The sequence below is a fragment of the Dysosmobacter segnis genome, from assembly GCF_014297285.1.
Classification (GTDB): Bacteria; Bacillota; Clostridia; order Oscillospirales; family Oscillospiraceae; genus Oscillibacter; species Oscillibacter segnis.
In genome coordinates, this window is sequence record NZ_JACOQI010000002.1 from 1 (window position 1) to 55,865 (window position 55,865).

Below are 55,865 nucleotides of genomic sequence, written 5' to 3' on the forward strand. Positions count from 1 at the left end.
TTCGTCGTTTTTATGCCGTCTCGGAATTTGCCCCGTGCGGGCAGAATATCCCCTCGACGGGTACACACGCCACCCCAGCCCCTAACCGCGCACACAGCGGCTCACACGCCGAAACACGGGGCGTTCTCACCGCCTGAGACATCGGCAGGGTCGATAGGGTCAACAGCTTGGGTACCCTGTGCATCGTCACTTTCGGCACGGCGCAGCTCAATGAGCCGCTTTCCGTTGCTGCGGCGCACCACGGCAGAAATGCCGATTTTGCTTAGTGCGGTAACGCTTTGCAGGATCAGGCGAGATACCTTCTTCGGCGTGATGCCCTCGCTGCCCGCAGGGTCGATCTGCGCGGACAGCTCCGTGGGAGTGCCGATAAATTCCGCACGGTCACGCATCAACTCAGAGAGAAGAATGACGATCCGGCCGCCCAGCAGCTCCGGCTGCGTCCGGCTGTCCGACACCAGCTCCCACACATTTTCCGCGTTGCGCTCCAGCGTCAGCTCCCGGTACTCGATGTCGCGCCCGATGCAGGAGAGCTTTGCCTTGCCGCTGCCGCGCCTGTCCTCAATGAGCGTAAAGCTGGAATCCACCGCGCCGCTGATGGCTGTTGTGCCGGAGATGCGGCTGAACACATCATCGGCAAGCTCCTTTCGCAGATGGTGGATCAGCAGGATGGCGATGCCGTGGGCATCCGCAATACGCTTCAGTGTGGAGAGGTCACGGTAGTCATTTGCATAGGTGTTGTCATAACCGGCGCCGCGGATCATTTGCAGCGTGTCGATGATGACCAGCACCGTGTCGGGGTGTTCAGAGAGGAACGCGCAGAGCTGTTCCTCCAGACCCTTGCCAAGGGTGTCGCTGTTGGTGGAGAAGTGGACACTGGCGGGAGCGTCCTCCGTGATCTCGAACAGGCGGTTCTGGATGCGGAGGGTGGAGTCCTCCAAGCAGAGGTAGAGCGTGGTGCCCTGCTTCACACCCATGCCCCAGACGGCTTCGCCCTTCGCCACCGTGACGGCCAGCCACAGCGCCAGCCATGATTTTCCCACCTTGGGTGAGCCTGCGAGGATGTGCAGTCCCTGAGACAGCAACGTATCCACCACAAAGTTCAGCGGTGTGAGCGGCTGACTCATTAACGTTTCACCGTCGATGGTCAGCAATCTGTTTTCTTTTTTCAATTTTGAATCCTCCTTAAAAAATATTGCTCCCATCGGAACGATAAGAGCGAAAAAAGCAGAGGGGAGTTACCACGGAACGGCACGTGGTTTCTTCCCTCTGCTTGTATTGTGGAGGAATTCATGCTATGCTGAGAAAAAGAGCGGACAAATTAAAAATCACGTAGGACAATTTTTGTGGAGGAGGATACACATGGGAGGCAGCGTCATTTTCTACACCTATGGCAGCACCTTGGAGCTGAACGGCCAGCAGTTGACCGCCGGTATGCTGACCGCCGACCTGTTGAATCTATCTCCGGACGAATACATGCGCCTGAAAAAGCGTATGACACAGATCACCGATCTTGCGGAAGAATATGAGCGGAAGCGGGACATAGCGCTTTGGTGGAAGCTGAATGAGAAGATGGATGCGCTCTGCCAGAAACTGCGCCGGTATCAGGTGTTCCGCCTGCTGCTGGACGAAGACGAGGACGCTTTCTTCTCTGCCATACGGGAGATCACGGAGCAATTCAGCGTATTTCCCACAGAGGATCAAGCACCGACAGCGGAAGTGCAAAAGAGACAGCTTGAGCGCGTGGCAAATCAATTCTCCCAGCGCGACGAATATGCTCCCCTCGACCTGTTCCATCCGAGTGAGGCAGATTTGGAAGATGGGATGGCTTTTTACTATGAGATGCTCCGCGCCTTCGGTCCCACCAAGGGTGCATGGCGTGACTACCAAAAGCGTCTTGACCGCTATGCACTGTACCTCCATGACATCCGCGCCTTCAACGAGACCATTCAGAATTTTATCCGGTTTGGCTTAACCGTCTTTGACAAAGGTATAATAATAAATCACAACAAAAACCGAGCCAACCTACACTAAAACGCCACTTTTTGTATCAACAAAAGGGGCGTTTTTTTCATGGCTCGACAGGGAAAGGAGTGGTATCAATCAAAAATTAAAAATGGAAAGGGGGAATATTTTTCGCTGGCCGGGCCGTATGGTCTGGCCTTTTTTCATGCCACAAAAAAGGAGGTTAGCGAATGGCAGATGAAACATTGAACAAGGGCCCGGAGGGAGAAAAGCTCCCGGAGTCCCCAGCCCCGGATGGGCCCGGCGCACCGCCCGCGCCGGAACAGGCCGAACAGATGACGCTCCCCGGTATGGGCGAGGGCGGCCCTGCTCCGTCTGGTAAGGTCATCAACCTGTCGGATGTGCGGGGTGATGATGATAAGGGCGGCAAGGCTCCCGCCGTTGAAGCGGAAAAGCCGGAAAAGCGCCGGGGCCGTCCGCCAAAGGAACAGGCGGAGCCGAAGTCTCCAAAAGCGGAAAAGACGGCCAAGCCCCGCGCAGGCCGCCCACCCAAGGGGGACAAGGCGGCCCGCGCCGAGGCTCAGCCGTCCACGCGAGACAAAGTGTCCCAAAGTAAAAAGAAAACCCCGGAAAAGGGCTCCGGCGGGATGGGCCCGCCCAAGTCTCCGCCAAAGGGCAAGGCCGGGCCCGTCAAAGCTGCGGCGGCCCCTGTCCCGGAGATCAACCTGCCGCCTACACCAGCCGAGCCGCCCCGCCCGGTTGAGGAGGGCAAGGTTGTCTATTTGAAATTGTCCGAGCTCCATGCGTTCCACACGTTCCGGGAGCATCCCTACAAGGTGCAGGACGATAAGGCGATGGATGACCTGGTGGGGACGATCAAGGAGCATGGCGTTATGACCCCCGCCACCGTCCGCCCGGAAAAGGACGGCCAGGGCTATGAGATCATCGCGGGCCACCGCCGTCATCATGGCAGTGAACGGGCCGGGCTGGATGAAATGCCCTGTATTGTCCGCAACATGACGGACTTTGAAGCCGTCCGGGAAATGCGGAACAGCAACAAACAGCGCGGGGAGCCCCTCCCCAGCGAGTTGGCCCGCCTGCTGGATTTGGAGGTGGAGGCTATCAAGCACCAGGGGGCCCGCCCCGGCAACAGCCAGGAGGAGCAGGCCCTGGGGAAACGCTCTGTTGAGATTGTGGGTGCGGATCACGATATGAACTATAAAAAAGTCATGCGTTATATCCGGCTTAATTCTCTTGTCCCGGAGCTCCTGGATATGACGGACGCCAAAAAGCTGGGCTTTATGCCTGCGGTGGAGCTGTCCTATATCCGCCCGGAAAACCAGCGATTGATCGCTGTTTCCATTGAGGGGGAGCAGTCCTCCCCCTCGGTCAACCAGGCCAAGCGGCTCCGGGAGCTTGACAAGGAGGGCAAGCTCAACGGCGATGTGATTGACGGGATTTTGAGTGAAGAAAAGAAGGAGGATCGCGGCGTGATTATTTCAACATCTGAACTGTCGAAGTATTTTGGCAAGGAGGTCACTCCCGCCAAAATGAAAGAACAGATTATGGCCCTGCTGGACGACTGGAAAGAGAAACAGCCGCCCGAACTGGCAAAGCCGGAGAAAAAGAACACTCTGGAAAAGTAACGGGGCTTTGCTTCGAGACACTTTGTCCCAAGGTGCCGGGCCCCGGAAAAGCAGGGCTCTGTGGTGATATATCCCCCGTCGCCGGGGATAAAAAAGCACAGTCGGAGGTGGGCTGTCAAGGGGGCGGAACGCCCCGCCGCTTGCGGTGGCTTGCCCTTGACGGCCTGCCCCGGCTGTGCTATCTCCGGCCACGCGGCGGGGGTATATCCTCCAGAGCCGCTCCCTTTCCCTGGATAGGGAAAGGGCGGGGGGATAGGGTTGACCCGGCCCAACAATTCAGTTACGGAGGTTTTGACGATGAAACGACCCCTTGCTTATATTACCGCCGCATGGTGCGGCGATGACGATGACAATATGGAACGGGCGGCGCGGTACTGCCGCATCGTGTACGAGGCGGGCTTTTCGCCTGTCTGCCCCGCGCTGTATCTGCCCCTGTTTCTCAATGATGCGGTGCCGGAGGAGCACAAGAACGGCATCGACATGGCCCGCGACCTGCTCCGGCGTTCCCGTGTGCTGGTGGTGTGCGGCCACTCTATCACCGAGGCGATGAAAAATGATATTGCGGTGGCCCAGCGGCTGGGGATCACAGCGACCACCCTGGACGGCATTTTGACGGTCAAGGGCCAGGGCCGCCACTAACGCGCCGGGCCCAGAGAACGGCGGCACTTGGAGACACTTTGTCCCAAGGTGCGCCGGGGAAAGGAGGGATATAGCTGGTTGACGAGGATGTTTCCAGACGTACCATAGCACTATCCATAAAGGCCAGCAAGCTGACGGCGCGGGTGCTGGCCCAGGCGCTCCAAGCGGCGGGCCGCAAAATTGCAAAGACCCGCCGGGAGCACCAGACGCCCCACGGCAGGCAAACGGTGCGCCAGCTCATGGCCCACGGAGCCGCCACAAACAGCATTGAAATTGAAGCTCCCCGGCAGTTTGACCGGGTGGCCCGCCGCTTCAATGTGGATTATGCCTTTTATAAAACCGGGCCGGACAAATACCTGCTGTTTTTCAAAAGCGGCCAGGCGGACGCGGTGACAGCTTGCTTTTCTGAATACTCCAAACGCCTGTTGAAGCGTTCCAAGTCCAGCCGTGTCCCCATCCGGGAACAGCTCAAACGGGCTGAGGATCAGCTTGCAAAGGAAAAGCCCCGGAAGAAAGAACGAGTAAAGGAGGCGGCCCGTGAGGACAGATAAACTCAAAAAGTATTTGATACCTAACATCCCCTATCTGTTTATCCTGTGGGCCTGTCTGAAACTGGGGACGGCCTACCGGCTGGCGGCGGGTGCGGATGTTGCTCATAAGCTCATGGGGCTGGGCCAGACCATTGGCCCGGCCTTTGCCGACTTTGCGCCGGGGCTTGCTCCCTTTGACTGGCTCGTTGGCATTGTGGGCGCGGCGGCGTTCCGTCTGCTGATCTACACGAAAAGCAAAAACGCCAAAAAGTACCGCCGGGATGAGGAGTATGGCTCCGCCCGCTTTGGAACGGAAAAGGATATAAAGCCCTTTGTCGATCCCAAGTTTGAGAATAATGTCATTCTCACCGGGACGGAATTTCTTACCATGAACACGCGCCCGAAAAATCCGGCCAACGCCCGGAACTTGAATTGCTGTGTCATCGGCTCGTCCGGCTCCGGCAAAACCCGGTTTTGGCTCACGCCCCAGCTTCTCCAGGCTCATTCCTCTTTCGTGGTGGTTGATCCCAAGGGCGGGGTGCTCTCCCAGGTAGGCCGCTTTTTACAGCGGCGGGGGTATAAGATCAAGATTTTTAACAGCATTGATTTTTCTAAATCCATGCACTATAACCCGCTGGCCTATCTCAAAAACGAGGCGGACATTCTCAAATTTGTGGATACGCTCATAGCCAACACAAAGGGGGACGGCAAGGAGGGCGATCCGTTCTGGACAAAATCGGAAACGCTTTTGTATTGCGCCCTGCTGTCCTATATCATTTTCGAGGGCCCCGCCGAGGATCGGAACATGAATACGCTGGTGGATATGATTTCCGGCATGGAGGTCAAGGAGGATGATGAAAACTTCCTAAACACCGTGGACTATATGTTTAAGGGCCTGGAAAAACGCAAGCCGAATTGCTTTGCTGTCAAGCAATACAAAAAATACAAGCTGGCCAGCGGCAAAACCGCAAAAAGCATTTTGATTTCCTGCGGAGCTCGTCTGGCTCCGTTTGACATCCCCCAGCTCCGGGAAATTATGAGTTATGACGAGCTGGAGCTTGACCGCATCGGAGATCGGAAAACGGCGGTTTTCTTTACTATTTCCGATACCACGCCCACCTATAACTTTATTGTGGCCCTGGCCTTTTCGCAGATGTTTAATCTTCTTTGCGAGAGGGCGGACAACGTACACGGGGGCCGTCTGCCCCATCATGTGCGGGTGCTGTGGGACGAGGCGGCCAACACGGGCCAGGTGCCAAACCTGGAAAAGCTGGTGGCGGTGATCCGCTCCCGCGAGGTGAGCCTGTGCCTGTTCTATCAGCAGTTGGCACAATGCAAGGCCATCTATGATAAGCACGCGGAGACCATTCTCGGAAATATGGACAGCGTGATCTTCCTGGGTGGCCGGGAGGCCAGCACAATCAAGGAAATTTCCGAGAACTGGCTGGGAAAGGCCACAATCTCCATGCAGACCGAGGGCCGCTCCCGCGGCCAGTCGGAAAGCTACAACCAGAATACCCTGCGGCTGGGCCGGGAACTGATGACCCCCAGCGAACTGGCGACCATGCCGGGCGACAAGTGCATTTTGCAGTTGCGGGGCCTGCCCCCGTTTTTCTCGCCCAAATACGATTTGAAGCAGCATCCCAACTATAAGCAAACGGCGGAAGCCGATAAAAAGAAAAACGCCTTTGACCTTGATAAACTCATAAACCGCCGCAGGCGGCCTGGGCTGAACGAGGCTTGTGAGGTGTACAAGGTGGCCGTGTCGGAAACTTCGCTCACAGACGAGGACGAGGACATCCTCAACTATGACGATGTGGACGATCCGGACGCTTTTGTATAAATATCGCTTCGGGACAAAGTGTCCCGAAGTGGCAACCTGCCGCCAGGAATGGCGGCTTTTTTCATGGCCGGGGCATCTCCCCGGAGAAAAGGAGGCTCTATGCAGTTTTTCGCATCTGCTATCGACACTTTACAGACCCTTGTTGTGGCCCTCGGCGCTGGCCTGGGCGTGTGGGGCGTAGTCAATCTGCTGGAGGGTTACGGTTCAGACAATCCGGGCTCCAAAAGCCAGGGCATGAAACAGCTCATGGCGGGCGGCGGCATCATCCTGCTGGGCACAACGCTGATCCCCCTGCTCTCTGGCCTGTTTTAAGGTAGCGGCTTATGGATTTTCTCACCGACTGGCTCACGGATTGGCTCAAGGAGCTTTTAATCAGCGGGATCATGGGGAACCTTTCGGGGCTCTTTGATAACGTAAACGCCCAAGTCGGAGAGATTGCGGTACAAGTGGGAACAACCCCGGCGGCATGGCACGCCGGGGTGTTCTCCCTGATCCGCCAGCTTTCCGAAACGGTAATTTTGCCGATTGCCGGAATGGTGCTGACCTTTGTTGCGACCTATGAACTGATCCAGATGCTTTTGGAAAAAAACAATATGCACGAGTTTGATGTGGCGAATATCTACAAATGGATGTTCAAAACGTCCTGTGCCATCCTTATTCTGTCAAACACATTCAATATCGTAATGGCCGTGTTTGACGTGTCCCAGAGCGTGATTGCACAATCGGCGGGGCTGATCCAGGGTTCCACGGACATTACGCCGGATATGCTGACCCAGCTTGAAACGACGCTGGAGGGTATGGATTTAGGGCCGCTGTTGGGCCTGTGGCTCCAGTCCTCCATTATCGGCGTTACCATGTGGGCGCTGAATATCATTATTTTCGTGCTGGTCTATGGCCGCATGATTGAAATATATCTGCTCACCAGCCTGTCCCCCATCCCTGTGGCGACCCTTGCCAACCGGGAATTGGGACACACGGGCCAGAACTATCTGCGCTCGCTGTTCGCCGTGGGATTCCAGGGGATGCTCATTCTGGTGTGCGTGGCAATTTACGCGGTGCTTGTCCAGGGGATCGCCACAGGCGGAGATCCCATCGGGGCGATATGGGGCACCGTTGGCTATACGGTATTGCTTTGCTATATGCTGTTCAAAACGGGCAGTATCTCCCAGCGCATTTTCGGCGCGCATTAGAGGGGAGGCGCGTATGGCAGAACATTCAACCTTGGGACAAAATGTCCCGAAGTCCCCGGCTCCCCCGGAGGGGCTGTTCCTTATGGACGGCATCGAGGGCCTGCGCTCCCTGCCCCAACACTCGGTTGATATGCTCTTGACCGATCCGCCCTATGGCACGACCCGCAACTTTTGGGATGTGCCCCTGCCGCTCCCGGAGCTTTGGGAGGCGGTGCGCTGGGCGGTCAAGCCGGAGGGTGCGGTGCTGTTCTTTGCTCAATGCCCCTATGATAAGGTGTTGGGGGCCTCCAATGCGCGGGCTCCGGCACAACTGCCGTGGCCGCCGTCAACACGGGCCGCCGCTTTATCTGCTTTGAAACCGCCCCGGCCTTTTACGCCCCGGCCACGGAGCGCATCCGGCTGGCGCAGGCGGCTGCGGAGGCCGGGGAGAAAGGAGTCTGACTATCGGAAACTATTCTATCATCTACGCCGATCCGCCCTGGCGGTATTCTGCAAAGAACGTACAGGGGGCGGCGGAAAATCACTACCCCACAATGGGGATCGAGGAGCTATGTGCGCTCCCGGTGGCTGATCTGGCGGCCCCGGACAGCGCACTTTTTTTGTGGGCCACGTTCCCGCAGTTGCCGGAGGCCCTGCGGCTCATTAAGGCGTGGGGCTTCACTTATAAAACCGTGGCTTTTGTCTGGCTGAAGAAAAACAAAAAGGCGGACAGTTGGTTTTACGGCCTGGGCTTCTGGACGCGGGGCAACGCGGAAATCTGCCTGCTGGCGACCAGGGGCCATCCCAAACGGCAGGCCACGAATATCCATCAGTTTATCATTTCCCCCGTTGAAGCCCACAGCAAAAAGCCGGACGAGGCCCGCGACAAGATTGTTTCCCTCCTGGGCGACCTGCCCCGCGTGGAGCTCTTTGCGAGACAGACCCCGCCCGGCTGGGACGTGTGGGGAAACGAGGTGGAGAGCACCGTCCCGGACTTCGGGACACTTTGTCCCAAGGTGGGCGGCCCGAAAGGAGGTCTTTCATGCCCTATGTAAATGTACCCAACGACTTATCCAAAATCAAAACGAAAATGGCCTTTAACCTAACCAAACGCCAGCTTGTCTGCTTTGGCGGCGCGGCGGCGGTGGGTATCCCCTCCTATCTGCTGGCCCGCAGCTCTATCGGCAACACCGGGGCCATGTTCCTTATGCTGGCCGTTATGCTCCCGGCGTTTTTGCTGGCGATGTATGAGCGTGACGGGCTCCCCTTTGAAAAGGTGATTAGAAATATCATCCGGGCCCGTTTCCTGCGGCCCGGCGCGAGGCTCTATCAGACGCAGAATTTATACGCCCCGTTTACCCTGCGGGGCTCCGTGGGAAAGGAGGATGCGATTGCAACAAGCAAAAAAGCAAACACCCAGGCGCGGCCCCGCCGCAAAGGGTAAAAAACGGGCGGCCCTGTCCGCCCAGCAGACAATCCCCTATGTGCGGATGCTCCCGGACGGCGTGTGCCAGCTCCCCGGCGGGCTCTATACAAAAACCGTGGAATATGAGGACATCAATTATTCTGTGGCAAGCACCGAGGATCAGACGGCTATCTTTAGCGGCTGGAGCTCATTCCTCAATTACTTTGACAGCTCTCTGCCGTTCCAGCTTTCTTTCATTAACCGCCGTTCCCACTCCCGGAGCCGCTACAAGGTGAACATTCCCCAGGCCGAGGATGACTTTAACAGCGTCCGGGCCGAGTTTACCGGGATGCTGAAAAATCAGATTGCCCGGTCAAACAATGGGATTGAACGCTCAAAATATATTACCTTTGGCATCCCGGCGGAAAGTCTGGACGAGGCGCGGCCCCGGCTGGAGCGCGTGGAGGCGGACGTTATGAGCAACTTTAAGCGGCTGGGCGTGCCCTCCGAGCCTATGGACGGGCGGGCGCGTCTGGCCCTGCTTCACGGCCAGATGCATCCTGGGAGCCGGGAGCCGTTCCGCTTCTCCTGGGGGGATATTGCAAAGACGGGGCTCGGCACAAAGGACTTTATTGCCCCCGACAGCTTTGACTTCCGCCAGCCCCGGCTGTTCCGCATGGGCCAGTATTGGGGCGCGGCCTCCTACTTGCAGATTTTGGCGTCGGAGCTCTCTGACAAGCTCCTGGCGGAAATTTTGGAGCTTGACGCGGAAATGACCGTGACCCTCCATATCCAGACCGTGGATCAGCTAAAGGCGATTAAAACCATCAAGGGGAAAATTTCTGACATTGGAAAAATGAAAGTGGAGGAACAGCGCAAAGCTGTCCGGGCCGGATATGACCCCGACATTCTGCCGCCCGACCTTATCACATTTTCCAAGGACGCGGCGGAGCTTCTGGCCGACCTCCAGTCCCGCAACGAGCGGATGTTCCTCTTGACCTTTACCGTGGTAAATCTGGCCCCCACCCGCCAGCGGCTGGAAAATGATATTTTCACGGTGGGCGGTATCGCGCAGAAATACAACTGCACATTGAAGCGGCTGGACTGGCAACAGGAGCAGGGCTTTGTTTCCTCCCTGGCCCTGGGCGGGAATGAGGTGGAAATCCAGCGGGGCATGACTACCAGCTCCACGGCGGTCTTCATTCCCTTTATGACCAGGGAGCTCCGCATGGCCGGGCCGTCCCTCTATTACGGCATGAACGCACTTTCCCACAACGTCATTATGGCGGACAGGAAAAAGCTGAAATCCGCGAATGGGCTCTACCTGGGCTCTACTGGCTCCGGCAAGAGCTTCGCGGCAAAGCGGGAGCTGCTCAACGTCTTTCTTACCATTCCCCAGGATCGGATTATCATTGTAGACCCGATGGGCGAATATGCCCCGCTGGTGCGGCGGCTGGGCGGCCAGGTGATTGAGATTGCCCCGGACAGCCCTAATCACATTAACCCTATGGACATCCAGATGGGCGGCAACGACGAGGACAGCCCCCTTTCCATGAAAGCTGATTTTCTGCTGTCCCTGTGCGAGCTGGTGGTGGGCGGCAAGGAGGGCTTACAACCGATTGAGAAAACCGTCATAGACCGCTGTGTGCGGTTGGTCTACCGGGATCTGGCCCTGGGCGTGGGGGACGGCAGGATGCCCTTGCTCCAGGACTTGTACGAGGAACTTTTGAAACAGCCGGAGCCGGAGGCCCGGCGCGTGGCGACGGCCCTGGAGCTCTACTGTACAGGCTCCCTTAACCTGTTCAACCATCCCACGAATGTCAAAACCGACTGCCGTGTGGTGTGCATCGTGCTCAAGGGCATGGGAGACAATCTCCGAAAAATTGCGATGCACGTCACAAATGAGTTTGTCAATTCCTCGGTCAATACCAACTATCAGAGCGGCATCTCGACTTGGTGCTACTTTGACGAGTTCCATGTTCTGCTCCGAGATCAGCTCACCGCCAGCTATTTTGTTTCCATCTGGCAGATGCTCCGCAAACGGGGCTGTGTGCCCAGCGCGTTGACGCAGAACGTCAAGCACCTGCTGGCCAGCCCGGAAATCCAGAATATTCTGGACAACACGGATTTTATGATCCTGCTGTCCCAGGCGCAGAGTGACCGGGCAATTCTGGCAAAACAGCTCGGCATTTCCGAGCATCAGCTTTCCTATATCACACACAGCAATTCCGGCGAGGGCCTGCTGTTCTATGGGAATGTGACCATCCCCTTTATGGATCGTTTCCCCCGTGGGGAGATTTACGATCTTCTGACCACCCGCCCGGAGGATTTGAAAGATGGCGCGGCGGGATAAGGCTGGCCCTGGGCCCCGTGTGCGCCCGGAGCAGGCCGCGCCCCAGGGGGCTCCGGGCCCGGAGGCCGGGGCTGGCACGAAAGAACAGGCCGGGGGCACTTCGGGACAAAGTGTCCCAAAGTCCAAATTCCGGCAAAAGAGCAGGCAGGAACAGGCCGCCGCGTCCAAGCTCCGTATGGAAAAGCGCGGGGAGAAGCTGGAGGCGGCAAAGGGCAAGCTGGCAAAGCAGAAACCCCAAAAGAAACCCGGCCCCGTCAAACGGGCGGGCGGGGCCCTGGGGGGCTCCGTCCACGGCTTTGTGCATGGGAAGATTTACGAGGTAGAGCAGGAAAATGTAGGCACCGAGGGGGCCCATCACTCCGAGCTTTTGGGCGAGTCCGCGTTCCGCCAGGGCTCCCGCTTCGTGGGGCGGCGCATACGGGAGCACCCGGCGCGGGCCGTCCGGAGGGCCGAGGCCCGGTATGGCAAGGCTGCGGCGGACTATCAATTTTACACCGCCGCCCAGGAACACCCGGAGCTCTCGAAAAATGCCCTGTCCCGCTACTGGCAGAAACGGCGGCTCCGCAAGCAGTACCAAAAGCGGGCAAAGGAGGCCGCCCGCCAGGGGGCCGTGGCCGCTGAAAAGACCGCCGCCGCCACCGAAAAGCTGTCGGCCCAGGCGGTGGGCTTTGTGAAGCGGCATCCCCTGGGCGTGCTCCTGGCCCTGGCCTGTGTCCTGCTCATTCTGTCTATGCAGTCCTGTTCGTCCGCATTGGTTTTGCTCGGCAACGCCGGGGCCGGGGCTGTTGGGGCTACCACCTACCCATCCCCGGACGGGGAAATCCTGGCGGCGGAGGCGGCCTACCTCAATCTGGAGGCGGAGCTCCAAAACTATCTTGATACCTACACCAGCACCCACAACTATGACGAGTACCATTTTGATCTGGATGAAATCGAACACGATCCCTATGTGCTGATCTCCATTCTCTGTGTGCTCCACGAGGGGGAATGGACGGCGGCCCAGGTGCAGGGTACGCTGGGGATGCTCTTTGACCGCCAGTATATTCTCACAGAGCGCGTGGTGGTGGAGACACGGTATGACAGCGACGACGAGCCCTATTCCTGGTATATCTGTTATGTAACGCTGGAGAATTTTGACCTGTCCCATCTGCCTGTGTATTTCATGGGCGAGGAGCAGTTGGCCCGGTACTCCCTCTATATGTCTACCCTGGGAAACCGCCCCGACCTGTTCCCCGGCTCCGCCTATGTGGATCGCTATGTGACAAACCCGCCCGCCGGATATGAGGTGCCGGGGGAATATCTGGACGATGAAACATTCGCCGCTATGCTCTCCGAGGCGGAAAAATACCTGGGCTATCCCTATGTATGGGGCGGGAGCTCCCCGGCCACGTCCTTTGACTGCTCCGGCTTTGTGTCCTGGGTAATCAATCACTCCGGCTGGAATGTGGGCCGCCTGGGGGCCCAGGGGCTCTATAACATCTGTACCCGCACCAGCTCCCCGCGTCCCGGTGATCTGGTCTTTTTCAAGGGCACCTATGACACGCCGGGCGTTTCCCATGTGGGCATCTACGTTGGGGACGGAATGATGATCCATTGTGGCGATCCCATCAGCTATGCAAACTTAAATACCAGCTACTGGCAGTCTCATTTCTACGCCTACGGGCGTTTGCCTTGAATGGAGGTTTTGAATGGCAACAGCAAAAAGTATGAAAATCCAGGCCGAGATTGATAAGGTCAAGGCCAAAATCAGCGAACAGCAGGCCCGGCTGAAAGAATTGGAGCAGAAGAAACTGGAGGCCGAAAACAGCGAGATCGTGGACATCGTGCGGGGCATGAGCATCCCCCTTGCGGAGCTCCCCCTGGTGCTCCAGAAGCTCCGGGACGATGGCACTTTGGGACAAAGTGTCCCGAAGTCCGAGCCCGCGCCTGTTACCGAGGGAAAGGAGGACAACTGAATATGAAACGCTTTCGAGTCTTGACGGCGGCGCTTTGCGCCGCTGTTCTTTTATGCGGCTTTACCCCCGCAACGGCCTACGCCGGGGGCGGCGAGGACTGGGAGGGGCTTGACCCCGTGGAGCCCGCTGTCACGGAGGAGCCGGTGATTGAGCCCGGCGAGGGCTTTTCTGAGGACGGCAATCTTGTGACCCGTGATCTGCTCTATGACAAGCATACCAACAAGCAGTTTATTACCGTCCAGACCAGCGGCGGGGCCACCTTTTACATTGTCATTGACTACGACAAGCCCGTGGACGAGGACGGCGAACAGTACCAGACCTATTTTCTGAATACGGTGGACGAGGCCGACCTGCTGGCCGCTGCCGAGGCCGCTGGCGTAGAGCTGGCCTCCTGCTCCTGCTCGGACAAATGCGCGGCGGGGGCCGTCAATACCGACTGCGCGGTGTGCGCCGTCAACATGACCGAGTGCGCAGGTGTGGAGCAAAAGCCGGAACCAGAACCGGAGCCTGTGGCCGAGCCCGACGCCGAGCCGGAAACAGAAAAAGGCAACGCCGGGATGCTCCTGCTGGTGCTGGCCGTGGCGGTGCTGGGCGGCGGGGCCGCGTTCTATTTCAAGGTGTACCGCCCCAAACAGCAGGCGGCAACAGAGCCGGAGGAGGACTACGGCGAGGAACTGGAGGACTATGACGGCGAGGAGGACGGCCCGCCCTGGGATGAGGACGAGGACGAAAACGAGGATACGGAGGACGGGGAATGAATTTCACAGCAAGCTCTTTTGAACGGATGATGAAACAAAAGCCCCGGCCCCAGGCTCCCGGCCCGGCCAAACCGCCCAGAGGCTCCGCCTGCTCCGGCTGTCCCTACTGGCGGGGCCTGCGCTGTGTCTGCTGTTATCAGAAACTTTCTCCCAGGCCGGGCGGCGGGAGGTGACGCTTTGGCCCGCGAACTGACACGGGAGGAAAAGGCGGCCATCCGCTCCCTGGTGGTGAAATGGTGCGCCAACTATGACCGGGCCTGTGGATGCCTGCCCCTGGACTGTGAGTGCTATATGCTGGGAAAGTGCTGGACAGGTGCCTATTGCCGCTACTTCCGGGAGGCCGTCCTGCCCCTTGATCCAGCTCTGGAGGCCGCCCTTACTACTGTGGGCCCCAGGCCGGATTTCAAGCCCTGCCCCATCTGCGGCGGGGCCGTGGCCCCGGACAGGCGGCAGGCATATTGTTCAGAGGCTTGCGCCTTAAAAGCCCACCGCCGCCAACAGCGGGAATATATGCGCCGGAAACGGGGGTGATCTGTTGACAATTAGCCCCCGGAAAACCCGCTGATTTCAAGGCTTTTTGGGGCCGCTTTTGGGGCGGGCCGTAGTTTTATATGCCCGGCCCTGGAATGGCCGAAATGTTGTCAACATGGAAAAACGGGACTTTGGGACAAAGTGTCCCGAAGTCCCAGGCTGTTATGCTTGAGGAGGTGTCTATGGAAAAACAGAAAGACCAGGAATTTGCACATCTGGAGGTCAAACGTCTTTGCGGCGTGTTCGGCGCGCCCCTGCCCCCTGTGGAGGAAAAGCCCGTGGATAAGGTCAAGGAGCCGCCCCGCCCCTATCGGAGTCGGGAACGGGAGGAGCGGTGACAAAGAAACGCCGCCGCCCTGTCCATCTTCATGTCATGGTGTCTGAGGAGGAGCAGGCGCTGATCCGGGAGCGCATGGCCGAGGCTGGCATCCGCAACATGGGGGCCTATATGCGGAAAATGGCCCTTAACGGCTATGTGCTCCACGTTGACCTCTCGCCCGTCCGGGAGCTGGTGTCGCTCCAGCGGCGGTGCTCAAACAATCTAAACCAGGTGGCGATCCAGGCCAACACCTACGGCGGCATCTACCCGGAGGAGATCGCCGCTCTGCAAAGGGACTATGCGGCCTTATGGGGGCCGCTGTCTGATTTACTGGAAAGGCTCTCCGCCGTGGTGGAGCTTTGACCCTCCGGGGAGCGGTGTTTTACCGCTCCCCGGTTTTCACGACTTTGGGACACTTTGTCCCGAGGTGGCGAAAGCCGCATACAGAGAGGAGGGGTATTCACGGCCACAACCTACATCCGGCCTTACAAGGTAGCGGCTGGAAAAAGCGCAATCCAGACGATGGAGGAGCGGTTTGATTATGGGCTCAATCCCAAAAAGCTGGGGGCCGTGTCCGCTTATCTCTGCGACCCGTCCACAGCTCCCGCCGAGTTCCTGCTGGTAAAAAGCCAGTACCAGGCGGAAACGGCCCGGCCCGTGGAGCGCGGGGCCCTGTTCTTCCAGATCCGGCAGGCGTTCCCGCCCGGCGAGGTGACGGCGGAGGAGGCAAATAAAATCGGCTATGAAACGGCGATGCGCTGGACGAAAGGCAAATACCAGTTTTTTGTCTGCACACATACCGACAAGGGCCACATTCACAATCACATTTATTACAACTCCACGGCCTTTGACCGCTCCCGGAAATTCCATAATTTCATCGGCTCGTCCTTTGCCCTGCGGCGGCTGTCTGACCGGGTGTGCATTGAGCACGAGTTGTCCTATATCCAAAATCCCAAACTGCACAGCAAGGGCCGTTTTCTCCATTACGGTCAATGGATCGGGGAAAAGCCGCCCTCTGCCCAGCAGAGGGTGCGGCTGGCTGTCATCGCGGCCCTGGAGAAAAAGCCCGCCGACTTTGCGGCGTTCCTGCGGCTCATGGAGGAGTCCGGCTTTGCCGTCAAGCATGGGCGGGGCGGCGTGATCTCGTTCCTGGCTCCCGGCCAGGATAAACCGACCCGGCTCCGGGCTTCTACCCTGGGCGCGGGCTTTGACCCGGAGGACATCCGGGCGGTGATTGCCGGGGAGCGGCCCATCCCGGAACTCCCCCAGGACGCTCCGGCCCCGCCCCGGCGCGTTGATCTTGTGATTGACATTCAACAGCGCATGGCCCAGGGCAAGGGCCCGGCCTATGCGCGGTGGGCCAAGGTCTACAATCTAAAGCAGATGGCCGCCGCGCTCCAGTATCTGCGGGAGCAAGAACTGGCCGACTATGCCGCGCTGGAGGCCAGCACCGAGACGGCGGTGGATCGCTTTCACAAGTTGGCCGGGGAGCTGCGGGACACGGAGGCCGCCCTCTCCAAAACGGCCCGGCTTATGGAGGCCACGGTGGACTATGCCAAGACCCGGCCTGTGTTCGATGGTTACAAGGCGGCCCGGTACAGTAAAAAATACCTGGCCCAGCATGAGGCGGAGCTGGCCGCTTATCGGGCGGCAAAGGCGGCCATGAATGAAATCCTGGACGGGGCAAAGCTCCCCAAAATAGACACGCTGAAAAAATCCCGCCGGGAGCTGGCGGAAAAGAAAAAGGCCCTCTATGCCGAGTACCGCCAGGCCCAGGCGGATATGCGGGAGGCCGTGGCGGTCAAGGCGAATATTGACCACCTGCTCGGCGTGACGGACGGGCGGGAAAATAAGGCCCAGGAGCGGTAGCGACAGGCCGCAGACAACAGGCGCATAGCGCCGGGACTTTGGGACACTTTGTCCCGAAGTCCTGCGGGTTTGGGGAGCTCCCCAACAAGCATTTTTGCGGGCCTGCGGCCCGGCAAAAATTTCGGAGTGTGGACACACTCGAATTGCTTGCCAAAACGTGCGGGCCTCGGAAGTACCCGCGTTAAAACATCGGACTTATGTCATTTCACTCTTGTATTGTTCTATTGGATGTGCTAAAATAAAGTTGATTTTTAGAATTTGTTTTTATTTTGCAGGGAAGAGGTGACGGGATGCCAAAGGTAGCTTATTCTGAGGAGGATAGAGAGCGCATCAGAACGGAACTCGTTGCAGTTGGTCTTGAACTGATGGCAAAACAGGGCATACAGCATACTACTGTGGAGCAAATATATAAAAAGGTTGGTATTTCACGAACTTTCTTTTACTCTTTCTTTGCAACGAAAGAAGATTTGATCGTTGAAACGCTGTACTTGCAACAGCCTAAAATTATTGAGCAAGTGCAAAGACTGATGGCCGATCCTGCTTTAAGCTGGCGTGATGCCGTGAAACAATTTCTCTATGCCTGTTGTTACGGAGAGAAAAATGGCATCGCTGTTTTAACGATTGAAGAACAGCAACTCATTTTCAAACGTTTGTCAAAGGAAAGCTATCAAATATTCCGTCAAAAGCAGCTCCGTCTTTTTGGAGAAATTTTAGAAAACTTTGGTATAAAGGCGGACGCGGCAAGGATCAATTTATTTACGAATTTGAGTCTGACAGCGATGGTTGTACGCAAGGCAATTCCTGATACGTTACCTCTGTTTGTTCCCGAAGTTGCCGATGAAACAGTTGACTTTCAAATAAACGCTATTGTGGATGCCCTGGAGAAATTAAAAGCAACACCTACCGCTTGAGTGATTGAAATGAGATAATCCGTCCGAATATCATGTTTCGGCCATATATTCAGACGGATTTCTTTTTAGCCAGGATAAAAACAAATTTGGTTTTTTGCTCTTATTTTTGAGAGATAAAACCTAAAATAAAACGCAAAGGAGAACACGCGATGAAAGTATTTGATCTGTTCGTAAGCAAATATCCACCGGGTAATGATTTGAGAAAACCTACTGCGGAAACGCTGGAGCAATTTCAAGGGAAAGTGCCAGCGGAGCTTCTGAACTTTTGGCAGGAATATGGTTTCGGAAATTATGGCGGAGGTTTGCTAAAAATTATTGATCCAACCGATTATATTGATACGCTCACTCTTTGGCTGGGCGAACAGGAGGGGTGCCTTCCCATTCTAATGACTGGATTTGGAACGCTTTTTATTTACCGCAAGCTGTCTGATACAGCCGATGATATGTGCCTGCTTGATATTCACAACCGCAGATCGGGCAGTTTCTCTACCAGCTTTTCCGATTTTTTTGAGCGTATTATTCCTGCCGAAAATTTTGCGGCGCAGTTTCTGAGAGTGGGTCTATTTCAAGAAGCATTTGCTAAACATGGCGGCCTTTCAGAAAACGAGATTTTCTTCTTTGCTCCGGCTTTGGCTTTTGGGGGAACTGAGTCCATTCAATATGTCGAAAAGGGAAATGCCGTTGTTCATCAGCACTTGTTGTTTGAAATGGGGGCGGATCATTCCGATGATACAGAACCGGATGATATGTGGTCGCAAGCCTATGAAGCAAATCCCCATGTGTTTGAATTGGATAATGGCGGGCTTATGGTTAGCTTCACCTTTTCGGAAACTGTGGATACCATCCTGCCAGTAGCACCAGAAACGCTATATGAGATTGAGGGAGAGACTATTTCTCTATGGGCGCTGACTTTCGTTAGTCTAACAAAAGAGGAAAACCTTGGCTTTTTGGAGTACCACAAGGCTTTGAAACAATTACAACCCTACATTGTGGAAACGAGAGGAGATCACATATTAGTTCGCGGCCTGAGTTTGGCAGAGATGGAGCATATTCTGGCAAAGCAATAAATTTGCTTTACCGCTACTTTGGGACAAAGTGTCCCGAAGTGATATAGCTACTATCAAAATTATTTCATTTATGATGCTGTGGGTATTGCCCCATCCAGTTTCATATAAACACATTCAAACATTTAGGAGGAAAAGTCATGGGATTTTTTAGCAAGTTATTTAAGGGCCCTGAAATTGACATGGAAAAGAGCAACGCAAATGCAAAGAAAATGCGTGCTCTATTTAATCAGGTTGTAGAGAACGGGGACAATTACAGACTGATTTTCGGATATACCGAGGATGTGAGCCGGTTTAACTATGGCTTTGTTCATGGGAGCAAAACAAAGATCGGAAATTTAATTGTCGGCTGGAACGAAGCCAGCCAGACGATTGTGGTTGTTCCCACAGTACCCGATCTTTCCGGCTGTGGCGATCCGACCTACTATCGCCGTTCTGAAATTTTGAAAGCCTATCGGAACAAATACCCTACCGATGCTTTTATCATTTATCCAGACAAAAAAGGATACATTGGCATCAATGCCTATGACTGGCTGGAAGATGAAAAGCTGTATGTTTATGTATCACAGGATGATGAATTGGCCGCTTTTACCGACTTCTTTATGAATCGCTTTGCAACAAAGTGAGGTAAAAGATGCCTATTGGAGAAATCGGAGCGTTCCTGCTGTTTCTTGTGATCGTGTTTATAGTTGGAAATCTATGGTTTCATTTCGTAGAAGCAATTCTGCGGCAGATTAAAAAGCTATTTACACGTCACAAAAAACCTCCGGCATGGCATCCGCTCCCCCCGGACAAGGAGGATTGAAAATGTTCGATATAGACGAGATTAGGAAACAGGCACTCGCTTCTATGAGAGAAACCATGGAAAAGAACGAGGAACGAATTAGCAAAATTGAGGTTCCCAGCTCTGAAAAAGGCGCATCTGTGTCTGCCGCCGAAGTGGAAGAACAGATTGCCGCTAATACTCAACGTCAAGTAGAAATTCTTGGACAGATGTTTGGGCCAGATAGTATGGCTCAAATGGCTGTTAATGAGGAATTGCTGCAAAAGATGGTAAATGATAAAGTTGCTGAGGCAACTTCAGCTACTGCTGGGGACTTGATGGGACAGCTTTTCGGAGAAGATATGGGCATACTTGCGGCTGCTCTGGAAACGCTGGAAATGGAAGATGCGGACGATGAGGAAGAACTCTCATTCGATCTGGAACTGGAAGAAAAGCTCTATACTACCTTGGAAGAAACAATGGCCCGGCTTGAGGCCATGCCTGAGCCAGAAGCGATCCCATATCAAAAAGACGATGTAAAATGGGAACGCTTTGGCATCCTGCTGTCCGGTATTTTATCGACCCTTAACAGTCACGATCTGGATAGTATGGATGTGGAGGAACATATTCCTGTTATGGAGCAGAAAATCGTGTCCCTTGTGCGCCGCTCCTGGGGGATAGATGGCCGGAGTGATCTGCTGGACATGATCCGTTATCTGGCGCAGGAGGGTTATATCCTGCGGTATCAGCTTTATAGTGAGGCATCTTCGCCGGAGGAACTCATGGACGAAACTATGGACGAGGATGACCGTGAGTCTACCTGCCGGGCATGGAGGTTTGCACAACGGTATAAAGGTCAATATGCTCCCGGTTTTATGGCTGGATGGGATATTGGCCGGGCGGCGATGCTGACACGCTGGGGATGCTATTTAGGCTGGATCACAGAAAGCGAGGCTGTTGGTATTCTGTGGGATCTCTCCCAAAAGGTTGTTGAGGAACTGCATAGCTGGCGCGAATTTGCGCAATCTTATCTTTTTGGCGGTCTGATGTGGAAATTGCTATGCGGTGACAGCTCCGCAGGAAGTTACCTGGGTTATCTTGCAGACGCCGCCACAGACCTATTGACTGGAAAAGCAGAGCAGGATAACGGACAATGGCGTGATTGCCCTTGGCCTGCACAGAGAAAAATTGGTTTCACATTATAAATCTTTTTGAAAATTTGTTGCTATTCATCAGCCGCCAACGGAAACGGCATATAAAAAAACCGTTGGCTTGGCGGCTGTGTTGATGCACGCCTAAACTAAAGTTAAGCGGCGGTTTTGAAATTAACCATTTCAAGGCCGCCGCCTTTTTATATCACACGGCGGTAACAAAGGAGGTACGTCGTGTCCCGCACAATCCTTACCCGCCCCTCTAACTTATCAAAAAAAGCCAGGGCCCCGGACAAGGATATTTTAACCGTAGTTGCGAAAATTGTTATAATGTAGGTGAATATCTCAATTTATGCGCTTGCGCGGCTTTATGTCGTGCAGGCGCATTTTGTTATCCGTACTTTGAGACAAAGTGTCCCAAGGTGCGGGACGGCCCTCCCAGGTGCCGCTCCCCGCCGGCCCTCCATTTCGTTTCCCCTCAACCCGAACAAAACGAAATGGAGGACAAGCTATGACAACCATCAATCTGAAAGATTTTTATTATTGGTACATACAGGATCAATTTATCGAGGTTGCTGACGAGGTGGCCGAGGCTCTCACCGCCAGCAGACGCCAGGAGGCCGCCTATGTGGAGCGGGCCCGGTACAACAAGGCATATTATTCCCTGGACTGTGATGACGGGATCGAATATTCCGCCTGCCAGCATGAGCCCAGCCCCCAGGAGCTCCTGGATCGCAAGGAAATGTTTTTCCGGCTCTGGAACGCGCTCAACTCCCTGCCGGAGCTCCAGGGCCGCCGGGTGGATGCCCACCTCATTCTCGGTAAAAGCTATCGGGAGATCGCCCGCGAGGAGGGCGTGGATAAAAGCGCCGTTAGGTGCTCCGTCCTCTGCGGGATCAAACGCATGAAAAAATATTTGCGGGAAAATTTCTAAAAAGCATCTCCATTACCCCCTGTTTTTCTGGTGGTATATGAGAGGTAGGTTGCCTACCTCTCCACAGCAGGACGGCGGCGGCTCCGAGCATAGCGCGGGGAGCCAGGCGGCGGGTGCGCGGTGACTTCTCCACAAGAGAACGAGCGACCAACACCTGCGCCGCAGGTGGGCCGGGCCATCCCACGGCCACGATCCGCCACAGGACAGGCTGGCCGCCTGTCCCTCCGGGCCGCTGTCTCCTGCTGTGTGGGAGTGCTGCGCCGAGTATGGTTGTCTTTGGACAGGTCAAGGAAACGGGCGCGGCCTCCCTCTATCTTATGAAAGCGGGGCCTGCTTTATGAGCAGGGCTCCGGCTGGCTTCGAGACATTTTGTCCCGAAGTCCCGGTCAAAACAAGGGCCAGCACTTTCGCGGTGCTGGCCTTTGTCATTTCTGAAATGGGAGGTATTCTATGCACGCACAGACCAAATACAAAAGCGAAATGAAAACGGCTGTACTTGGTGATCGGACAATTACTATTAAAAATCTTACTCCCATTCTGCCCCCGCAGGAACGGGAAAAGCGCAGGCGCGAGGTGGAACAACAGCTTTTTGACGTGTTCCGCAAATATGCCGGACAGCGGGGGTAGTCAAAGGCATCCTTGTTGAATGGGGGCGGCAGAGGTATAATATAATTGTAGGTTGGCTCCCGTATAAACGGAAGGGAGCTAATTATGGATAATAGAATAGATGCAATTTACGGGCGGCAGTCGATTGACAAAAAGGATAGTATCAGCATTGAAAGTCAATTTGAATTTTGCCGGTATGAACTAAAAGGCGGTGAAGCGAAAGAATACAAAGACAAGGGATATTCCGGGAAGAACATAGAACGCCCCGACTTCCAGCGGCTTCTGAAAGACATCCGGGCCGGACTGATCCGGCGGGTGATTGTTTACAAACTGGATCGGATTAGCCGCTCCATTGTGGACTTCGCAAAGCTCATGGAACTGTTCAAGCAGTACAACGTGGAATTTGTCTCCTGCACCGAAAAATTTGATACGTCAACCCCGATGGGCCGGGCGATGCTCAATATCTGCATCGTGTTCGCCCAACTGGAACGGGAAAGCATCCAGATGCGTGTGCAGGACGCTTTTTATTCCCGGTGTGCCAAGGGCTACTATATGAGGGGCCGGGCTCCATACGGTTTTGATACGGAGCCCATCGTCATGGACGGTATCAAAACAAAGCGGCTGGTTGAAAACGCTGAGATGGACTACGCCGAGCTTATGTATGAAATGTATGCCGAGCCGGAGAACTCCTACGGCGACATTACCCGGTATTTTACCGAGAATGAAATCATGGTGTATGGAAAGACATTGAAGCGCGGCTTTGTGGGCCAGCTTTTGAGAAATCCGGTTTACGTCCAGGCCGATATGGATATTTACGAATATTTCAAGGCCCAGGGCGCGAAAATCGAAAGCCCGCCGGAACTGTTCACAGGTGAATTTAGCTGTTACTTGTACCAGGGCCGCGAGGGGGAGGAAAACATTCTGGTGATTGCGCCCCACAAGGGCCGCATCCCCTCGTCCCTCTGGCTGGCCGTCCAGCACAAGCTGTCCCAAAATACCACGTTCCAGAATGGCCGCAAATGCCACAATACATGGCTGGCCGGGAAAATCAAGTGTGGATGCTGTGGGTATGCGCTGGCCAGTCTGAACGCTCCAAACGGTGTCACTTATATGCGGTGCAAGCAACGCATGGAAAACAAAAGCTGTCAAGGGCCCGGCACTCTCACAAAGCACGACTTGGAAAAATCGGTCTATGAGGAAATGGTTAAGAAGATGCGGGAATTTCAAACGCTGAAAGGCAGTAAGGCGGAGGGGTACAATCCCAAACTGACCGCCGCCCGCGCTAAACTTGCCAAAATCGAGGGCGAGATTGAAAAGCTCATTGACACGCTGACCGGGGCAAACCCGCTTTTGTTGCAATACGCAAACAGCCGGATTGAAGAACTGGACGCGGAACGGCAAAAGCAGTTAAAGCTGGTGGCCGACCTCACCGCTAACTCTGTTTCTTCCTCACAGGTCGATAGCATAACGGGATATTTAAGCCATTGGGAAGATGTGAGCTTCGATGACAGGCGGCGCGTTCTTGACACGCTGGTTTCAAAAGTTGAGGCCACTCGCACCGAACTTGCTATTGAATGGAAGATCTAAAACTTTTCACTTTGCATTGTACCCTTGTCAAGAACGCTTATCCAAGCTGGAACACAACAGTCCGGAGGAGTATGCGAAGGCGCTCTACGGTTTCTACAATGATGATCGTATCGCGGAAAAGCTCATCGTCAATCCCATCCGCAACAATGGCGACTGCTATACGACCCACGATGCCTACGAGCTTTCCTATGTGCCGCGGCCACTGCCGGACGGCTCTGTCGCTATCTGTCAGGAGCATGTGACCGACAGCTTGCAGGCGCTGATGAAAGCGGATTTTATGCTGGCGCTGAACAGCGGACACAACATCCGCCGCTGCATCATCTGCGGACGGTATTTCCTGCTCAAAAGCGGCGTCCACGCGTTATACTGCGAAGGAGCGTGTCCCCACGCGCCCGACTACACCTGCCGGCAGTTTGGTTCCGTGGAGGTGCAGAAGGAACTGGCAAAGGACATTCCCAAGGTCAAAGTCAAGGTGACCGCCTTTGCCCGCATCACGAAGGATCTGTCTCGGAACGCGATCTCACAGAAGGACGCAAGAAAAGCCAAGGACTATGTGCGGGATCTGCTCTATGACGCCTTGCGCGACGCAAGTATTTCCGTAGAAGCCTTTGAAGAGAGCGTTTCGTCTGAGAATGTCTACCAGTGCTGCGGGATCACCAGAACGGCCAATCCGAGGGGCCGTCCGCCGAAGAAAAAGGCGGGTGAGCAAGCATGACCAACGAGCAACTGATTCGCCAATATTATGACGGTGATGAAGCTGCGCTGGAAAAACTGTACCATAAAAATATCGGGCTGATCCGCGGAATCGCCAAGGAAGCAGCAGCGGAGTTCAACTGCCTGATGACAGATCAGCATCATCCAAATCAATTTTCCGCGTATACGAAAACGATTCTGGATGACCTCTGCGGCGAGGGCGCGTTGGAGCTTCTAACGCGGATACAGAGCCGGGAATATGACGAAAGCCGCGCCGTGCTCACCACCTATCTTTACCCACATTTGAAGGGGCGCATGACCCGCTGGCTGGAGCAGAATATTGGCTGCATGGCGTTGAGCAAGAACGAGATGGCCGCTGTCCGGCAGGTGCAGAGGCTGTATCATGTTGCATGGAAGGATACCGGTGAAATCGCGGAGGAGCTGGGTATCCCTGAGGCTCGTGTCAGTCGATATGTTCGCTACAACACCCATTTCCTCGGTGTGCATGATCTTGTCCCGGAGGGCTATGACGGCGATCCCTACGAGCGGCTGATGCCGGGGATGCTCTCCGTTTCGGCGGAGCAGGCCGTGTACCGCAAGGTCTGCATCGAGCTCCTCCGGGAGCTGTTCGATACCCTGCCGAAGAAGGACAGGGACATTCTCGGCAAGACCTGCGGTGTGTTCGGATACCCGGAGGCAACTTTGAAAGAGATTGGGATGTATCACATGATGAAGGAGTCCGCCGTGGAGAAGGCGAAGAACCGCGCGGTCGAGAAGCTGAGAGAATCCTATCCCGGCAGCAGGCTTCAGGTATGGAGGACTGTTCATCGTATGATGCGGAGACCGATCCCTCCGCTAGGGGAAGACAGTGATCTGCGGCGCAATTTCCCACAGTATGTCCGCGCCTTGGCGGAGGTCTATGGCGTGCTGAATGAAGCCACCTCGGATATAGATAACATCTCTGTATAGACAGAACAGCAATACAGACTTTTGTACACCCCCTTATGGTAACATCTATGCAAGCATCGAAACCGATGCTATACTATGAGAGGAGATGTCTTTATGCATTATTCCAAAACAAACAAGGTCTGCGCCACTTGCGCCTATTGGACCGGAAGCCGCAATCTGGTGAATTCCGGAAATTCTTCGGAGCCGACCAGCAATAGCGCCAAGTGCCAAATTCCAAACGGTTCCAATCGGGGCAGTACAAAGTTTTGCAGTTCTTCCTGCTCTAATTGGGCTAAGTGGCCGGTACTGAAGTAAAACGACACGGAGGGACTGCATTATGCTGACGGAAAAAGCCAATGCCATCTGCCTTTTGGAGGTTCTAAAGGAGTATTCCGATGTCGAACATATTCTGCCCATGCGGGAGATCGTTGCAAAGATGCAGTCCCTCTACGGTATCAAAATCGACCGCCGCACTGTATACGGGGCTGTTGCTCTTTTGATCGAGCTCGGTTACGACATCTCCCTTTACGAGGATAACGGCGTGGGCTATTACTTACGGGAACGGGAATTGGAGCAGTCGGAAGTCCTGCTGCTGACCGATGCGGTATATTCTTTCCCGTTCATCCCGGCAAGGCAGACCGAGCAGCTTGTCCAAAAACTGCAAAAGCAGCTCAGTGTCCACCAGCGGAAAAAGTATCGCCATCTGACCGTCGCCCGGCAGGGACATAAGACCGGTAACCGGCAGGTTTTTTGGAATATTGAGCAGTTGGACGAGGCGATCGCGCAGAAGAAAAAAGTCCGGCTCGGCTATCTCCACTACGGGCTGGATAAAAAACAGCATGAGACAAAGACTTATACGCTCAGCCCCTACGAAATGGTTTACATGAATGAGCGGTATTACCTCATTTGTGTTCCCGACCACGCGCCAAATACGCGTCTTTACCGCATTGACCGCATGAAGGACATTCAGATTTTGGATGATCCTCGCAGCGAGGCCGTCGCCCGTCAGGAGGCACAAAATGCTGTCTATGCCTATGTCGGCGCGCCGGAGCGCATCATCATGTACTGTGACCGAGCCATCTTAGACGATGTGATCGACCGCTTTGGCACAGAGGTACAGATCCGTGAACACGACGAAAATACCTTTACCGCCAGTTTTACCGCACCGCCGCGCGGCGTCAAATTCTGGGCGCTGCAATACCTACCGTATGTAGAGGTCGTAGAACCCGCGTGGCTACGGCAGAAAATCATCGAAAGCCTCGGAAAGAACAAGTATCCCAAATAGGCACAACCTAAGCGATATCGTGCTGCTAAAAGCCTGCGTGCTGGGCGGTTATGATACTGACAAAATGGTAGACGGTCTTGATGCAGATTTGTCTCGAGACATAAAAATTCTTGCGACACCGATCGTCTAAACTTTAAAGTTGGGAGGCTTTTATGATGGCAGAAAACGAACGCGCATGGAAGCAGCGGTACCTCTATCGAATGTTCTCGCACCATACCAAGGATAAGGAAATGGAAAACTATGTTGTCAATGCAATCTGGGCGAGGCTGGACGATCTGAACGTCAAACCTGTAACGCAGCAATATGTCCGCCGCCCCAATGGGTATGCGTTGATCGACCTCTATTTCCCGCAGATCAACTACGGTGTAGAGTGCGATGAAGCGTATCACAAGGACAATACGCTCAAGGACGCCGCACGCGAAATCGACCTGCAAACAGCGCTGTCCGCCTGCAGTGAAGACGGATTGACGATCCGCCGTGTGGATGCAACGCTGGACGCAGATGCGCTTCACGCCCGAATCCGCGAGATCGTCTGCGAGATCCGGCAAAAGGTCGCAGAAAAAGGAGAACAGCTCTCTCCATGGCTTGAGCAAGAAGAGGAATGGCGCAGTATCAAAGAGCGCGGTATTCTGCGGACAGAGGATGCCTATTCCTTTAAAACGATTGCCGACATTTGCCAAAAATGCTTCGGCAAGGATGCGAACTATCGCATCCAGCGTAGCTTTTTCCATGTGGCCGATGATCGGATGCTTTGGTGTCCTAAGTTGGCGATTGAACTGCCTGACGGCTCAAAGGTGGCGCAGTCTCGCGGCTGGATCAATGAGCTGTCCGCTGACTGGAATGTGATCATCGAACATAATGACAGCGGCGCTACCCCAGTAAAGCACCCGGATCAGCCACGCTATACCTTCGCAAAGAGCAAGGACGAACGCGGTGAGAACGCTTACCGGTTTATCGGTATATTTGAATGGAGCGAGACCACGCCGAGCGGTGAACACATCTATAAACGCATGGCAAGCGATATGAAACTGAAATAGAACCATGCACAGCGTCCCTGTACAGACATTTGCACAGGGTGCCGTGCTATTCTATCAGCAGAACAGAGAGCATACGGATAGTGCCGTAGTACGGCGCCAAGAAAGGATGGACAAAATGAAATATACTTCTGCCCAGGCCAATAAGCTGCTGAAAAAGCTGAATGACGAATATTCCGCCCTGCTGGATAAAGAGCAGCGCAGCCGCGACTTCCGCGCTACGATGGGCGAGGACGTGGAGTCCGTACGCCCCGCCTACGATTACGCGGAAACACAGGCGCGCCTCGCAGAACTCGAAGGGAAAATCCGCGCCCTCAAGCACGCGATCAACTGCTTCAATATGACGCATTTTGTCGACGGCTTTGAAATGACCATCGACGAGATGCTGGTCTATATCCCGCAACTCACAAGGCGCAAAAATAAGCTTCTTGAGATGAAAAGCCGCCTTCCCAAGGAGCGCATTGAGGAGCAGTACGGCCGGCAGTCAAACATCATCGACTACCGCTATGCAAACTACGATATTGCCGCAGTGGAGGCCGATTACGACAAAACTGTCGACGAGCTTTCCCGCGCGCAGCTTGCGCTCGACGCGATCAACGGGCGCGAAACCTTCGATCTTGGCGAATGATCTTTTTCCGTCATTTCCATACGAATGTCTGACTATTTTATAACAGAGTTACGATCTCCGTTCGGGTTTACAGTTCGGTGAGAGCATCGGTTATTTTGATGGTTATTTGTTATGCTGCCCCATGTTCAAGGTTCGTGGGACCAACCATTACGGCATCGATGGAGCGAGAAAACTTTTTTGGGAGGCGGAAGTACGGTTATATGCCTCCCTCTAAAATTGTGGAAAAAGCGCCCCTGTACAGACAAACGTACAGGGGTGTGGGCTATACTTCTTAATGACAAACTCCTATGTTACCAAGGAGATCCATTAAAATGGTCTATTTGAAAAATTTCACAATACTAAGCCGCGAACAGGAAGAAAGAATTCTTGATTCGATCAGAGAAACCTGCTATACCACGCGATATCCGTTCAACATCTTCCGTTACCGCGATGTGCCGCAGCTCGAATTTGAGCCTCTAACCATATTCTATGGCGGTAACGGAAGCGGTAAAACAACACTGTTGAACATCATTGCAGAACGATTGCATCTTTCGAGAGAGACCGTTTTTAATCGGAGCAGCTTTTTTGAAGATTATGTTCGAGAATGCAGCTACAAGATGACATTCGGGAAAATTGCTCCTCCGGGTAGCCGCATCATAACCAGCGATGACGTATTTGACTATTTGCTTGACATCAGATACGTCAATCAAGGAATCGACACAGAGAGAGTCAAACTATTTGATCAATATGTAAGCGACAAATATGAGCCGTTCCAGTTAAAAGGGCTTGATGACTACAAGGAATTCAAGCGTAAATGTGACGCCAAATCAAAATCGCGATCCAGATTTATCAAAGAACGTTTAATGGAAAATGTCCAAGAGCAATCTAACGGGGAAAGTGGTTTATATTACTTTACCAACTCAATTAAAGAGAACGCCCTCTACCTGCTAGATGAACCGGAAAACAGTTTATCAGCCTCACTGCAATTGAAACTGAAAAGTTTTCTTGAGGATTCTGCGCGATTCTATCACTGCCAATTCATCATCTCAACACATTCACCGTTTCTGCTTTCCATGCAAGGTGCAAAAATATATGATCTCGACTCAGATCCAATCGATGTAAAGCCATGGACTCAGCTGGAAAATGTCAAAACGTATTACAGTTTCTTCAAAAGCCATGAAAAAGAGTTTTTCTGATAACAAGCCCAAGTGCATTTTCAATTGATTATATTAGCGGCTGCGCGTCATCATAATTAAACCCTAACAAACAAAAGACATCCAAGAGAATTTGTCTTGGATGCCTTTTATGTCAGCAGTTCTTTTCATTCTGTTTCATCTTGTACGCTTTGTTTCGCCAAATCTCTGGAAGTGGACAACCTCCCGTTCCCGGAGGAACTTGATGGCATCGTTGACATCGGGATCGTCGGAAAGGCGTAGGATGTTGTCGTAGGTGACACGGGCCTTCTGCTCTGCGGCAAGATCCTCGGTGAGATCCGCGATGGTATCGCCTGTGACCTGCATGGTGGAAGCAGACCACGGATAGCCGGAGGCGAACTGTGGGAACACGCCGGTAGTGTGATCCACAAAATAGGCGTCGAAACCGGCGGTCTTGATCTGCTCCTCGGTCAGGTTTCGAGTCAGCTGGTGAACCAGCGTGCCGATCATCTCCAAATGCCCCAGTTCCTCTGTGCCGGCCGTGGAAGCCCAAGGGCCACAAGTACGAAAAAGCCTTGCGCCGCAAGGGTTACAGGCCGAAAAAGAGAGGGAAAACGCGAATGTGCAAAATGCCGGTTGGCTCCATTCCTTTGACGCGGACTACCACTATCGCGGCTCCGACCTTCACTACCATGTGAATGTGTCCGCCGCGCTTTCGGAGGGAGGGGCGGTATGGTGAAGGAATTTATCTCGCAGCTTCCACCGGACAAGCTGTCGCCCTTTGCAAAGCACCCCTATCAGGTGCGGGAGGACGCTGCCATGGACGAGCTGGTGGAGAGCGTCCGCACCTATGGTATTCTGTCACCCTTACTGGCGCGGCCAAAAGGGGAGGGCTACGAGCTGGTCAGCGGGCATCGGCGGCGATTGGCGGCGCAGAAATTGGGCCTGCCCACCGTGCCGGTGCTGGTGCGGGAAATGACCGACGATGAAGCGGTGATCCTGATGGTGGACAGCAACCTCCAACGGGAAAACCTGCTGCCCAGCGAAAAGTCGTTTGCTTACAAGATGAAGTTGGAGGCAATGAAGCATCAAGGAATGACTTGTGGACAAGTTGGCCACAAGTCAAGGGATGCCGTCTCAAACGATGACAGTGGGCGAACTATTCAGCGCTATATCCGCCTGACCAACCTTGTTCCGCCGCTGCTTCAGATGGTAGACGATGGCCGTATCGCCCTTTCTCCCGCCGTGGAGCTGTCCTATCTCACCCGCGACGAGCAGGCGGAGCTGTGGGACTTGATCGGGCAGGAGGACGCCACACCGTCGCTGTCACAGTCACTCCGCATGAAGCAGCTCTCCCGCGAGGCAAAGCTGACGCCGGAGGTGCTGTACGCCATTCTTACCGAGGAAAAGCCCAATCAGAAAGAGCAAATCCGCATCAAAACCGAGTCGCTGCGGAAGTATTTCCCGCGCAATTACTCTGCGCAGCAGATGGAGCGGGAGATCATCAAGCTGCTGGAGGCCCGTTACCGCGCGAAGGACAGGGGAGAGCGATGATTTTCGCACACTGGCGCTATACGGCACTTTTCCGTACAATGACGGCAGAAAGGAGCGAGGATTATGGAGCAGAATTTACCGCCATTGCCGCCGATCATTTTTGAGAACGGTCTTTACTACGAGCTGCGGGGCGAGCAGTATTATCCCTGCCTTTTGCCGCCGGAGCCGGACACCACGGAGGACAAGCTGCTGGAAACCATCATACGCCAGATGGCGGAAGCACAGGGCATCAACGAGGACTTGAAGGCGCGGGATCAAATGGCGTGGGTAGGTGCGATGAACAACATCAAAAGCGCCGCGCTTGAGATCCTGCGAGAGTCCAAATAACGCCCCAAGAAGGAAACAAAAGCAAAAAATCAACGCAAGCGGAGACAGGTCAAATGCCTGCCTCCGCTATTTTTATGCCCCAATGGGCAAGGAGGAACAATATGGATTATTTCTATGAGCATGAATCAGAGCTATTTACATTTTACCGTGTTCCAAAGGTGCTGTTTACGGAGGAACCATTCAAAAACATGAATTGTGAAGCAAAATTACTTTACGGATTATTGTTGGACAAAATGGGACTTTCCCGCAAAAGCGGGTGGTTCGATAAGCAAGGGCGCGCCTTTGTTTACTATGGCATCAACCGTATTATGGAGGACTTGGGCTGCGCCCACAGCAAGGCGGAGAAGCTGCTATCCGAACTGGAGCAAGCTGGCCTGCTGCGCCGGAAACGGCAGGGGTTGGGGAAGCCGTCTGCACTGTACCCCCTGAAATTCGAAAACCGAATTTCTTGACTTTCGATTTTCGAATTTCAAGAACGCTGAAAATCAGCGCACCTGAACGCTGATTTTCAGCGTCTAATAAGACTGAGTAGAGCGATACTGAGATAAATATATACCAAGCCGAAAAAAGAATAATAGGGAGGATCATCAGATGAAGAACAAAGAGAACTTACGGGAAAAGCAGGTAAATCTCCGCTTGACGCAGGCAGAATACGAGCGGCTCACCCGCACCGCGCAGGACCACGGCATCGGGCGGGCGGCGTATCTCCGCATGGTGCTGCGGGGCGCGTGGCTGCGGGAGGACGGCAGAAAATCAGAATAACTTTTTCCGCTGGAATTTGATGCAGGCCGTCACTCGGTCACGGATATAGGGAGCATCCCGCTTGGCGTAAAACTCCAGCGGCTCTGAAAGGGCCGCCATGATCTCTTTTTCGGCAAAGTCGCAGCGAAGCTGCCGCCCATAGAGATTTTGGGCCGCATGGACCTGTCGGACAAAGCCCGTTTTCATGGGCTGAGCCTTGAGCTGCCGCGCCAATGCGGCCGGTTCGATCTCCATGGGATAGTCCCGTGTGTTGGACAGCAGGCCCGCACCAAAGTCGAAGATGGGGCAGTAGTCAAAGCCATCACCGCAGCGCAGCACAGCGATGTTGTTCAGATGCCGGTCCTCGTTGCCGAACAGCATATCCACCTCGAACAGCAGCGTCAGATAGGTGCCGAAGCGGTCAAGTCCCGTCAGCCGCTCAACCTGCTCCACCAACCACGCAAGGCGGCTCTGAAGATTGGGCAGACGGTTTACCGCGGTCTGCCAGTCCGGGCCAACGCCTTTTCGCAGCAGTTCCGCAAGGGTCAGGATGGCCTCGCCTGGGCGTAGAAAATTGGCACTGGAACAGCCGTTTCGGATGTGTCTGTGGACTTCCATCCGCTCCATGCGGTAGGTCACATAGTGAAAGCCCAGCGCATCTGTATTGGTCTGTGCCAGCAGCGCAGAGGTTACGGTTTCTGCCAGCCCTTCATAGCCGAACAGATCCAGCTTGTACCAGCGGCCATCTGCCAGCCATTTTTCCTGATTGCCCTTAGACGAGGTTTCCGCGATGCGGCTTCCCGTTGTCAGTCTGATCGACATATTCAGCCCTCCACAATTTTGATCCAGCACGAATCCTCTGCCATGCGCCCTTCGGTCTTGCGGATGATCGCCAGCGGGTCATAGCAGTCCAGTCCCAAGTCAGACAGGTAATATTTCAAACCGTCCCGCTCCTGCGGTACACAGCGGTCTTTCAAGAAGGTTTGCAGATCGTCCCATGTGGGCTTGCGGTTCACGCCGAAAGCGGTGGAAAGGGGAGAACTGACCTCGTTTTCGATGGCAAGTTGATGAGTGGTTTGGTCAGCACAGATCTTCGTACAGAGCTTGTTCCCATCGTAGTAGTACAGGATCATGAGGGCGTGAGCGCTGCTTCGGGCATTGGCCAGAAAGACATCGTAATCAGACACGGCAGGGCGGCGGATGGTGATGCTTTCCCCATCAAATTGCAGCGTTACGGTGCGGCTGCCCTCAGAGATGCCCAGGGCCTTCATCCAGGCAGATGGCAGAGCCACGCGGTAGCCCTTGGCATCCGGCCCGGCGTTTCCACCCGCCTTGTTGATAAGAATATTTGCAGTTCGTTCCTCGTGTAGCACGGTCATTCACCTCAAAAGTTTCTCACAATTATTATACATATTGGACACCAATAAATCAAGAAGTTAATTTTACAACAACGTTGTCACGAAAATGAAACCGCTATACGGAAGCTGCTTTCGCAAGCATAGCATTTGGCCGTCCAAATGCGCTTGTTAGGGGAAGCAATTCCCCTATAACCCCTTATGAATTGAAAGGAAAAACGATCATGAGAAAACGACCAATCAAAATATCGCTTCGTTTGAATGAGCAGGAGCATGAACATTTGAAACAGCAGGCTATGCTCTCTGGCTTCCCAATGGAAGTATTCCTCCGTGCGCTGATCTCTGGCATGAACCTCCGATCCCGACCACTCGCTGAATACGCTGAAATCCGGCGTCAACTCGCCGGCATTGGAAATAACATCAATCAAATTGCTCATGTTGTCAACACCCGCGGCTTTGCCACGAAGGAAGACATTGCCGCAGTCACGACAGCACAGCGGGTGATCTGGCAGATCGCAAAGCGGCTTTGAGATAGCTTATTCCAAGATATATGCCGTCTGAACAAGGCCAACGACAAAAAGCAGAGCGCGCAGCCTCCTTTCTCAAGGCTGCGCGCCCGTTTTTGTTATATCCCGCTTCTGGGACGCAAGCATCGAAATATTGCTTGTGGATACAGCGTTTTATGGTATAATTATTTTGTGAGATTATAACCAGAATGGTCAGTGAGCTTGAAGGCTTATCAAAGGAGTTGGTGTGATGACAAAGTACGGAATTGATTCAACGGTTATTCACCAAATCATTAATCTGGCAAATAGGCATCACATCCAAACGGTGATTCTCTTCGGCTCCCGCGCGCGAGGGGACTTCCACCGCACAAGCGATATTGATTTAGCTGTGCAGGGAGGCAATGTATGCCGTTTCAGACTGGATGTTGAGGAAGAAACGCATACATTGCTGACCTTTGATGTGATAGATTTATGTTCTGATTTGTCCCCGGAATTGTGGGAAGCCATCAGCAAGGAGGGAGTATTGCTCTATGAAAAAGTTTGATAACTACCGTAAAAATTTAGACGTTCTGCGGCTCTCCGACCGGCAGGATCTTAGCAATGAATTTATCATCAGCGGCATTATTGACAAGTTCTCCATTCAGTTTGAATTAGGTTGGAAGGTCTTAAAAGAATTGCTGACGTATGAAGGCATCAATGCAGCTAAGACAGGCTCCCCGCGTGAAATTATCAAGCAGGCGTACCAGTATTACCCTTGCATAGAGGAAGATGTGTGGCTGGATATGCTGTCCCAGCGCAACAATATGGCGCATATTTACGATGGAAATGCCGCGCAAGCACTGGCGCAGGAGATCATCAGCCGCTTTATTCCGGCCTTTGAAACGCTGGAAAAAAGCATCTGTGAGCGATACGCCGATCTTCTGGATACGCTCTGAGGAACTATTTCATCAAAATATTGGAGGCCCACAATGGCACTTGAAAATAAACTTGCCATCACCAATTCCGCCGAGCTTGCCCGCGAGGAGGAGCGGATCAGCAAAAGGAAGGCCGTGGAACTATTTGAGAGCGGCGCTCTGGACAAACTGGTACCCGGCAGATTCACGTCGCTGCAAGCCATTCATAAGGCGCTTTTCGAGGATATTTATGACTTTGCAGGCGAACTGCGCACGGTGAATCTGGCAAAGGGCAATTTCCGCTTTGCGCCGCTGATGTATCTGGAGGCGGCGCTGGCCAACATCGACAAGATGCCGCAGTCCACCTTTGACGAGATCATCGAGAAGTATGTGGAGATGAATATCGCCCACCCGTTCCGAGAGGGCAACGGCCGCAGCACCCGCCTGTGGCTTGACCAGATGCTGAAAGCCGGTATCGGACAGGTGGTGGATTGGAGCAAGGTCGATAAAGAGGACTACCTACTGGCCATTGAGCGCAGCCCCATCAAGGACGTGGAGATCAAGGTGCTGCTGAAAGCGGCTTTGACTGACGAGATCAATAGCCGCGAGGTCTATATGAAAGGCATCGACCACAGCTACTACTATGAGGGGTATACGACCTTCAAGGCGGAAGATCTGTAAGTGGAGTACAATTCCATAGTTGCAACGAATGGAGCTACAGAATGCTATTTATCAAATTTGGAAAAAAAGAACATCTTGAACAATTAAGAAATGGCATCGTGCATTTTTCTACATTGAAAACATTTCAGAAAGATCCAACGTCGTTCCGTGGAGATAAAATGGAGGGCCGACTCTATATTGATCCAAAACAGCCGATGCTGGTCAATGGGCTCGATATATCATCATTCATGAAAGAGTGTGTTATTTCTTACGAAACAAATTGCCCAGAATTTTCTTTTTCGGCATCCATATTATCAAGAAAAAATTGTCACAAATGCACAGATGGTTTGTACACAGTAAATCAAGAATACCTTAATGAAATGCGACAGTTTGGAGAGTGTTTTTTGACAATAAATGCTTTTGAGCTTATAGAGGCACTACGGACTGAGTTTTCCAACACGGGCAGTGGATTTGAATATCACCCCGTCGTATATATCAATAAGACGAATTATTCTAAAATTCAAGAATATTTTAATAATTTATCCAGCAAAAACAGACTAACAGGGCATTTATTTTTGAAAGATGATACGAATTCCTACCGCATTCAGAATGAGTGGAGAATGGTATTGTTTGATTTCAATAATCACTACCCGGCAGATAATAATGGCGTTAATGTTAAAACATGCTATTTAACAGAGATGCCGGTTCTTGACACAGAAAGTTTAGCCACTTTACGCTGTAGTGAAGAATATTTATTTGACGAAAAGGAGAACTCTCATGCCGACACTTGAATGGATTGGAAAGAGCAAGGTGATCAATCACCATCAGGACGTGCCGTTTCGGGTGTTGGAGCGCAAGTATAGCTTTGATGAAAACGGGCAGCACGACGAGGACAACGGCAGCGAGAACATGATTATCCGGGGCGATAATCTGGAAGCCCTGAAAGCGCTGCTGCCCCGGTATGAGGGGCGCGTCAAGTGCATTTACATTGATCCACCCTACAACACCGGCAACGAGGGCTGGGTCTACAACGATAATGTCAATGACCCGAAGATCAAGAAGTGGCTGGGCGAGGTTGTCGGCAAAGAGGGCGAGGACTTGACACGCCATGACAAGTGGCTGTGCATGATGTACCCGCGGTTGAAGCTGCTGCAAAAGCTGCTGGCGGACGATGGTGTTATTTTCGTTAGTCTTGATTTCCATGAACAGCCCTTCATGCGACTTATTATGGATGAAATATTCGGAGCAAGTAACTACGTTTCAGAAATTGCTTGCGTAAACAAGCCTTCTGGTCGATCTGATGACAAATATATAGCCACAGCGCACGAAAGTATTATTGTGTATCGCAAATCTCCGCTGCTCACGCTTGGCGGATTTGAGCCGGAAGAAAAGATTACTAAACGTTACAATAAGCGTGACACTGACGGCAGACTTTATCGTGAAGAAGATTTGCGAAAAAGAGGTACACATGACGAAAGAACTGACCGCCCAAACCTGTTCTATCCATTTTTCTTTAATCAGGAAACCGGTGAACTTATTGTTGGCGGTAATGATGAGAAAACACCAGATGGTTTTATACGCATTGAACCAATGAAATCTAAAGACATTCAGGGAACGTGGCGTTGGGGACAAGATACAGCGAATGCTCAAAAAACATATATACACCCTCGCTATATGCCCAACAAGCAACAATGGAGCTTGTTTGAATGGGAATATCTTGATGAACGCGGGGCAGCTAAACCAACTACGCTCTGGGATTTCAAAGACGTAAATAGTGAGAGAGGCACAGAAGTATTCATTAAGTATTTAGGCTTCAAAAAAGAAGATTTTCCGAATCCGAAGCCCGTTGGAACAATTCAGAGAATTTTGCAAATTGCGACTGCGGGTGATGACATCATCCTCGACTCCTTTGCCGGTTCTGGCACCACTGCCCATGCTGTCCTCAACATGAACAAAGCTGACGGCGGACACCGCAAGTTCATCCTTGTCGAGATGATGGACTACGCCGACAGCATCACCGCCGAGCGCGTGAAGCGCGTGATCCGTGGCTATGGCGAGGGCAAGAACGCCGTGGAGGGCACGGGCGGCAATTTCAGCTTCTATGACTTGGGTGAACCGCTGCTTGTGGGCGATTGCCTGAATGAAGCCGTTGCCCCGGAGAAAATCCGGGAATACATCTGGTTCATGGAAACCAAGCAGCCCTACGCCCCACCCAGCGGCGGCAATCCGTATTACCTCGGCAAGCACAACAACACGGGCTATTACTTCTACTACGAGCCGCAGCGCGTGACGGTGCTGGGCTATGCGTTCCTCTCCACCATTATGGAAAAAGCCGATGGAACGGTGATCTATGCTGACCGCTGTTCCATCAGCGAGGACAAGCTGGCAAAAATGGGCGTTACATTCAAGAAGATTCCGCGCGATATTAGCAGGTTGTGAGGAATATATGGAAAAAATTCTTATTTTATTGAAAGAAGCAATTGTACCAATAGCAACTTGTGTTCTGTCTGGGATTATTTCCTATATTGTATCTGTCCGAACTGCGAACAAGTGGGTTCCTGCATATAGAAAAAAGTACGAAGAACTTCGGATTGAAGTTGCCGAGTCTCTTACAATGTATGCAAATCTTTATACGAACCCCATTGATATTGCAAAAACAGAGAATCATCAGTTGCCGCAGAATTATGCAGAAGCATCATCGAAATTGCGGAATCTGGCTTCAAAGTTAAAGGCTTTCTCGGAAACTATGCCTCCCAGAATAAGAAAAGTTCCATCAAAGGAGGCAATAGATGACGCTTCGAGCTGCTTAATTGGACTGTCTAACAGTTTTACAACACCGTATAACTCTAATATTTCAGATGCAGAGCGAAGAAATACATACAAATATGAGAATGACCTAAGGCAAATACTACGGCTACCTCTTGTAAAAAGGTGAATTTATGGAACTGAAATCATATCAGAAAAAGGTGATAGCGGACCTGACCCGCTATCTGGAACTGCTGAACGAAACAAAGAGTGACGCAGCGGCGTTTCGCCTGTTTTGGCAGGAGAAATCAGCCCCGGCTTTAGGGCGATACCAAAATGTGATACCCGGCGTTCCGAACCTCTGCTTCAAGGTACCGACAGGCGGCGGCAAGACCTTTATTGCCTGCAACGCCGTTCGTCCTATCTTTGACGCACTCCCCGCTACCAAGACAAAGGCGGTCGTGTGGCTTGTTCCCTCGGACGCGATTCTGACGCAGACGGCGAAAGCCCTGAAGGACACATCCCACCCCTACCGTCAGAAAATCGATGTGGATTTCGGCGGGCGCATGGAGGTCTACACCAAGCAGGAGCTTTTGAACGGTCAGAACTTCAATCCGACTGCCGTTACGGAGCAGTTGTCGGTCATGGTGCTGTCCTACGATTCGTTCCGTGGGCGAGGCAAGGAGGTCTTGAAAGCCTATCAGGAGAACAGCAACCTTGCCGAGTTTGCAAAGGTGCTGGGTAAGCCCGACAGCCCCATTGAAAAAGCGGATGAAACCGCCCTGTTCCAGATTATCAACCAGCTTAACCCGCTTGTCATCGTGGACGAGAGCCACCATGCCCGGTCGGAATTGAGCCTTGAAATGCTGGAAAACTTCAACCCCTGCTTTGTGCTGGATTTGACCGCCACGCCGAAAAAGGAGAGCAATATCATTTCCTATGTGGACGCGGTGCAGCTGAAAAACGAACACATGGTAAAGCTGCCCGTGATCGTCTATAACCGGGACAGCCAATCCGAAGTGCTGATTGATGCAATCGACCTGCGGAACAAGCTGGAAGAAATCGCAGATGCGGAATATGCCAGGACGGGCAAATATATCCGTCCTATCGCGCTGTTTCAGGCACAGCCGAAAGGAAAAGAGGACGCGACAACTTTTGAAAAACTGCGGGACAAGCTGGTGGATGCTGGGATTCCCGCCGAGCAAATTGCCATTCGAACCGCCGATGTGAACGAGCTGAAAAACACCGATTTGATGTCCCCAAGCTGCCCGATTCGGTATATCATCACGGTCAATGCGCTGAAAGAGGGCTGGGATTGCCCCTTTGCCTATATCCTTGCGTCCCTTGCCAATAAGACAAGTCAGGTTGACGTGGAGCAGATTTTGGGACGGATTCTCCGCCTGCCCCACACCAGCCAGCATACCCAGAGTGCGCTTAATATGTCCTATGTGCTGACTTCTTCCAACGACTTCAACAATACTGTGGCGCATATCGTCAAGGGCTTGAACAGCGCAGGTTTCAGCGATAAGGATTATCGGATCGGTGAGCCCGTAAAACCGCAAGTACCCGAACAGCCAGCAGAGCAAATCACGCTGCCTGACCCGCAGGGAGCTTCCGAACCGGAAAGCGCAGAGGACGATTTTTCGGGGCTGGATGGGAAATTGATCGGGGCAGAATTGGAGCGGCGCAGAGAACAGGCGCAAACGCCTGAAACTGCCCCGAAAGCCGACACCATGCTGGACGCTGCCGCAGAGGTCGAAAAGGCGTACACAGACGCTATCCAACAGACCGGCAATGATCCGGTGATGGACAATCTTCCGTGGGAGGTACGGGATAAAGTGAAATCATTTCAGGTGAATCCGCAGTTCCGGGAGGATATTGAAACGCTGCAAATCCCGCAGTTTTTCCTGAAAGTTGAGCAATCTTTGTTTACGGACGGTTCTTTTGAACTGCTGGATAAGGAAATGCTGGCAGAGGGCTTTACCCTCAAGGGCAAGGCATACGATATTGACTTTGCCGCCGCAGACGATGAAATCCGCGAAATCGACGTGCGGGAGCAGGACGGCGGTTTGCCGAAGGTGTTCAAGATGGAGAGCGCCGAGCAGCGGTACTTCAAGGAGTGGTTCAACAATCTGCCGCCGGAGAGCCGGGTGCGTCAATGCAAGGACATGATGTTCAATCAGCTTAACAAGCTGAACATGGTAGACGCTGCCGAACTGAAAGCCTACATAAACCGCATTGTGGACGACATGGACAAGGCACAGCTCGCCGCCATGGAGAAAGCCCCACTGGGCTATGCGGCGAAGATCCGTGACAAGATCGAAACGCTGCTGGAAGCCCACTATCGGGAAACCTTTGAAAAGTGGCTGGAAACGGAGCGTATTGTCTGCAAGCCCTATTTCCGTCTGCCCCTCGCAATCCATCCCACCACCCATACTGACATATACGCCCGTTCGCTGTACACGGCGGAGGACGGCGACATGAACAAGCTGGAAGAAGAGCTGATTGTGGAGTTGACCGCCCTGCAAAATGTCCGCTGGTGGCACAGGAATATTGCCAGACAAGGGTTTGCAATCAACGGCTTTATCAAGCATTACCCCGATATTCTGATTATGACCAAAAGCGGCAAGCTCATCTGCGCAGAAACCAAGGGCGAACACCTGAAAAACGATGACAGCCGGGAGAAAATCGCACTCGGTCAAGCATGGCGTACATCAGCGGGCAAGGACTATCGCTATTACATGGTATTTGAGAATGAGGAAAACCTCTTGCCGGGTGCAATGAGTATGAGCCAGTTTATCGACACGATTAAGGCGCTGTAAGGGAGGTGCGTGTTTTGAAACTGCCATATGAAAACGAACTGTATGAGCTGCGAAAGTGGATAGACTTTACAAACGCAAACTTGCAGATGCAGTTTCTCCACACACCTCAGGAAATTCAGCGTGTCCACCAATGGATCAATGCAATTACGAGAGGAATACAAGCGGACTATCCTTTTTATGCGACTACGTGAATATTCCGCGCGAGATTGCGCAGCGTGACCGCTGAGATTGAGCATCCATTCCGGCGGAATTAAGCACCCTCGCCGCCGTCGTTGAGCATTGCGGCAAAACGTAGATATGCATGTAAATTTCGGAGTTGCAAGTCCAGATGCACGGTGGAAGAAGTCCACTATCACGGGAAATTAGGTCCACCGTCACGGGCATGAGGTCCATAGTGAGCAGAGGGCATGGTGCGGTGTTTTAAGGCGTTTATCCGGTTTCTTCGAGAAATATCTCGGCGTTGCCTAAAGCAGCGGCGTGCTGCCGGCTACATAGGCAGAATGGAGGTAGAGTGCGATGGCTCTTTGGGGCAGTCGAAAGAAATTCGACAAAAACAGTGACGGCAAGTTAAGTCATCAGGAATGGTGGCACTGGTATCGAAGCACCAGCGGCCCGGAAATCGAACAGGCGGAGCGCCATCAGGCAGCGCAGGTGGGAGAGAACCAGAGTTCCTGGCTGCATGAAGTTGTTCGCATTACCCACACCGCTACCGGAAACTACCTGAGTGCCGTCTGTGAACTGCTGTCATCCATGCCGCCAAAGGATGCCAAGGAACTGGCGTGGAAAGCACTGCTCTGCCAACTGACTGTCGCGCTTGCGGAGAGCGGTCTGTGGTCCAACCAAGAGAAAACGAATGCCGGACTATTCGTCAACGGCCAGAGTTTCTATCCCTACCGGGCTGCCGTAACTGACCTTGCGAGAATGAGCGGAATTTGCAGCGAGGACGAACTTGCGCGGGCGTGCCTAAACCGCCAGCACTGTTTCAGGCGGAGGACAGCCTGACTCAGGAAGACTGCGGCGCCTTCTGGAAACAGTTCATCGCGCAGCTGCCGCCCTACTATGATGAAACGCAGCCGGCATTCGAAAACGGTGATTTGGACATCTGCCTGCCGCTATGCGTCAGCGGGGATACGGAGGACGCCATCCGGGCGCTCTTCGAAAACCTTTGTACGCCAGAATCCGGCTGGGGTAATGCCCCTCTCGCGCTCGGAGCCGCTCTGCCATTTCCCGCAGATTTCCTGCCTCATTGTAGGCGTCAAAAGAACAGCACTCCAGCCGCGTCCATCCGTCAACGACACTGATGTCCAGCTTCGCGCCAAACTCACCGGCTTTCCCGCTTTTCCCCGCACAATGGGCCGAACGAAGGGCTGGCTCACGCTGACGATCCGGTCAGGTACGCTGTGGGTACGGTTATCGTACATGTACTTCTGCTGTTCATAGACGGTGCGGATCGTGTCTAAACGCTCCGCCTGGCGAGGGGGCAGATTTTTTCCGAGGGACAGTTTTCCATCGATGGCATTCAGGTCGCGCCGGAGGTAAGTCAGCTGCTTTAAATTAATGGAGGATTTATATGAAAGAAGATAGAACTGCGTTTTGGTTCCGAATAAGAGTTATTTTATCCACTCTTCTTGTACTCTTAGGTGCTGGTCTTTTTTTCGCAGGATATTATGGTTATGCCAAAAAATGGGGTATTCCTATTGAAGTGTCATTCTTTGGCTCTGGCGGGATGATTATTGCAGGATTTGCAATCCGCGCCACGCTCTTTCATTGTCCGTTTTGTGGGGCACATATTTATTTAAGAAATCCAGTATTATTGTACTTTTACTCTTGCCCAAGTTGTGGGCACAGCGTTGGTAAAGGAAAAGCCTCATATTTAAACAGAAGACTCTCAACAAATAGTGTTCACGAATCCAAACACTCAAACGTCGCGCATTATCGAAGAAAAGTCATAACTATTATTGCATTACTTATATCTTGGTTTATTTGCGCCATATTGCTCTATATTTTTAACCTGTTTAACGGATATTGCGGAATATTATTAATCATAAGTTCTATTCCAATATTGCTCTCCGTTTGGACATTACGTTGTCCCAAATGTGGCGCGTGGATAGCAAAGCAAACTCCTATATGGGAATTTCTTCACTACAATTGTAAAATATGTGGATTTTCTGCTGATGAAAGTGATAAGCGAGAATAATTGAAAGATGTACTTCTCCGTGCAGTTTATGACAAAGTCGAAAATACACTTTCTTTCTATCAAACATGGTCGGAAACTCCCGACGAGGTCTCCGCCAACGCATGAAGCAGGCAGCCAAACACTGCACCGTGGTGATTAAATCCTTAATGACTACGCTCCCCTGTGTTGCAAATATACTCTTTCAGCAAAACGAGATGGGTGCTATTTTCCTGAATCCTGCGGCATTTGGCGAGTTGGTGGTAATTGTCCGCCATATTGAAGCAGAACCTGTTGTTGTCCAGTTCTGGGCTGAGATTCATCCGCGAATTGTGAATGTCTCCCGTGAGTTATATGCAGATGGTCATTGTTCGACCGCAGCAGAAAAGGCGGTCAAAGAAGTAGAATCTCGTCTGCGCGAGAAGTTTTCAGAGTTAAAACCCGGCACAACAGTTCCCTCAAAGATTGGTGATGTGATTGGCGCACTCATAAGCGAAAATGGCGTTTTCAGGTTCTGCGACACATCTACTACCAGCGGCAGGGACTACCGACGTGGAATCCACTCTCTGTTTGAAGGAATCATGGCAGCCTATCGCAACCCTGCGGCTCATGCTAATCTTCAATATGAAAAACGTGAGGCTATGGAGCAAATCATGCTGGCAAGCCAGTTGATGTATGTGTTAGAAAAGCCTCAATTATAGTGTAACAGAATCGGTATCATGCTATTGACATGATGCCGATTCTATTATATTTACATATCCAACAATAATATTCTTGCCCGTTTCTGCACCTGCCGCTCCATCATCCGCAATCTTTTTTCGGGCAGGTTATAGCGTGAGTGCTTCTTGAACTTGAAGTTCAGCAGATGCCGCAGCTTCTCGCGCAGCTCCGGCGTCAGCACGGCCTTGGCTGTGCCGAGAAAATCATCGTACACGCTGGGGTAAAGCGTTTCGATATATTCCTCCAATGCGGCCTCGTCTGCCCAGGCATCCGTACCCGCAAAGTTAAAGAGGGAATTGCCGTGGTCGAACAGGGGAGCGGGGGAGACGATGGTATTCGTCCGGTTATCGACCATCACGCCGAAGTTTCCAAAATGCCGGTCCACATTGCAGATCACCGCATCGAACACCAGCATTTCGTTCAGTGCGTTGACAAACTCGACTCCCATCTTCTCGTAATATGTCCTGACAGCCCCCATGCCGCCCTTAGAAACGAGATGTCCGATCGGGAGGTAGGCATACGCCTTGTCGGTAAAAAGCTCGCAGGTGGAGCAGAGAACGCCTTTCCAACGGGATAAGCCGTAGGGGATCGCGTGAACGCCCATGGCGGCGGCGATCTGCGCGGCGTAAAACTCAGAGTATGGCTCGTTGCCTGTGTTGGTCGCGCCCTCCGTGCCGCCCTTATAGAGATACACCTTACCGCCGATGCGCCGCCAGCATTTGCGGAGCATTCCGTTGGTGGTAAACTCCGGGCTGGAGAGCAGGGAGGTGCGGACGTTGCTGCCATAACCGGTAAAGGCAAGCTCGGCCAGAACATTGCTGAATGGGTTGTCGTAGAGATTTACCTTGCCGAAAGAAGCGGTGTCACCGTCCTCAACGACCCAATAGCAATCGTTAAGTGATAGTCCTTTACAAACACTGATAATACTGAGCGGTCGGTTGATAGTTAAGCCGCATTTTGCCAAAAGGCTATGGACGTAGGCGCGGTTTTTGGGAATCGTGCGGCGGCGCAGCCAACGGCTCAATCCATCCGGCGTAAGCGTCAGACCAAGCGGCAGAAATGCCGCTTTTTCTTCGTTTGTCCAAAGGATTTGGATCTCCGGCTCACTGGTATCCGTTGTCGCGGAGAATTTAACCAACGGTTCATCGAACTGCTTTAAAATATAGTTCATGATAAATCCTCCTCAAAAGTTACTTCAGACCACACAGAAAATTTTCTACATTCAAATACTGAACATCCTCAGCAAACGTATCTTTTCCGCGATAAAGAACGAATTTACCGCTGATCGGGCCAAAGCGTTTTTCAACGATTTGGCATTTCTCTGCATCACGCAGATGAAGTGTCTGCTTTTCGTTGACCTCGGTGCTGTGCTTGATTTCATAGATGCGGCAATTTTTACTTGCTTTATCGTAAATCACCATGTCAAACTCGCCGCCAGCATCGAACTTGAATTTGAACGCTTCCATCGTACTGGGCGCGGTTTTGCGGACTTCCAGCAGAACAATGTCCTCCAGCATCCGGCCCTTTACATCGTCCAGAATCTTTCCTGTGATATATGCCTTATCCGCTTCGGGGATCGATGCAAAATAGGCATCCTGCATCAGGGAATAGACCAGCGCCTTTGCGATGGCATAGCGCATACCGGGCTGAGAAAAGACGATATGCTCTGCCTGCTTACCGCTTTCATACCGTTCCGGACAGTTGACGATCAGATCCAGCATAAGCAGATACTTTTTCACCTTGTCGATATGCTCCTGCGTGATTGGAACGGTTGTTTCACTCTTTTCCTTGACCTCAATGATGGCCTTTAATCGCTCCAATATTTGCTTTTCATTGACATCATAGAGAACAGTTGCCCGTTCCGCAGGGAGATCATGTAAAAGCAGCTCCTTTGCGGAGCCAAAGTCATGGGACTTAAATTCGTCCTCCACCACGCGCAGCACAAACCGGTGGTTCATGTGCTGCACAATGCGGTTGATGACGTTGGTCAGTTCACCTTTTTCGTAAAGCTCCCGCAGTTGATTGAAGTATTCGCCGTAATGGTCGTTTTTCAGTGTATGCTGAATGTTGCGGCTGATGGCGGTATCAATATACTTCCGTGTGCTTTCGTCGTCCCGAAACGCGACCTCGTCAAAGGCGGCATCCGGATCGTCAAAGCTCATATTTTCCATTTTCAGCGTTCCGCCGTATTCAATATAAGAATCGACAGAACAGATGTTCAGGAGCCGCGCATACTCCCGAAAGGGAATAAAAGAGGTGTGGATCGTCACGCTTCTGTCGTACAGTTCATCGCGGTTTGCCATAGCGAAGCTAAGAGAGTCCGTACCGGAAACAACGATTTTCATGCCCATCATGCTGAACACATCGGAAAGCACGGCAGCGGTGTCGATGAAGTCATTCAGGAGCGTAATTTCATCAATAAACACATACCGATAGCCCAGTTCAAACAGAACTTTCAAGTCCTTTGTCAGCCGTGACATATCATCGGTGGTCTGCACCTTGATGTAGGCCGTTTTTTCTATGGGCAGATCGGAAAGCATTTGGAACAGAAGTGTTGTCTTTCCGGTTCGGCGGAGACCGTATAAAATACAGATCTTCCCATCATAGGAGCCGTTCACAAACTTCTGTAAGGTGCTGAAGCAGTCACGCTTACCGTACTTTGCCACGCTGTTTGCCAGCGCCTGCAAGCCCGTACCCGTGACAACATTCGTATAAAACTCAGGTATTTGCGAGGGGACAGCGGCTGTAACAACAGGCTGACCATAGATTTCCAACTTTTGATAAATCGCATGGTATCTGGCCGTGTTTGCTTTCGCGGCATCGTTTTCGTAATTCTGATAGTTGCGCGTGGACATACCGAGGTATTCCGCACATTGGGCCTGATTCAGCCCTTTTGAAATACGCAATTCTTTTAAGGTCACGCTCATCACCTCGCCTTTATTATATCACAGTATACGCAAAGAACAAGAAAAATACGCAAACATTTCGTGTTTTCTTCGCCTATTATTCGCCTTTCTTCTTTGGGAGCTGTGTAAGCGCATCTAATTCTTCATAGGTCAATTCGCCGTTCACGTAGCGGTTTCGTGCATTCTCCGCTTGTGCTTTCCAGATTTGAAATGCGGCATCTGTGTAAATAGCCGGAGTACGGCGAACACGCATATCATAGGTTTTGATCCGCTGCCGGATGAGCTTTAAGCCATCATCGGCAGCGATTTTCTTTTCATGCTTCTCTTTGACTGCGAGTTCTTTGCAGCTTTTTCCGGTATCACCGACTGACCGATCACAATAAAGAGCTTTGGAAGAGAAAGGGATAAAGTAACGATGACAATATTCACACTTTTTCAATTCAATTCCTTGCTCGACCATCTCCAGCAGTTCTGTCAGCAGCGTCGCGCCCAAATCGTCCGAGCCCTCGATGCGGGCAAACCGGACGGACTTTGGTGGCGTCGAAATGCGGTCTGCCGCCAACACCGGATCAAAATTCTGCTCATCTACATACAGCTTTCGTTCTGCGCGCATCTTCAGGTCCAAACCGGCGATCGCTGTGGCAGCTTGAAAATCGCGGCTCATATAGAGCGCCAAACGCTGCTTGGCGCTCAACTTAGATCTGTCCGGCACGAGCGCGGCATCTGCAAAGGCGGAAAGTTCCTTTTGCAGTTTCTCAAAACCTTCCATGCGTTCATCAAGCACGTCTGCCAGCTTTTCTTCAAAAAAGAGGGACTGCACAAAGCGTTCCCCGAAAGGATGGATCGCGCTCAGCGCATTTTTGATCTCGGTAATGGCTTGATTTTCCATCATGGGCGTTGTTCGCACCAGTAATTTCGCCCGTAAAGAAGCAAAATCTGTGGACAAAAAGGCAATAAGGGTTGTCCCAAGACGATATTCCACGGGCTTGAAATCCGTTTCTACATATTCCTTTTTTGGGCCAAAACTCAAGCAATACAAGGCTCTCAAGGCTTTTCCTCCATTCGTGGACACAGTCCTGCCGCGTGTGTGGTATATCATTTGTAACGCAATTAGTTTACCACATATTGAAATCTCCGTCAACGCTTGCTATCATTTTTGTGGAAGTTGAAATTCAGCACAAACGATCTTCCACAAAATTGAATGACCGCCGGAGCGTTTCTCTTTCGGGGAAGCAGGCCATGACCGTCAATGACGCGAGCGTGCCAAGGAGCAGAAATCGAGTTTCCGTCAGGCAGGAAACCGCTTCCGGGAAAACGGCAAACAAGTTCACCGGTCTCTCCGCATAGTTTCAAGGAAAGGGGGGAGCAGGATGGCAAGCAAACCGGAGCTGCTGCATAATCAGGCGGCAGACGAGATCGGGCAGGACTTTCTTCTCGCATACCAGCGAGCCGTCCTGCTCGCCTTACAACAGCAAGGTATCCTCAATGAAACGCAGTTTAAAGACTGCGTACAGAAATTGGAGAAATATACACGAATGAATGGAGGAAATGAATAATGTTAAAAGCAGCATTCTATCAGGTAGAACAGTGCCAAGAACCGCCAGAGGAAATCAGAGCAGAAATGCAGGAATTCGCCGCTGATGTTGGGTTGGGATTCCATGCGTTTTACATGGATTCTCCAAAGCCGTGGTATCTTTCCGAGCCCAGCAGCGTACTTCGGAAAATGGTGGAGGATGCGTCTGAACGAAAATTTGACATTCTGATTATCGAGCGGATGTCGGATTTTACAAACTGTTGTATGGACGCACAGAAGGTGCTTCGGGCGATGAAAAAGCAAGGTGTCCGGATTTTTTACTGGAACGAACATATGCTTGAACTTGATGAGTACACCGATGAACCGACTTCCCAACTGCAAACCCATCTCATTATAGAAAATATCGCTCGGCAGGAAGAACTTCGGAAAATGAAGAATATTTTACGTTGGCAATTTAGTTCTCACGAAGCAACACAGTGAAATATCTTTTGCAATCAATAAGCTGTAAAGCAATAGTGCCTTTCAGTATCCGCACAGTTGCAAAGGCATGTGATTCGCCGTATGATACCCGCAAAGGAGGCGGTTTTATGTTACAAGTAGCGGCGTACTGCCGCGTATCCACGGATAAGGAAGATCAGGCGAACTCGTTTGAGGCCCAACAGCGATATTTCCGTGATTACATTGAGCGTCAGCCGGATTGGGAGTTGCAAGGCATCTATGCCGACGAGGGCATCTCCGGCACGTCCACCCGCAAGCGCGTGGAGTTCAATAAAATGCTCCACGCGGCGGAGCTGGGGCAGATCGACCTGATCGTGACCAAGGAGGTCAGCCGTTTCACCCGCAACACGGTGGACGCCCTGCAAATCACCCGTGACCTGCGTCGGCGGGGCGTAGGCGTGCTGTTTCTCAATGACAGCCTGGATACCCGCACCAACGATGGGGAGCTTCGATTGACAATCATGAGTTCCGTCGCGCAGGATGAGAGTCGCAAGACCTCTGAACGCTCCAAATGGGGACAGATGCGCAGCATGGAGAAGGGCGTCGTTTTTGGCGGCTCGCTGCTGGGGTATGACGTGATCGGCGGTAAAATGACCGTCAACCCGGAGGGTGCAGAAGTTGTCCGGCTCATCTTCCATAAGTACCTGCAAGAGCGCAAAGGGTGCAGCACCATCGCGCGGGAACTGCGGGAGGCCGGTATCCTCAGCAGCAAGGGCAACTGCCTTTGGTCGTCTGCCACCGTGACAAAGATCCTGAAAAATGAAAAATACTGCGGCGACCTGATCCAGAAAAAGACCTACACGCCGGACTTTCTGACCCATGAAAAGAAGTACAACCACGGCAAGGAGCCGCTGGTAGCGCTGAAAGACCACCATGAGGCCATCATCGACCGGGAAACGTGGCAGGCGGTGCAACGGGAGCTATCCCGCCGCAACCGCGCAACGGGCTGCGGCGGACATGGCAACCGCTATCCGCTCTCCGGCAAAATTCGCTGCGGTGAGTGCGGCAAGAGCTTCTCCCACCGCACCAAAAAGCGGCAGGACGGCAGCTCCTATTATCGCTGGTGCTGCTTCACCGCCACCAACGAGGGCCTGCGGCGCACAGACGGCGCGGGAAATACCATCGGATGCAGCGTCGGGCGGCAGATCCGGGATGACATTGCCATGGACCTTCTGCGGCGCTCGGTGAACGACGTGACGCTGGATAAGAAAGCGATCATATCGAATCTCGCCCGCATTGTGGAAAGCGTTCTGACGTCCGGTGAGGACAGCGGCGAGCAGGAGCTGCGGCGGCTGGAACTGGAGCTTGAAAAGCTACAAGCCCGCAATGACACCATCCATGACCGCTTTTTCGATGAGAGCATCACCAAGGCTGACTATCAGCGCGCCAAAGCCCGCTGTGAAAGTGAAATGAACCGGGTGCAGGAGAAAATTGCCGCGATCAAACAGCGGCAGACGCTGAACACCGACACGCAGACCCTAAAGCCGGACATTCGCACCGCCATCACGGGCATCGTCAGCGGGCGCACGGCAGACGATGATTTTTACGGTCATCTCCTCCAACAGATGACCGTGTACCGGGACGGCAGGGTAGAGGTGGCGCTCAAGCTGCTGCCTGCCAAGTGGACATATGTACTGGATGGATTGGAAAAATACCGCGCCAAAATTGGGGGCCATGACGCTTCCTCTGTGCCGATGTCGGTCAGCAGGCCCTTCAGCTCCGGATAGGGCATGGAGTAGCGCTGGGAAAGGTAGCGCAGGGACGCGCCCAGCTCGCCGTCGGGACCGCCGTACTGGCTGATGATCACCGCCGCCAGCTTGGGGTTGGGTGTGGCGACCTTCACCGGATATTGCAGCTTTTTCTCATAAACAAACATCAGCCGTTTCCTCCTAACTCCCAGGGCCATGGGTCATTGAGCCAGGTGTAGCCGTCCTCCAGAACCAGCTCCGCGCTGTCCAGAGGGCCGTATTTGGCGGTATACTTTTCCCGGCCCTCCTTGGCCAGCTTGATATAGGAGGCGTACAGTCCCAGAGCCTCCTGGTCCTGCGGGTGTGTATCCAGATAGAGATTCAGCTCCGTGACGGCGAAGTCAAGGGCCATCAGCTCCACCAGTGCGGTGTTTGGCAGCTTGGTCCGGGCCTGAATAGCCGCCTTAAACGGCAGGTCCAGCCCCGGAAACAGGGTGCCGGTCTGCAAAGCCTCCGTCCGGCTGTACCGGGTGGGATTATTGCTCTGCATGGGAATATATGGGAAAGCCAGTGCCGCGCAGCCGGGCAGGGTGCCCTGACCGACCTCGCAGACCGCGGGCTTCACTTCGGGTTTTTCCATAGCTTCGTGATCCCCTCCTTATTGAAAGCGCCCTTGGGCGCGTACCCTATCCTATGCGGAAGGGGCAAGTAGGGAACTTGCTTTCCCGACAAAAAGTCGCTATAATGACATATTGGATAAGCTGCGGCGCATAGGCTGGGCCGAGGTGATTGGCATGATCCTGCTGATTCGGAAACGAACGCTGCTGTATACATGGCTGGCGGTCTGTATGATCGGACTTTCCGCCATTTTTCTGGCAGGCTCCCGACGGGCCTTCACGCCCACTGGGGCGATGGGGCAGGGGAGCCGCGTTCAAACCGTGGTCATCGACCCGGGCCACGGCGGGCAGGACGGCGGCGCCGTCGCCGGAGACGGTACGGAGGAAAGCCGGATCAATCTGGCGATTTCCCTGCAACTGGAACAGCTCTTGCGCTTTGCCGGTGTTCGGACGGAGCTGACCCGGCGGGAGGACGTCATGGTCTGCGATCCCGGACTGGAAACCATGCGGCAGCGGAAGGTGTCGGACCTCCACAACCGGGCGTCATTTGTCAACGGCATCCCTAATGCGGTGCTGTTGAGCATCCACCAGAACAGCCTGCCGTCCTCGCCGGTGACCCACGGGGCGCAAACCTTCTGGAACCGGCAGGAGGGGGCGGAAGCGCTGGCCCGGACTCTGCAAGCCGGGTTGAACCCGGTGGTCAACACCCACCGGGCCAAGGAGCCGAAGCCGATCCCGGACAGCATCTATTTGATGAACCATGTGGACGCTCCCGCAGTGCTGGTGGAGTGCGGCTTTCTGTCCAACAGGGAGGAGGCCGCGCGGCTCCAGCAGGAGGACTATCAGAAAACGCTGGCGGCGGTCATCGCGGCGGGGTATTTGCGATGGATGGCCGGAGAGGATAGGAAATGAAAGCAAAAACGCTGTTTTATTGTACGGAATGTGGAAATGAGACCGCAAAATGGGCGGGGAAGTGCCCCGCCTGCGGCGCGTGGAATACCATTGTGGAGCAGCCGGAGCGCCCCAAGGGAACAGGGAAGGGGGCCTCTGTCCGGGTGGGCATGACCCGCCGCCGGGCCTGCCCCGTGACGGATCTCACCGCTGACGAGGAGATCCGGTTTCCCACCGGCATGGGGGAGTTGGACCGGGTCTTGGGCGGCGGGGCTGTGAAGGGCTCGCTGGTGCTGGTGGGCGGTGCGCCCGGCATCGGCAAATCCACGCTGATGCTGCAAATTTGCAGCAAATTATGTGAATTTTCCAAGGTTTTATATATTTCCGGTGAGGAATCTGAACACCAGCTAAAGCTGCGGGCCAAGCGGCTCCATGTGGAAAGCCAGCAGCTTTTGGTGCTTTCGGAGACGAATCTGGGGGATGTGCTGGAGGCCGTGAACACGGAGCAGCCGGATGTGCTGATCGTGGACTCCATCCAGACCTTATACAATGACGCGCTGGACGCCGCCGCAGGCAGCGTCAGTCAGGTGAAGGACTGCACCCTGTCTCTGATGCAGGTAGCCAAGGGGCAGGGGATCACGGTCTTTGTCATCGGCCATGTCAACAAGGAAGGCTCCATTGCCGGTCCCAAGGTACTGGAGCACATGGTGGACTGCGTGCTGTACTTTGAGGGCGACCAGCACACCAGCTATCGGATTTTGCGGGCGGCGAAGAACCGCTTCGGCGCTACCAACGAGATCGGTGTTTTTGAAATGCGGGACGAGGGGCTGGCGGAGGTGGAGAACCCGTCGGAAATGCTGCTCTCCGGCCGACCGGAGGACGCCCCCGGCACCTGTGTCACCTGTGTGATGGAGGGGGTCCGGCCCGTTCTGGCAGAGCTTCAGGCGCTGGTGGTCAGCTCTGCCGGCGGCAATCCACGGCGAACCAGCAACGGCTTTGATTACAACCGGGCGGCCATGCTGCTGGCGGTGCTGGAAAAGCGGGGCGGGCTGAAGGTCTCCGCCTGCGACGCCTATCTGAACATCGTGGGCGGTCTGTCACTGGACGAGCCTGCCGCAGATCTGGCGGCGGTGATTGCCTTGGCGTCCAGTTATTTGGACAGGCCGGTGCCCAGCGATCTGGTGGCCATCGGAGAGGTGGGCTTGACCGGGGAACTGCGCAGCGTCAATCAGTTGGATCAGCGGGTGTCTGAAATTCAGCGCCTGGGATTCCGGAGGTGCGTGGTGCCGGCTCATCGGGCAGGTACCATAAAGGCTCCGACCGGCTTGACGGTGATCCCGGCCCGGAATATCGGTGAGGCGATCCGAGCCGCGCTGCGTCCTGCGGAATGAAGTGTACACAGGCGCCGCCCAAGGCCGGTTGTCCTGCGGCGGCAGCGCTGTCCAACGTGCAGAGCCCGTCGCTTTGATAAACGCATTTACTGGTGCATGGGATCATAACATCAACTCATTTCTGTTTGATTTGCTTGTAGCATGACCCATCCGCCGGATTTTATGTTGAATGACTGAGGAGAGGAGACGTTCGCGGGATACAGTAAACTGAACAAAATAAAAATTTTGTTCAATTTAGGGAAGACGTTTTCAGCCTCCCTCGACATTTGACCGCTTTTTAGCGCAAATATCCCGCCAGCCTGCTATGTCTGATTATCGTACCGAAGCACCGGAGATCCTGCGGGATTTCCTTTCTTATCACGAGACCATCAAGGCCCATTCCCAGCGCACCGTAGATGAATACTACCTGGATCTGCGAAATTTCTTCCGCTATATGAAACAGATCCGTGATCCCGATCTGGCTGACAAGTCTCTGGATGAGATCAGTATTATGGACGTGGATCTGGAATTTGTCGGCAGCATCAAGCTGTCGGACATTTACAGCTACATGACCTATCTCAGCCGGGATCGGGTCCGGTTTCAGAACAGCTCCCATTCGGACTACGGCCTGAACGCCGCGTCCCGTGCCAGAAAAATCGCCACGATCCGCTCCTTTTACAATTACCTGACCAACAAGGCCCATCTACTTCGTGAAAATCCTGTCAAAGATATCGACGCGCCCAAGCTGAAAAAGGAATTGCCACGCTATTTGACGCTGGAGCAAAGCAAGGATCTGCTCAGCGCCGTGGACGGTAAAAATCAGGAGCGCGATTACGCCATCCTGACTCTGTTCCTTAACTGCGGACTCCGGATCTCCGAGCTGGTAGGATTGAATTTACAGGACATTCAGGACGAGACCATGCGCATTCTTGGTAAGGGCAACAAAGTTCGTATTCTTTACCTCAATGACGCCTGCCAAGCGGCGCTGAACCGCTATCTGGCGGTCCGGCGGCCCATCACCGGACGGGACGCCAACGCACTGTTCCTGTCCTCTCAGAACGAGCGGATCAGCCGGTCCACCGTTCATGCCATGGTGAAAAAGCGGCTTTTAGAGGCCGGTTTGGACGCCACCCAGTATTCTTCTCATAAGCTGCGGCACACGGCGGCAACGCTGATGCTGCAAAACGGCGTGGATGTCCGGGCGGTCCAGGAGGTTTTGGGACATGACCACCTGAATACCACGGAGATCTACACCCATATTGATAATGAAGCTCTGCGTGTCGCCGCGAAGGCAAATCCTCTGTCCAAGGTGGACATCCCTAAGCGGAAATAAACAATATCGAAATATGAAAAGGAGAAGGACGGAAACGTCCTTCTCCCCTTTTTTTCTTCTTTTCTTCGATCACAAAAATGCGGAATCCTCCGCGCTGCGGTTGCCGATCAGCAGCATATTCAGCTTCCCCCACCGCCGGATCTCCTGTTTGGAAAACAACAGCCGTTGGCGCAGGCTCTCGTCCAGTTCCTGCGGATTCAGCGTCACCAGACAGCGGAAGGCGCAGGGCATCAGGTCCGCGCTGGAAATGCCGCAGAGAAGCCCGTCGGTATAGTCCCGCATCTCCAGCGGATTGAAAATATACAGAAGGTCCTCCTCCAGCGGATTGAGCTGATTGAAAAAGGTAAACCGGATCAGCATATCGCTGTAAACAACGTTGCCCGTATAATAGGATTCATTGCTGCATCCGTTGCCGGAAACAGAGCAGAGCGTAAAGCTCGCCACATAGGTGCCGGGCCGCTCCGCGTGCTCGTGAATGTCGATCACACCGTCCTTCAAACGGTGATAGCGGCCGTCATAAAAATAGAAATACAGCCGCTTAGCCTGAAAAAACGGGCTCCGCTGCAGCGTCCTCACCGTGGGCGGCGGGGACGGCGGAAGGGTCGGCTGATAGCTGGTCAGCTGCCCGAAGGAAACCTGCAGCGCCTGACTGATCTCATATAAGGTGGCGATATCAATGGAGATTTCTCCGTTTTCATATTTACAGGCCGTGGCACGGCTCTTGTGGATGACATCCGCCAACTGCTGCAGTGTCATGCCGTTGGCTTTGCGGTATTTGCGGATCTGACCACCGATATAGATATTGATCTCGTTCAT

The 55,865-nt window shown here is 53.3% G+C and carries 61 protein-coding genes and 2 pseudogenes; 53 read left to right on the forward strand and 10 right to left on the reverse strand.

The annotated features are described in order from the left end of the window. Window positions 1-101: 101 nt before the first annotated feature. A complete protein-coding gene (locus H8Z83_RS02190; RefSeq protein ID WP_187013565.1) occupies window positions 102-1,169 on the reverse strand; it encodes an AAA family ATPase in 1,068 nt (355 codons plus the stop codon). Window positions 1,170-1,359: 190 nt separating this feature from the next. Between H8Z83_RS02190 and H8Z83_RS02195 the strand changes: the two genes are divergently transcribed. From H8Z83_RS02195 to H8Z83_RS02345, 31 genes are all read left to right on the forward strand, one after another. Continuing rightward, on the forward strand, window positions 1,360-2,031 hold the full coding sequence (locus H8Z83_RS02195) for a hypothetical protein (protein ID WP_187013566.1): 672 nt from the start codon (window positions 1,360-1,362) through the stop codon (window positions 2,029-2,031). A gap of 161 nt (window positions 2,032-2,192) precedes the next feature. Beyond that, window positions 2,193-3,608: a ParB/RepB/Spo0J family partition protein gene (locus tag H8Z83_RS02200; RefSeq protein WP_187013567.1), complete on the forward strand. Its 1,416-nt coding sequence runs from the start codon at window positions 2,193-2,195 to the stop codon at window positions 3,606-3,608. A 297-nt stretch (window positions 3,609-3,905) separates the two neighbouring features. Then, a complete protein-coding gene (locus H8Z83_RS02205) occupies window positions 3,906-4,247 on the forward strand; it encodes a DUF7768 domain-containing protein (protein WP_117570308.1) in 342 nt (113 codons plus the stop codon). A gap of 143 nt (window positions 4,248-4,390) precedes the next feature. After that, entirely contained in the window at window positions 4,391-4,798 is a 408-nt protein-coding gene (locus H8Z83_RS02210) for a PcfB family protein (RefSeq protein WP_233511520.1), read from the forward strand. Then, window positions 4,785-6,620 carry a VirD4-like conjugal transfer protein, CD1115 family gene (locus H8Z83_RS02215; RefSeq protein WP_187013568.1) on the forward strand — a complete coding sequence of 612 codons (1,836 nt, stop codon included), beginning with the start codon at window positions 4,785-4,787 and terminating at the stop codon, window positions 6,618-6,620. The genes H8Z83_RS02210 and H8Z83_RS02215 overlap by 14 nt, the downstream gene beginning before the upstream one ends. Window positions 6,621-6,719: 99 nt before the next feature. Further along, window positions 6,720-6,932 carry a Maff2 family mobile element protein gene (locus H8Z83_RS02220; RefSeq protein ID WP_117545302.1) on the forward strand — a complete coding sequence of 71 codons (213 nt, stop codon included), beginning with the start codon at window positions 6,720-6,722 and terminating at the stop codon, window positions 6,930-6,932. 11 nt (window positions 6,933-6,943) lie between these two features. Next, window positions 6,944-7,810, forward strand: coding sequence for a VirB6/TrbL-like conjugal transfer protein, CD1112 family (locus H8Z83_RS02225; protein WP_117536713.1), 867 nt, complete (start codon window positions 6,944-6,946; stop codon window positions 7,808-7,810). 13 nt (window positions 7,811-7,823) lie between these two features. Next, window positions 7,824-8,381 (forward strand): hypothetical protein, encoded by a 558-nt coding sequence (locus H8Z83_RS02230; RefSeq protein WP_436231641.1) that lies wholly within the window; start codon window positions 7,824-7,826, stop codon window positions 8,379-8,381. Then, a complete protein-coding gene (locus H8Z83_RS02235) occupies window positions 8,269-8,844 on the forward strand; it encodes an MT-A70 family methyltransferase (protein ID WP_436231642.1) in 576 nt (191 codons plus the stop codon). The genes H8Z83_RS02230 and H8Z83_RS02235 overlap by 113 nt, the downstream gene beginning before the upstream one ends. Beyond that, a complete protein-coding gene (locus tag H8Z83_RS02240; protein ID WP_117536716.1) occupies window positions 8,832-9,233 on the forward strand; it encodes a PrgI family protein in 402 nt (133 codons plus the stop codon). Before H8Z83_RS02235 ends, H8Z83_RS02240 begins: the two co-directional genes overlap by 13 nt. Further along, window positions 9,175-11,547: a VirB4-like conjugal transfer ATPase, CD1110 family gene (locus H8Z83_RS02245; protein WP_366463650.1), complete on the forward strand. Its 2,373-nt coding sequence runs from the start codon at window positions 9,175-9,177 to the stop codon at window positions 11,545-11,547. Before H8Z83_RS02240 ends, H8Z83_RS02245 begins: the two co-directional genes overlap by 59 nt. Continuing rightward, window positions 11,531-13,222 (forward strand): C40 family peptidase, encoded by a 1,692-nt coding sequence (locus tag H8Z83_RS02250; protein WP_117579870.1) that lies wholly within the window; start codon window positions 11,531-11,533, stop codon window positions 13,220-13,222. Before H8Z83_RS02245 ends, H8Z83_RS02250 begins: the two co-directional genes overlap by 17 nt. A 13-nt stretch (window positions 13,223-13,235) precedes the next feature. Then, on the forward strand, window positions 13,236-13,502 hold the full coding sequence (locus H8Z83_RS02255; RefSeq protein ID WP_117536714.1) for a DUF4315 family protein: 267 nt from the start codon (window positions 13,236-13,238) through the stop codon (window positions 13,500-13,502). A gap of 2 nt (window positions 13,503-13,504) precedes the next feature. Beyond that, a complete protein-coding gene (locus H8Z83_RS02260) occupies window positions 13,505-14,260 on the forward strand; it encodes a DUF4366 domain-containing protein (protein ID WP_117570332.1) in 756 nt (251 codons plus the stop codon). Further along, entirely contained in the window at window positions 14,257-14,433 is a 177-nt protein-coding gene (locus H8Z83_RS02265; RefSeq protein ID WP_187013569.1) for a hypothetical protein, read from the forward strand. Before H8Z83_RS02260 ends, H8Z83_RS02265 begins: the two co-directional genes overlap by 4 nt. 4 nt (window positions 14,434-14,437) lie before the next feature. After that, window positions 14,438-14,791: a cysteine-rich VLP domain-containing protein gene (locus H8Z83_RS02270; RefSeq protein WP_117570331.1), complete on the forward strand. Its 354-nt coding sequence runs from the start codon at window positions 14,438-14,440 to the stop codon at window positions 14,789-14,791. A 182-nt stretch (window positions 14,792-14,973) separates the two neighbouring features. Continuing rightward, entirely contained in the window at window positions 14,974-15,129 is a 156-nt protein-coding gene (locus H8Z83_RS02275; RefSeq protein ID WP_022180498.1) for a hypothetical protein, read from the forward strand. Then, entirely contained in the window at window positions 15,126-15,473 is a 348-nt protein-coding gene (locus tag H8Z83_RS02280) for a plasmid mobilization protein (protein ID WP_022180499.1), read from the forward strand. The genes H8Z83_RS02275 and H8Z83_RS02280 overlap by 4 nt, the downstream gene beginning before the upstream one ends. A 159-nt stretch (window positions 15,474-15,632) precedes the next feature. Continuing rightward, window positions 15,633-16,979, forward strand: a complete 1,347-nt coding sequence (locus H8Z83_RS02285; RefSeq protein WP_117579872.1) for a relaxase/mobilization nuclease domain-containing protein — start codon at window positions 15,633-15,635, stop codon at window positions 16,977-16,979. A 290-nt stretch (window positions 16,980-17,269) separates the two neighbouring features. Then, on the forward strand, window positions 17,270-17,890 hold the full coding sequence (locus tag H8Z83_RS02290; RefSeq protein ID WP_118478835.1) for a TetR/AcrR family transcriptional regulator: 621 nt from the start codon (window positions 17,270-17,272) through the stop codon (window positions 17,888-17,890). 149 nt (window positions 17,891-18,039) lie between these two features. Beyond that, complete coding sequence (locus H8Z83_RS02295; protein ID WP_117536691.1) at window positions 18,040-18,957, forward strand: DUF4299 family protein; 918 nt, start codon at window positions 18,040-18,042, stop codon at window positions 18,955-18,957. A 137-nt stretch (window positions 18,958-19,094) separates the two neighbouring features. After that, entirely contained in the window at window positions 19,095-19,580 is a 486-nt protein-coding gene (locus H8Z83_RS02300) for a hypothetical protein (protein WP_117536690.1), read from the forward strand. A 181-nt stretch (window positions 19,581-19,761) separates the two neighbouring features. After that, window positions 19,762-20,922: a DUF1266 domain-containing protein gene (locus H8Z83_RS02305; RefSeq protein WP_158552719.1), complete on the forward strand. Its 1,161-nt coding sequence runs from the start codon at window positions 19,762-19,764 to the stop codon at window positions 20,920-20,922. A 457-nt stretch (window positions 20,923-21,379) separates the two neighbouring features. Next, window positions 21,380-21,802, forward strand: coding sequence for a sigma factor-like helix-turn-helix DNA-binding protein (locus tag H8Z83_RS02310; RefSeq protein WP_117536688.1), 423 nt, complete (start codon window positions 21,380-21,382; stop codon window positions 21,800-21,802). 711 nt (window positions 21,803-22,513) lie between these two features. After that, window positions 22,514-23,995, forward strand: a complete 1,482-nt coding sequence (locus H8Z83_RS02315; RefSeq protein ID WP_117536610.1) for a recombinase family protein — start codon at window positions 22,514-22,516, stop codon at window positions 23,993-23,995. Then, window positions 23,979-24,710: a DUF6076 domain-containing protein gene (locus tag H8Z83_RS02320; protein WP_187013570.1), complete on the forward strand. Its 732-nt coding sequence runs from the start codon at window positions 23,979-23,981 to the stop codon at window positions 24,708-24,710. The genes H8Z83_RS02315 and H8Z83_RS02320 overlap by 17 nt, the downstream gene beginning before the upstream one ends. Then, entirely contained in the window at window positions 24,707-25,657 is a 951-nt protein-coding gene (locus tag H8Z83_RS02325) for a sigma-70 family RNA polymerase sigma factor (protein ID WP_187013571.1), read from the forward strand. The genes H8Z83_RS02320 and H8Z83_RS02325 overlap by 4 nt, the downstream gene beginning before the upstream one ends. Window positions 25,658-25,973: 316 nt before the next feature. After that, the gene (locus H8Z83_RS02330; RefSeq protein ID WP_187013572.1) at window positions 25,974-26,921 is read left to right on the forward strand and encodes a helix-turn-helix transcriptional regulator; all 948 of its coding nucleotides are present in this window, start codon (window positions 25,974-25,976) and stop codon (window positions 26,919-26,921) included. Between the two features lie 152 nt (window positions 26,922-27,073). Continuing rightward, on the forward strand, window positions 27,074-27,958 hold the full coding sequence (locus tag H8Z83_RS02335) for an AbaSI family restriction endonuclease (RefSeq protein WP_187013573.1): 885 nt from the start codon (window positions 27,074-27,076) through the stop codon (window positions 27,956-27,958). A 115-nt stretch (window positions 27,959-28,073) separates the two neighbouring features. Further along, window positions 28,074-28,583, forward strand: a complete 510-nt coding sequence (locus H8Z83_RS02340) for a hypothetical protein (RefSeq protein ID WP_187013574.1) — start codon at window positions 28,074-28,076, stop codon at window positions 28,581-28,583. Window positions 28,584-28,894: 311 nt separating this feature from the next. Continuing rightward, window positions 28,895-29,758: an AAA family ATPase gene (locus H8Z83_RS02345; RefSeq protein ID WP_187013575.1), complete on the forward strand. Its 864-nt coding sequence runs from the start codon at window positions 28,895-28,897 to the stop codon at window positions 29,756-29,758. Window positions 29,759-29,893: 135 nt separating this feature from the next. On the opposite strand, the pseudogene H8Z83_RS02350 reads toward H8Z83_RS02345, so the two are convergent. Beyond that, window positions 29,894-30,253: pseudogene (locus H8Z83_RS02350) on the reverse strand (manganese catalase family protein); the annotation flags it as partial. A 195-nt stretch (window positions 30,254-30,448) separates the two neighbouring features. On the opposite strand from H8Z83_RS02350, the gene H8Z83_RS02355 reads away from it, so the two are divergent. The 4 genes from H8Z83_RS02355 to H8Z83_RS02370 all read left to right on the forward strand — a co-directional run bounded on the left by H8Z83_RS02355 (window position 30,449) and on the right by H8Z83_RS02370 (window position 32,359). Beyond that, on the forward strand, window positions 30,449-31,270 hold the full coding sequence (locus tag H8Z83_RS02355) for a ParB/RepB/Spo0J family partition protein (RefSeq protein ID WP_187013576.1): 822 nt from the start codon (window positions 30,449-30,451) through the stop codon (window positions 31,268-31,270). Window positions 31,271-31,333: 63 nt separating this feature from the next. Next, a complete protein-coding gene (locus H8Z83_RS02360) occupies window positions 31,334-31,597 on the forward strand; it encodes a TnpV protein (protein WP_187013577.1) in 264 nt (87 codons plus the stop codon). A 101-nt stretch (window positions 31,598-31,698) separates the two neighbouring features. Then, window positions 31,699-32,049, forward strand: coding sequence for a replication initiator protein A (locus H8Z83_RS02365; RefSeq protein WP_243184696.1), 351 nt, complete (start codon window positions 31,699-31,701; stop codon window positions 32,047-32,049). Window positions 32,050-32,188: 139 nt separating this feature from the next. Beyond that, window positions 32,189-32,359: a plasmid mobilization protein gene (locus tag H8Z83_RS02370; protein ID WP_022018218.1), complete on the forward strand. Its 171-nt coding sequence runs from the start codon at window positions 32,189-32,191 to the stop codon at window positions 32,357-32,359. On the opposite strand, the gene H8Z83_RS02375 is transcribed toward H8Z83_RS02370, so the two are convergent. Both H8Z83_RS02375 and H8Z83_RS02380 read right to left on the reverse strand, forming a co-directional pair. Then, on the reverse strand, window positions 32,351-33,160 hold the full coding sequence (locus H8Z83_RS02375) for a hypothetical protein (RefSeq protein WP_187013578.1): 810 nt from the start codon (window positions 33,158-33,160) through the stop codon (window positions 32,351-32,353). The two genes, H8Z83_RS02370 and H8Z83_RS02375, sit on opposite strands and share 9 nt — an antisense overlap. A 2-nt stretch (window positions 33,161-33,162) precedes the next feature. Beyond that, the gene (locus tag H8Z83_RS02380) at window positions 33,163-33,711 is read right to left on the reverse strand and encodes an AbrB/MazE/SpoVT family DNA-binding domain-containing protein (protein ID WP_187013579.1); all 549 of its coding nucleotides are present in this window, start codon (window positions 33,709-33,711) and stop codon (window positions 33,163-33,165) included. A gap of 206 nt (window positions 33,712-33,917) precedes the next feature. On the opposite strand from H8Z83_RS02380, the gene H8Z83_RS02385 reads away from it, so the two are divergent. From H8Z83_RS02385 to H8Z83_RS02440, 12 genes are all read left to right on the forward strand, one after another. After that, the gene (locus H8Z83_RS02385; protein WP_033120522.1) at window positions 33,918-34,223 is read left to right on the forward strand and encodes a MobC family plasmid mobilization relaxosome protein; all 306 of its coding nucleotides are present in this window, start codon (window positions 33,918-33,920) and stop codon (window positions 34,221-34,223) included. 226 nt (window positions 34,224-34,449) lie between these two features. Next, window positions 34,450-34,743, forward strand: coding sequence for a nucleotidyltransferase family protein (locus tag H8Z83_RS02390; RefSeq protein WP_187013580.1), 294 nt, complete (start codon window positions 34,450-34,452; stop codon window positions 34,741-34,743). Then, window positions 34,730-35,134: an HI0074 family nucleotidyltransferase substrate-binding subunit gene (locus H8Z83_RS02395; RefSeq protein ID WP_187013581.1), complete on the forward strand. Its 405-nt coding sequence runs from the start codon at window positions 34,730-34,732 to the stop codon at window positions 35,132-35,134. The genes H8Z83_RS02390 and H8Z83_RS02395 overlap by 14 nt, the downstream gene beginning before the upstream one ends. Before the next feature lie 33 nt (window positions 35,135-35,167). Then, complete coding sequence (gene fic / locus H8Z83_RS02400) at window positions 35,168-35,773, forward strand: protein adenylyltransferase Fic (RefSeq protein ID WP_187013582.1); 606 nt, start codon at window positions 35,168-35,170, stop codon at window positions 35,771-35,773. 41 nt (window positions 35,774-35,814) lie between these two features. Continuing rightward, entirely contained in the window at window positions 35,815-36,543 is a 729-nt protein-coding gene (locus tag H8Z83_RS02405) for a hypothetical protein (RefSeq protein WP_187013583.1), read from the forward strand. Continuing rightward, entirely contained in the window at window positions 36,530-38,191 is a 1,662-nt protein-coding gene (locus H8Z83_RS02410; protein ID WP_187013584.1) for a site-specific DNA-methyltransferase, read from the forward strand. Before H8Z83_RS02405 ends, H8Z83_RS02410 begins: the two co-directional genes overlap by 14 nt. A gap of 7 nt (window positions 38,192-38,198) precedes the next feature. Beyond that, on the forward strand, window positions 38,199-38,687 hold the full coding sequence (locus H8Z83_RS02415; protein ID WP_187013585.1) for a hypothetical protein: 489 nt from the start codon (window positions 38,199-38,201) through the stop codon (window positions 38,685-38,687). 4 nt (window positions 38,688-38,691) lie between these two features. Further along, window positions 38,692-41,319, forward strand: a complete 2,628-nt coding sequence (locus H8Z83_RS02420; protein ID WP_187013586.1) for a DEAD/DEAH box helicase — start codon at window positions 38,692-38,694, stop codon at window positions 41,317-41,319. 516 nt (window positions 41,320-41,835) lie between these two features. After that, complete coding sequence (locus tag H8Z83_RS02425; protein WP_187013587.1) at window positions 41,836-42,321, forward strand: hypothetical protein; 486 nt, start codon at window positions 41,836-41,838, stop codon at window positions 42,319-42,321. Beyond that, window positions 42,279-42,620 carry a hypothetical protein gene (locus tag H8Z83_RS02430; protein ID WP_187013588.1) on the forward strand — a complete coding sequence of 114 codons (342 nt, stop codon included), beginning with the start codon at window positions 42,279-42,281 and terminating at the stop codon, window positions 42,618-42,620. Before H8Z83_RS02425 ends, H8Z83_RS02430 begins: the two co-directional genes overlap by 43 nt. 269 nt (window positions 42,621-42,889) lie before the next feature. Beyond that, window positions 42,890-43,516: a hypothetical protein gene (locus H8Z83_RS02435; RefSeq protein ID WP_187013589.1), complete on the forward strand. Its 627-nt coding sequence runs from the start codon at window positions 42,890-42,892 to the stop codon at window positions 43,514-43,516. Between the two features lie 101 nt (window positions 43,517-43,617). Next, window positions 43,618-44,193, forward strand: a complete 576-nt coding sequence (locus H8Z83_RS02440) for a TIGR02391 family protein (RefSeq protein WP_243184698.1) — start codon at window positions 43,618-43,620, stop codon at window positions 44,191-44,193. A 50-nt stretch (window positions 44,194-44,243) separates the two neighbouring features. On the opposite strand, the gene H8Z83_RS02445 is transcribed toward H8Z83_RS02440, so the two are convergent. The 3 genes from H8Z83_RS02445 to H8Z83_RS02455 all read right to left on the reverse strand — a co-directional run bounded on the left by H8Z83_RS02445 (window position 44,244) and on the right by H8Z83_RS02455 (window position 48,166). Next, entirely contained in the window at window positions 44,244-45,383 is a 1,140-nt protein-coding gene (locus H8Z83_RS02445) for an XRE family transcriptional regulator (protein WP_187013590.1), read from the reverse strand. Window positions 45,384-45,402: 19 nt separating this feature from the next. Further along, window positions 45,403-47,133 carry an AAA family ATPase gene (locus tag H8Z83_RS02450; RefSeq protein WP_187013591.1) on the reverse strand — a complete coding sequence of 577 codons (1,731 nt, stop codon included), beginning with the start codon at window positions 47,131-47,133 and terminating at the stop codon, window positions 45,403-45,405. A gap of 82 nt (window positions 47,134-47,215) precedes the next feature. After that, a complete protein-coding gene (locus H8Z83_RS02455; RefSeq protein WP_187013592.1) occupies window positions 47,216-48,166 on the reverse strand; it encodes a DUF6076 domain-containing protein in 951 nt (316 codons plus the stop codon). A 322-nt stretch (window positions 48,167-48,488) separates the two neighbouring features. Between H8Z83_RS02455 and H8Z83_RS02460 the strand changes: the two genes are divergently transcribed. The 3 genes from H8Z83_RS02460 to H8Z83_RS02470 all read left to right on the forward strand — a co-directional run bounded on the left by H8Z83_RS02460 (window position 48,489) and on the right by H8Z83_RS02470 (window position 50,877). Further along, complete coding sequence (locus H8Z83_RS02460) at window positions 48,489-48,674, forward strand: hypothetical protein (RefSeq protein ID WP_187013593.1); 186 nt, start codon at window positions 48,489-48,491, stop codon at window positions 48,672-48,674. Further along, a complete protein-coding gene (locus H8Z83_RS02465; protein ID WP_187013594.1) occupies window positions 48,674-49,132 on the forward strand; it encodes a recombinase family protein in 459 nt (152 codons plus the stop codon). The genes H8Z83_RS02460 and H8Z83_RS02465 overlap by 1 nt, the downstream gene beginning before the upstream one ends. Window positions 49,133-49,239: 107 nt before the next feature. Further along, window positions 49,240-50,877: a recombinase family protein gene (locus H8Z83_RS02470; protein ID WP_187013595.1), complete on the forward strand. Its 1,638-nt coding sequence runs from the start codon at window positions 49,240-49,242 to the stop codon at window positions 50,875-50,877. Here H8Z83_RS02470 and H8Z83_RS02475 read toward each other — a convergent pair. Beyond that, window positions 50,832-51,026, reverse strand: a pseudogene (locus H8Z83_RS02475) (manganese catalase family protein); the annotation flags it as partial. The gene H8Z83_RS02470 and the pseudogene H8Z83_RS02475 sit on opposite strands and share 46 nt — an antisense overlap. Then, entirely contained in the window at window positions 51,026-51,478 is a 453-nt protein-coding gene (locus H8Z83_RS02480) for a spore coat protein CotJB (RefSeq protein WP_187013596.1), read from the reverse strand. The gene H8Z83_RS02480 and the pseudogene H8Z83_RS02475, both read right to left, overlap by 1 nt. A gap of 154 nt (window positions 51,479-51,632) precedes the next feature. Here H8Z83_RS02480 and H8Z83_RS02485 point away from each other — a divergent pair, with 154 nt between their 5' ends. The 3 genes from H8Z83_RS02485 (at window position 51,633) to H8Z83_RS02495 (ending at window position 55,049) form a co-directional block, all read left to right on the forward strand. Next, complete coding sequence (locus tag H8Z83_RS02485) at window positions 51,633-52,367, forward strand: N-acetylmuramoyl-L-alanine amidase (protein ID WP_187013597.1); 735 nt, start codon at window positions 51,633-51,635, stop codon at window positions 52,365-52,367. Continuing rightward, a complete protein-coding gene (gene radA, locus H8Z83_RS02490; protein ID WP_187013598.1) occupies window positions 52,364-53,737 on the forward strand; it encodes a DNA repair protein RadA in 1,374 nt (457 codons plus the stop codon). The genes H8Z83_RS02485 and radA overlap by 4 nt, the downstream gene beginning before the upstream one ends. Before the next feature lie 304 nt (window positions 53,738-54,041). Continuing rightward, a complete protein-coding gene (locus H8Z83_RS02495; RefSeq protein ID WP_187013599.1) occupies window positions 54,042-55,049 on the forward strand; it encodes a tyrosine recombinase XerC in 1,008 nt (335 codons plus the stop codon). Between the two features lie 69 nt (window positions 55,050-55,118). Here the strand turns inward: H8Z83_RS02495 and H8Z83_RS02500 are convergent, their stop codons facing one another. Continuing rightward, window positions 55,119-55,865, reverse strand: coding sequence for a helix-turn-helix domain-containing protein (locus H8Z83_RS02500; protein ID WP_187013600.1), 747 nt, complete (start codon window positions 55,863-55,865; stop codon window positions 55,119-55,121).

Bases quoted from the DNA above. Each gene is read 5' to 3' on its own strand.
- H8Z83_RS02230 (WP_436231641.1), top strand. From the start codon at position 7,824: ATGGCAGAACATTCAACCTTGGGACAAAATGTCCCGAAGTCCCCGGCT.
- H8Z83_RS02305 (WP_158552719.1), top strand. From the start codon at position 19,762: ATGTTCGATATAGACGAGATTAGGAAACAGGCACTCGCTTCTATGAGA.
- H8Z83_RS02315 (WP_117536610.1), top strand. From the start codon at position 22,514: ATGGATAATAGAATAGATGCAATTTACGGGCGGCAGTCGATTGACAAA.
- H8Z83_RS02415 (WP_187013585.1), top strand. From the start codon at position 38,199: ATGGAAAAAATTCTTATTTTATTGAAAGAAGCAATTGTACCAATAGCA.
- H8Z83_RS02225 (WP_117536713.1), top strand. From the start codon at position 6,944: ATGGATTTTCTCACCGACTGGCTCACGGATTGGCTCAAGGAGCTTTTA.
- H8Z83_RS02385 (WP_033120522.1), top strand. From the start codon at position 33,918: ATGAGAAAACGACCAATCAAAATATCGCTTCGTTTGAATGAGCAGGAG.
- H8Z83_RS02480 (WP_187013596.1), bottom strand. From the start codon at position 51,478: ATGGAAAAACCCGAAGTGAAGCCCGCGGTCTGCGAGGTCGGTCAGGGC.
- H8Z83_RS02365 (WP_243184696.1), top strand. From the start codon at position 31,699: ATGGATTATTTCTATGAGCATGAATCAGAGCTATTTACATTTTACCGT.
- H8Z83_RS02500 (WP_187013600.1), bottom strand. From the start codon at position 55,865: ATGAACGAGATCAATATCTATATCGGTGGTCAGATCCGCAAATACCGC.
- H8Z83_RS02195 (WP_187013566.1), top strand. From the start codon at position 1,360: ATGGGAGGCAGCGTCATTTTCTACACCTATGGCAGCACCTTGGAGCTG.
- H8Z83_RS02220 (WP_117545302.1), top strand. From the start codon at position 6,720: ATGCAGTTTTTCGCATCTGCTATCGACACTTTACAGACCCTTGTTGTG.
- H8Z83_RS02275 (WP_022180498.1), top strand. From the start codon at position 14,974: ATGGAAAAACAGAAAGACCAGGAATTTGCACATCTGGAGGTCAAACGT.
- H8Z83_RS02420 (WP_187013586.1), top strand. From the start codon at position 38,692: ATGGAACTGAAATCATATCAGAAAAAGGTGATAGCGGACCTGACCCGC.
- H8Z83_RS02460 (WP_187013593.1), top strand. From the start codon at position 48,489: ATGGCAAGCAAACCGGAGCTGCTGCATAATCAGGCGGCAGACGAGATC.
- H8Z83_RS02255 (WP_117536714.1), top strand. From the start codon at position 13,236: ATGGCAACAGCAAAAAGTATGAAAATCCAGGCCGAGATTGATAAGGTC.
- H8Z83_RS02200 (WP_187013567.1), top strand. From the start codon at position 2,193: ATGGCAGATGAAACATTGAACAAGGGCCCGGAGGGAGAAAAGCTCCCG.
- H8Z83_RS02425 (WP_187013587.1), top strand. From the start codon at position 41,836: ATGGCTCTTTGGGGCAGTCGAAAGAAATTCGACAAAAACAGTGACGGC.
- H8Z83_RS02245 (WP_366463650.1), top strand. From the start codon at position 9,175: ATGCGATTGCAACAAGCAAAAAAGCAAACACCCAGGCGCGGCCCCGCC.
- H8Z83_RS02285 (WP_117579872.1), top strand. From the start codon at position 15,633: ATGGAGGAGCGGTTTGATTATGGGCTCAATCCCAAAAAGCTGGGGGCC.
- fic (WP_187013582.1), top strand. From the start codon at position 35,168: ATGGCACTTGAAAATAAACTTGCCATCACCAATTCCGCCGAGCTTGCC.
- H8Z83_RS02310 (WP_117536688.1), top strand. From the start codon at position 21,380: ATGACAACCATCAATCTGAAAGATTTTTATTATTGGTACATACAGGAT.
- H8Z83_RS02240 (WP_117536716.1), top strand. From the start codon at position 8,832: ATGCCCTATGTAAATGTACCCAACGACTTATCCAAAATCAAAACGAAA.
- H8Z83_RS02495 (WP_187013599.1), top strand. From the start codon at position 54,042: ATGTCTGATTATCGTACCGAAGCACCGGAGATCCTGCGGGATTTCCTT.
- H8Z83_RS02295 (WP_117536691.1), top strand. From the start codon at position 18,040: ATGAAAGTATTTGATCTGTTCGTAAGCAAATATCCACCGGGTAATGAT.
- H8Z83_RS02370 (WP_022018218.1), top strand. From the start codon at position 32,189: ATGAAGAACAAAGAGAACTTACGGGAAAAGCAGGTAAATCTCCGCTTG.
- H8Z83_RS02375 (WP_187013578.1), bottom strand. From the start codon at position 33,160: ATGTCGATCAGACTGACAACGGGAAGCCGCATCGCGGAAACCTCGTCT.
- H8Z83_RS02485 (WP_187013597.1), top strand. From the start codon at position 51,633: ATGATCCTGCTGATTCGGAAACGAACGCTGCTGTATACATGGCTGGCG.
- H8Z83_RS02440 (WP_243184698.1), top strand. From the start codon at position 43,618: ATGAAGCAGGCAGCCAAACACTGCACCGTGGTGATTAAATCCTTAATG.
- H8Z83_RS02410 (WP_187013584.1), top strand. From the start codon at position 36,530: ATGCCGACACTTGAATGGATTGGAAAGAGCAAGGTGATCAATCACCAT.
- H8Z83_RS02300 (WP_117536690.1), top strand. From the start codon at position 19,095: ATGGGATTTTTTAGCAAGTTATTTAAGGGCCCTGAAATTGACATGGAA.
- H8Z83_RS02470 (WP_187013595.1), top strand. From the start codon at position 49,240: ATGTTACAAGTAGCGGCGTACTGCCGCGTATCCACGGATAAGGAAGAT.
- H8Z83_RS02465 (WP_187013594.1), top strand. From the start codon at position 48,674: ATGTTAAAAGCAGCATTCTATCAGGTAGAACAGTGCCAAGAACCGCCA.
- H8Z83_RS02345 (WP_187013575.1), top strand. From the start codon at position 28,895: ATGGTCTATTTGAAAAATTTCACAATACTAAGCCGCGAACAGGAAGAA.
- H8Z83_RS02405 (WP_187013583.1), top strand. From the start codon at position 35,815: ATGCTATTTATCAAATTTGGAAAAAAAGAACATCTTGAACAATTAAGA.
- H8Z83_RS02330 (WP_187013572.1), top strand. From the start codon at position 25,974: ATGCTGACGGAAAAAGCCAATGCCATCTGCCTTTTGGAGGTTCTAAAG.
- radA (WP_187013598.1), top strand. From the start codon at position 52,364: ATGAAAGCAAAAACGCTGTTTTATTGTACGGAATGTGGAAATGAGACC.
- H8Z83_RS02250 (WP_117579870.1), top strand. From the start codon at position 11,531: ATGGCGCGGCGGGATAAGGCTGGCCCTGGGCCCCGTGTGCGCCCGGAG.
- H8Z83_RS02435 (WP_187013589.1), top strand. From the start codon at position 42,890: ATGAAAGAAGATAGAACTGCGTTTTGGTTCCGAATAAGAGTTATTTTA.
- H8Z83_RS02325 (WP_187013571.1), top strand. From the start codon at position 24,707: ATGACCAACGAGCAACTGATTCGCCAATATTATGACGGTGATGAAGCT.
- H8Z83_RS02445 (WP_187013590.1), bottom strand. From the start codon at position 45,383: ATGAACTATATTTTAAAGCAGTTCGATGAACCGTTGGTTAAATTCTCC.
- H8Z83_RS02205 (WP_117570308.1), top strand. From the start codon at position 3,906: ATGAAACGACCCCTTGCTTATATTACCGCCGCATGGTGCGGCGATGAC.
- H8Z83_RS02360 (WP_187013577.1), top strand. From the start codon at position 31,334: ATGGAGCAGAATTTACCGCCATTGCCGCCGATCATTTTTGAGAACGGT.
- H8Z83_RS02290 (WP_118478835.1), top strand. From the start codon at position 17,270: ATGCCAAAGGTAGCTTATTCTGAGGAGGATAGAGAGCGCATCAGAACG.
- H8Z83_RS02335 (WP_187013573.1), top strand. From the start codon at position 27,074: ATGATGGCAGAAAACGAACGCGCATGGAAGCAGCGGTACCTCTATCGA.
- H8Z83_RS02395 (WP_187013581.1), top strand. From the start codon at position 34,730: ATGAAAAAGTTTGATAACTACCGTAAAAATTTAGACGTTCTGCGGCTC.
- H8Z83_RS02265 (WP_187013569.1), top strand. From the start codon at position 14,257: ATGAATTTCACAGCAAGCTCTTTTGAACGGATGATGAAACAAAAGCCC.
- H8Z83_RS02260 (WP_117570332.1), top strand. From the start codon at position 13,505: ATGAAACGCTTTCGAGTCTTGACGGCGGCGCTTTGCGCCGCTGTTCTT.
- H8Z83_RS02355 (WP_187013576.1), top strand. From the start codon at position 30,449: ATGGTGAAGGAATTTATCTCGCAGCTTCCACCGGACAAGCTGTCGCCC.
- H8Z83_RS02390 (WP_187013580.1), top strand. From the start codon at position 34,450: ATGACAAAGTACGGAATTGATTCAACGGTTATTCACCAAATCATTAAT.
- H8Z83_RS02340 (WP_187013574.1), top strand. From the start codon at position 28,074: ATGAAATATACTTCTGCCCAGGCCAATAAGCTGCTGAAAAAGCTGAAT.